This window comes from Hippea jasoniae, from assembly GCF_000744435.1.
Taxonomy (GTDB): domain Bacteria; phylum Campylobacterota_A; class Desulfurellia; order Desulfurellales; family Hippeaceae; genus Hippea; species Hippea jasoniae.
This window is the reverse complement of record NZ_JQLX01000015.1, coordinates 1-57,671: the sequence shown is the minus strand read 5'-3', so window position 1 is coordinate 57,671 and position 57,671 is coordinate 1. Positions and strand designations below refer to the sequence as shown.

Sequence of the window (57,671 nt, the reverse complement as noted above, 5' to 3'; positions counted from 1 at the left end):
AGCCAAATGCAATTATACATGTCTGGGCATCATCCATCTTGTAGTATTCAAACTTTTCAATCTCGTCGATATGATTCATGATTTTGTTCATCATTCTTGTCTCAAGCCACTGAACATATTTTGGCACAACAGTCGGAAAACCTGTTTTATCATGAACAAGGCTCGATAAATGGTATCTATAGCTCTTTCCATCCTCTGTCCACCATTTTGCAAGCGGCGGAATTTCGTAGTTGTAATCGTATGGGTAATACTCATCTGGCTCCACAGTAGGCTGAGCTCTATCAATAATCTCAACCTCTTCTGGATCGGGGATGTAGATCTTTGTATGAAGGTGAGAAAGGGATCCATCTGTTAAAATATAAACGGGCTGTCTGAATTTCTCTGCAAGGTTGAATGCCCTGATTGTTTCAAATACAGCTTCTTGAGCATTGCAGGGTGCCACGGCTATTACAGGATGGTCTCCGTGAGTTCCCCACTTTGCCTGCATAATATCACCCTGAGCTGGTCTTGTTGGAAGACCTGTTGATGGACCGCCCCTCATAACATCAACTACCACTAAAGGCACCTCAAACATACACGCCATACCGAAGGCTTCCTGTTTTAAGGACAAACCCGGTCCACTTGTACAAGTCATAGCTTTAACGCCGCTTGCTGCAGCACCTACACAGGCGTTGATACTTGCTATCTCATCTTCCATCATCATAAACGGAACGCCACGCTCGGGCATTATCTTTGCCAGTCTCTCTGGCACTTCGCTGGATGGAGTTATCGGATAACCCGCATAAAAACCCAATCCAGCAACAACTGCTGCTTCAGCTATAGCAGCGTTTGCATCCATAAATCCAATTCTTCCCATTGATTCCTCCTATTTGCTCTTTGTGATAAGATTTCCCTTACTATCCTCAAATGTCAGCTCAACACCAACATCTGCTACCTTGATAGAAAAGTCGGGGCAGATATCCTCACACATTTTACATCTGATACAATCCTCAGGTCTAACAACCTTTGCAATTGTACCCATCCATACATGCAAATCCTCAACCATCTCAAGCACATTCTTTGGACAAACATGCACGCAAAGCCCGCAACCCTTGCATAGCTTTTCGTTAATCTCAACAGGCAAGCGTTTTTCAGCCATAAAACCTCTCCTTCCATTAAAATTTTAAGGGCGCCTAAGCGCCCCACCTATTTTATATCTTTTCTATGATGCTATTCAATGTTTCTGAAGGCCTCATCACCTTTTCAATCTTTTCCTCATCAGGATAGTAATATCCATCGATATCCTGAGGTGCACCCTGACAATCTGTCAAATCCTTTATAATCTTTTCTTCATTTTCTGCAAGCTCTTTTGCTATAGGCTCAAAAATCCTCTTAAGTTCTTCATCCTCATTTTGCTGTGCCAACGCCTCAGCCCAGTATTTTGCAAAGTAGTAATGCTCGCCCCTTGTATCAAGCTGACCGACCTTTCTGCCAGGCCATTGTTGATTTTCAAGGATCTTTGTCATCGCTTTATCAACGGCATCAGACATAATTTTTGCTCTCTTATTACCATACTTTTCACCTATATACTCAAGCGATGCAAACAATGCGCCAAACTCACCCAACGAATCCCATCTCAAATGGCCTTCTTCTATAAGCTGCTGGGCGTGCTTTGGTGCTGAACCGCCTGCACCTGTTTCAAACAGACCACCACCTGCAAGCAATGGCACGATAGAAAGCATCTTGGCGCTTGTGCCAACCTCAAGAATCGGGAACAGGTCTGTTAGATAATCCCTCAAGACATTACCAGTAACAGAGATTGTATTTTCTCCTCTTCTGATGCGCTCAAGTGAGAATCTCATAGCATCCTGAGGTTTCATTATCCTTATATCAAGACCCTCTGTATCGTAATCTTTTAGGTATTCATTAACCTTTTTAATAAGCTGGGCATCATGAGCCCTATCCTCATCAAGCCAGAAAATTGCAGGATAACCGGTTGCCCTTGCCCTTCTTACTGCAAGACCAACCCAATCCTTGATAGCCTCATCCTTTGCCTGACAACCCCTCCAGATATCGCCCTTTTCAACATTATGCTCAATCAAAACATTGCCATTTTCATCAACAACCCTAACAACACCATCGGCTGGTGCTTCAAAGGTCTTGTCGTGGGAGCCATACTCCTCAGCCTTCATAGCCATCAAACCCACATTGGAGACATCTCCCATTGTTGTTCTGTCAAACTGACCGTTGCGTCTGCAATCCTCAACAATCTCTTTATACATCGTTGCATAACTTCTATCGGGAATAATGGCTTTTGTATCGTGAAGCTGGTCGTCTTTACCCCACATTCTACCGCCATCCCTGATCATAGGAGGCATTGAAGCATCAATAATGATGAGATTGGGTGCATGAAGGTTTGTTATACCCTTTCTTGAGTCAACCATAGCAAGCTCTGGATTCTTTTCATAAACCGCTTCTATATCTGCCTCAATCTCTTTTCTTTTTGCCTCATCAAGTTTTGAAATCCTGTCGTATAAATCGCCAAGACCGTTTCTTGGATTGACACCTAACTCTTCAAAGGTCTCTTTATGTTTCTCAAACACATCCTTGAAGTAGATTTCCACAGCATGACCGAACATAATCGGGTCTGATACCTTCATCATGGTGGCTTTTAAGTGCAGTGACAGCAGTACATCCTTTTCTTTTGCATCTTTAATCTCTTTATCATAAAACTCTCTCAATGCTTTAACGCTCAAATATGTTCCGTCAAATACTTCACCCTTTAAAAGGTGCAACTCTTTCATTACCTTTTTGTTGCCATCTTTATCGACAAACTCGATCTTGATGTCCATTTCTCTGTCAGCGGTAAATGACTTTTCATGCTCATAAAAATCGCCACTATCCATATGGGCAACATGTGTTTTTGAGTCTTTTGGCCAATCCTGAAGCGGCAATCCCATAGAATCGGGGAATTTTTTGGCAAACTCTTTAACCGATGTGGGCAATCTCCTGTCTGAGTTACCCTGTCTTAACACAGGGTTGACAGCACTACCCAAAACCTTTGCGTATCTTTCCTTGATTTCTTTTTCTTTCTCATCCTTTGGCTCTTCTGGATAATCAGGCACATTAAAGCCTTTTTCCTGAAGCTCCTTAATAGCTGCTTTTAGCTGGACAACGCTTGCCGAAATATTCGGCAGTTTCATAACATTGGCCTCAGGTTTTTTAACAAGCTCACCTAAATAGGCCAAATCATCCTCAATCCTCTGATCCTCTTTTAAATACTCTGGAAATGTTGCAAGGATTCTACCTGCAAGTGAGATGTCTCTAAGCTCCATATCAACATCAGCATGCTTCAAAAATGCCTTAACTATAGGCAATAAAGAGAATGTGGCAAGATAGGGTGCCTCATCTGTTTTAGTCCACACAATCGTTGGTTTCTCAGCCATCTTCTGCTCTCCTTTCTATAAAAATTTTTATTTTCTTCATCCCTAATTGCTTTTTTAATTTTCTGGTCTTGGTATATAAAAAAACCGCATATGTGTCAAGCATTTTAAAAAATTGCAACAATAAGTTGACATTCACAATCTCGCAGGTATAATTGGCTTTGCGATTAACAGGCGGAGGAGTTCGCCTATTAACCGCCTTACCCTCAGGTAGGCCAATAACTCCTGCTAAATCATATTGTAGGGAGGTTCCCTATGCTATTTGCGTTGAGCATATTACAGTTGCTCTATGTAGTTATTTTTGCCCCTCTGATTGCAGGCATATTTGCCAAACTCACAGAGATATTTGAGTCAAAGGAAGGTCCTTCGATTTTTCAGCCGTATTACGATTTATTTAAACTTTTTGGTAAACAGAGCGTGGTGCCTGAGGTTGCAAGCGGTTTGTTTAGGGTTGTACCCTATCTTACATTTGCCATGTATATGTTTCTTACGCTTGTTTTACCCATAATTACGGCATTCCCTCTAACATTTGGCCCCGTTGTAGATTTTATAGGCGGCGGTCTTGTTTTCGGAGCTATTGCTTCCTTAAAAAAGATTGCATCATTGGATAGCCGCAACAACTACTCACATTTAGGTGTTTCACGTGCTTCATCGATTGGAGCATTATCAGAGCCAATCGTAGTGCTAATTTTTATAACTTTTGGTGTCATATCCCATACCAACAATCCATATGTGGTTAACAATATACTTCAGACATCATCTCACTGGTATATGTCTTTGATCCACTGGTTTGTTGTTGTTGCCTTCTTTATGGCGCTTCTTGTTGAAACAGGAAAACTACCCATAGAATCTCACACATCCAACGAATTCGGTATGATCGATCAGGCAATAGAGCTTGAATATTCTGGTAGCGAATTAGCTTTTATGAAATGGGGGAGTTATATAAAGCAATTTTTGCTTGCAAGTGTATTTTTAAATGACTTTCTTTTTCCTTTCTTTGTACCCATGAAACCATCAATAGCGTCTGTTTTTATTTATAGCATTATACATCTTGCCAAGCTAACAGTTTTGTTTTTCATTATTGCAGTTATTCAATCAACTGTATCAAAGTACAAGCTATTTAAGAATTTTGAGTATGTAGCTGTTGCATTCTCTATAGCATTTCTTGCGATTATCATCTACTTTGCAAGCGGAGGTAATATATGAAAGAGTTTTACATGATTATAGGCTTTGCCCAGATATTACTTGTTATATTCATGCAGTGGCAGATATACCTAAAAAAATTTGTCCTCACTTTTGCCTTCTCATCCCTGCTTATAGCATTATTTTTATTTGCCAACGGGATATACAAAAACAGCATAGAACTGCTAATACTGGCAGCTTTAACGCTCCTTGTAAGGGCTTTTTTTATCCCTGCATATATATTGAAAAAGATCGGAACCCCTTTCAAGGCAAGGCAACCAAAAGCGGTTATCCCAACAGCCCTATCGATTGTTATTTCATTGATGTTGGTAGTGCTGGCATATATTATTTATCGTTTTACACTTTACAATATCGTGGAACTAAAGGCTGGATCGATAGCAATTGCGATAATTCTTCAGGGCATTTTTTTGGTTATTTCAAGAAACAATGCTTTTATCCAACTAATAGGTTATATGGTTATGGAAAACAGTATCTTTTTATTTGCTGGTTATATGTTTTATCAGCTACCGTTTATTGTTGAAGGAGGTATTTTACTTGATCTTATAGGCATTGTTATGATCTCGGCAATTATAATGAAACTAAGGGAGAAAAGTTTACCAGAAACAGTTAATGAATTTGAAGAGTTCAGGGGGTAGCTATGGAAATTGTTGTAATAGGGATTGTCCTACCTCTAATTGCCTCTATTCTGTGCCTTATAAACAACAACATTCTCGCATATGTTGCAACTACTTTTGCGGCTTTATTAGACACCCTGATAGCCTTAAAACTTTTTTATGTACCAGTCACTACAGAAGGCATGTTATACATAGATGGATTCTCAAAACTTCTTTTTTTCACCATCTCATTTATCTATCTTACAACTGCCATCTACTCTGAAAGCTATTTAAACCATGTGGAAAAACCTCTCCTTAGGCGCAATATCTATTTTTTATTTTTAAACCTGTTTGTGCTCTCAATGCTTGTTAGCAGCGTTGTTGATAACATAGGCCTTTTGTGGGTATCTATAGAGGCCACAACAATAACAAGTGCCCTGCTTGTGGCAATAGATAACGACGAAGCGGCCATAGAATCCTCATGGCGATATATAATAATCGTATCTGTTGGCTTGATTATATCGCTTGTAGGTATTTCATTCATTTACGGTGCAACACACACACTATCAATTAAACAACTCCTAAACATTAAACATGTAAACACAAAACTTCTAACCATAGGTGTTGCTTTATCGGTTGTTGGGTTTTCCACAAAGGCTGGTATATTTCCACTACATACATGGCTACCAGATGTTCATGGACGTTCAATAGCACCTGTAAGCGCCATATTTTCTGCAATACTTCTGCCCACAGCACTTTATGCGGTTTATAGAGTTGAGCAATTCTCCCCCGATAAAGTCAGAACATTCAGCATTATTTTAGGATTTTTGTCGGTTGGGTTTGCTGCTATATTTCTTGTCTCTCAGAAATTTTACAAACGTATGTTTGCCTACTCATCAATAGAGAATATGGGCATGATTCTGATAGGTTTATCTCTAAACAATAGATATGCATTATTAGGGGCTATAATTCTGTTGATCTCTCATGCATTTGCAAAATCCTCGGTGTTTTATTCAACGGGTAATATATTAAACTTATACAAAACCCGTATGATCAATCGCATAAGGGGTTTGTCAGGCAATATCCCTAAAACAGCTTATGCATTAGTATTTTCATCACTTGCAATAGGTGGGGCACCGCCTTTTGGAAATTTCATTGGTGAGCTTTTAATAATATACGCCTTTTATTCAAAATTTGGCCTCTTTTATACACTCATACTTGTAGGCTTTCTGGGAATTGCCTTCTTCAGTATAAATTATAAAGTTGCATCGATGTCTTTCTCAAACTCTAAAACTTCACCAGACCTTTCAAAAAACATCTCAAGCTTAATACCTATTATCAATGTCGCAATGTCCTTTTTGGTGATATTTTTCATAGGCTTTATTGAAAAGATTCTTTTTATGGGGATGATAAAATGAGACTGTTAGGTGTAATAAATGAAAAACTGCTTTTGCAGGATGAAAACAGGTTTTTTGTAGAAAGCAATGAAAATATCCAGAAAACCTTTAAAAATTACAATTTTCTAAAAAACAGGGATACTGTTATTGGAGGCAACCCTATAACAGGGGAAGGCGTTTTTAATTTTAGATACGGACCTATCACAAGCGGTGTTAGGGAGGCTGGTGTATTCAATATATATACATTTGGTGAGCGCATACTATCAGTTAATATTGACTTAAGCTACAAAAAAAGAAACATAGAGAAACTCATGATAAATAAAACACCGCAAGAAGGACTAACATTTGCAAAGGCTGTTGTCACAAACTTTTGCGTCTCACACGCTTTAGCATATACAAGGGCAGTAGAAAAAGCCTTTGATATCAATGTAGGCAAAAACACAGAAAAAATAAGAGTCATAGCATTGGAGCTTGAAAGAATTTATAACCATATTCACCTTTTCGGCAAGTTGGCAAGGGGAGCAGCCCAGCAGGTGCTTGCAAGCCATTTAGAGGCTTTATATGAGGACAGTTTGCGTATTAACGAAGAACTCTGTGGTGATAGATTCCTGTCAAATGTTATAGAAATAGGCTCCTGCAAAATTAAGCAACAGGATTTTTCTAAAATTAAACAAAAACTTTTATCAATAAAAGAAAAGCTAGAGGAGCTACTTGAGCATGCTCTAAACAGCTATAATTTTGTTGATAGAATTTACCAAACAGCCGTTTTAGAAGATAAACAGGCTATAGAAATTGGCATAACCGGACCAAGCTTGAGGGCAAGCGGTATAAAAGAAGATTTAAGGTGCTTTGAGCCTATATATAAAGACTTTCACATTCAAACTCAGGAGGATGGTGATGCACTATCACGGCTTATTGTGCGCATAAAAGAAGCTGTATACTCGATAAATCTGATAATAGATTTAATTAACGAAATAGAACCACCCGATAATATTGAAATCAAAAACCAAAAAACAAAAGAAGCTATAGGTTATGCAGAATCACCAAGCGGCCTTGTGGTTTATTATCTACAATTTGAAAATAATAAGATTGAGCAGGTTTATATATCAACACCATCTGTTTTTGGCTTTAAGGCATTCTGCGATACATTTGCAGGCCATATATTTACCGACTTTAGTTTTGCATTCGATTCATTTGGGATTAATTTTGCCGATGCTGCAAGATAGGAGGTAAAAATGAAACCGTGGGCAATATTTGGACTAACACATAAACTCACAGAAACTCCACCAAAATGGAAATTCCAGGCAAAATCCATCTCTACTTTATTCAAAAAATCACTGCACTTTTTTGTTTTAGATAGCGGTTGCTCAAATAGATTACTTTTTGAGATGGATGCTGTATTATCGCCACAATACAATATTCACAGATTTGGCATATTCTCAACACAAACACCCAGACACGCTGATTTACTGATTGTGCTTGGCAAATGCAACCCGTCCATGGAAAAACCTTTATTTGAAGCGGTTAATCAGCTTCCTGAACCTTATGGCATCCTGTTGCTTGAAGAAAAGAATAGCATAGGAAAAAGCCTAAAAGATTTAGGTCTCCCTAATGTTATAGGTTTTTTTGATGAAGACCTCTCTGCAGATAAAATAGTATCACTGCTATTGAATATTAAGGAGGGCACATTATGATTATCCTTTATTTAATAGGAGCCATTGCGGGTTTTTTCAATAGAAAGATAAGCTACATAATAGCATTTATAGCATCAACTATAGCTTTGTTTATATCAATTAAAGCAGCATTTTTTGGGTATAGTAATGCCGTTGTATTCAAGGCTTTTGATTCAGTGTATATGGGTTTTTTAGTTGATAAAACAACAGGATTATTTCTGTTTATCAGCTCTCTTTCATTTATGGCTGTATCGTTATTTTCTATAGATTTTGGAATGCGTTACTCAAAAAGAATGGCCGTGCTGTTAAACTTAGATATGCTTGGTATGGTTATTATCCTATATGCCCATGACATGTTAACCTTTCTAATAGGCTGGGAGGTAATGACAATAAGTTCCTATTTGTTGATAGTGGAACATAAAGGTTCCTTTAAAGAAGCTTTTCAGTTTTTATCTTTTAGCGAACTGTCAACATTATCATTGATTATAGCTGCAATTGCACTGTTTAGACAAACATCAGGTTTTGTTTTCCCCAAACACATGGAAAATACAACCTTTTTATTTTTTGCATCCTTTGCCTTTATTGTAAAGATGGGCATTTTGCCGTTTCATACATGGCTTAAACAGGCACATGCAAAGGCTCCATCCAATGTGTCGGCTCTCTTGAGTGCACCCGTTACATTAATGGGTGTATACGGGCTTGTTAGAGTATTAGGTATCAGTGGTTATATACACAGCTGGGGAATAGTTGCAATTATTTTAGGATCTGTAAGTGCATTTTTTGGTGCTATAGGAGCTGCTTCAGCAAAAGGATTAAAGGTGTTGCCGGCTTATTCAACGGTCGAAAACAACGGCATGATTTTATCAATGCTTGGCTTTGTGGCGATTGCCAGACATCTAAACCATGCTTCAACTTTAGCAGACTTTGCCTTCATAGTTGTGATAATGCTTTCCTTAGCCCATACGGTTGCAAAAACCCTGCTATTTCTATCTGTAGGTCAGGCAAAAGAACAACTAAATGAAGAAAATATAGATAATGTAAGGGGAATTCACAGAAGTGTTGGCAAAATACCTGCATTGGGCATAGTGATTTCGGGCTTATCCTTCTCAGCTTTTCCAGGATTAATAGGATATGTTGCAGAATGGATGATGCTTGAGGCAATATTTCAATCCTATCAATTCTCAACCCTGTCCGATAGAATAGTAAGTTCAACTGCCGGTGTTTTGTTATCTCTTGCGGCAGGTTTTGCATCTTTTGCCATGATTAAGCTTATAGGATATTCTGCCGTTGGCTACCATCACAACAAAAAAGCTATACCCATGCCAAAAAGTTTTATGCAAACATCCCAGATTCTTCTTATGTTGATTATTATAGGATTTAGCTTCTTTGCCAGTAGATTAATATACACCCTTGGATACAAAAATTTTATTATAGGAGCCTTGGGCGTTCCGCAGGGATGGCTTATTGCATCTGCTAAACCTGTTTTTGGTGTAATTTCACCTGCATTTTTTGCCATTGTTCTATCAGGTCTATTCATAGTGCCACTAATCGTTTATCTAAAAACCTCCAGAACAACAAAAAGAGTGGTATCCTTCAACGGTGGATTGAGTTTGCAAGAGAGTGAGTATTTTACAGCAAATGCCTTTTCTTTCACAATAGAGTATATCTTGAGAATTTTATACAGAACAAAAGAAATAATCCAAAATAAACGCGCATATGTCCAAATTATAGATATATTTGAAACTTTTTATACAGTCCTGATAAGAATAACAAGAGTTATTTCCTATAGAATTAGCATTATTGTGATGAACTCAAAGATTCACATATACATAGCATACATGCTTTTTTTGTTTATTGCCGTATTTATTATTTTTGGATAGAAAATGACTCTATCCATCAATTATCTTGACTTTTTGGCTTCAATAAGGCATCCTTTCTTAAGGGGTGGATATGATTAATCCGCAGATTTTTTTAATGATTGTGCCGTTTCTTGTGGCCGTTGTGTTTCATGAGGTTTCACACGGCTATGTAGCATACAAATTGGGTGATAACACGGCAAAGTTTGCTGGCAGGCTAACGCTAAACCCGATAGCCCACATCGATATATTTGGCACACTTATCTTGCCTGCCCTATTGCTTCTTGCCCATTCACCTGTTATGTTTGGATGGGCAAAACCTGTACCTGTTAATTTCTTTAACTTAAGAAACCCAAAAAGGGATTCTGCTTTTGTTGCAGCAGCAGGTCCTATAACCAATTTAATTTTAGCAGTCATTTTTGCAGTTCTTTATCATATAAGTTTTTTGATTCCTGTTGAGGCTATTGCCCAGCCGTTAGTGTTGAGCTGTGCATACGGCGTGGAGATCAATCTCATTTTTGCCTTTTTTAACCTGATACCGATTTTGCCACTTGATGGCGGCAGAATTCTTGCAGCTTTCCTGCCACCCCAAATGGCTTATAAGTTTTCAAGAATAGAACCCTACGGCATATACATCGTAATAGGCTTGCTGTTTTTTGGGATTTTTAATGTCATTTATGCATGGTTTGTTATACCACTTGCAAGCATGCTGCTATAGGAGCGTAAAATGAAAGAGGCGTATCTGTATGAAAAATTAGATAACAATAAGGTTCAATGCAATTTATGCTCATTTAGATGCAAACTGGGGGAGGATAAATACGGTATCTGCAGCGTCAGAAAAAACATCAAAGGCACATTATACACACTCGTTTATCCCAAAACTGTGGCAAAGGCAACTGATCCAATAGAAAAAAAACCTCTGTTTCACTTTCTACCGGGCAGTAAATCCTACTCCATCGCCACTGTTGGATGCAATTTTCAATGCCTCTATTGCCAGAACTGGCAGATAAGTCAGTATCCCAAAGAAAACAAGATGCAGATCGTTGGTGAGGATTATCCTCCTGAAAGTGTTGTGGAGGATGCGATCGTCTCAGGCTGCAAATCGATTGCCTACACCTACACAGAGCCCACAATCTTTTTTGAATATGCCATAGACACAGCAAAGATAGCAAAACAGAAAGGACTTAAAAATATTTTTGTCTCAAACGGATACATGACAAAAGAAGCGATAGATATGATGGACGGATTGATCGATGCTGCAAACATCGACTTAAAGTCATTTTCCGATGCCTATTACCTTCAGATCTGCGGTGGGGCACGCCTAAAGCCTGTTTTAGAGGCTATTGAATATATGAAGAAAAAAGGTATATGGGTTGAGATTACAACACTGGTTATTCCCGAGGTGAACGACGATCCTGCAGAGCTGATGCAGATTGCTGAATTCATCGCATCGATCGATAAATCTATTCCCTGGCATATTAGCCGTTTCTATCCTGCTTATAAATTCGATAATGTTATGCCCACATCGGTTGAGTTGATAAAAAACATCAGACAGATCGGTTTATCAATGGGTCTAAAATATGTTTATACGGGCAACATTCCAGGTGATGAAGGCGAGCATACCTACTGTCCAAAATGCAACGAAATCGTAATAGGTAGATATGGCTATGAGATTATAGAATACAAAATCAAAGACGGCAGATGCGCCTATTGCGGCGAAAAAATAGATCTGGTGGAGAGTTAAGGTGAAGCTGTTATTTGATGAACACTTGATAGACAAAAAAACAGAGGAGCTTGCAAAAAAAATAGATGAAAAAATAAAAAAGATGGATGCGGATGCTGTTATGATGTATATTGAGAAGGGTGGCAAACCTTTCTTTGAAAAGCTGCTGTCCAAAATGCAAACAAAACCTATCACCGACAGCATAAGGGTAAAAAGCTACATAGGCACGCAAAGCTCTGGCAAAATCGAATGGCTAAAAAAACCATCTATAGATATTAAAGATAAAACATGCATACTGGTTGATGATATTTTAGATACTGGCCAGACGATAAAAAGGGTTAAAGAGTATCTTTTAAAAAACGGCGCAAAGGAGTGCTTGATCTGCGTTGCCGTTAACAAACATGAAAGAAGGCTTGAGGATATAGAGCCGGATTATTACCTGTTTGATTTAGATGGCGGATTTATTATAGGCTTTGGCATGGATTACAACGAGCAATACAGAGATCTGCCTGCAATCTATCTGATGGGCGAATCCTAAACACATCAAAAAACGATATGGAAACATTCAACAAAAGATGCGTAGCGTTATACTCTGGAGGGCTGGATAGTCTGCTTGCTGTTTTGATAATGAAAAACTTAGGCTTTGAGGTTTTTCCTGTTTTTGTCAAAACGCCGTTTTACAAAAAGGATATATCTAAACTACAAACGCAATTAAAAAAATACGATCTAAATTTGATTGTTGTAGATGATTTTGATGGTTATATCTCGATGCTTTTAAACCCAAAATACGGCTATGGCAAACACTTCAATCCCTGCATAGACTGCAAAATCTTTTTTCTAAAGAAGGCAAAAGCAGTCGCTAAAAATATTGATGCTTCATTTTTTGTTACAGGTGATGTTGTTGGCCAGAGGCCGATGAGCCAGCGAAGTTATAGCATCTTAAGATCTATTGAAAAAAACGCCGGCGTAGAAGATATTGTCCTAAGGCCTCTCTCTGCAGCCTGCCTGCCAGAAACAAAAATTGAAAAGGCTGGCTTAATCAAAAGAGAGCAGTTGTATTGCATAAAAGGACGCTTGAGAAAACCACAGTTTGAACTTGCAAAACAGTTTAGTTTAGATGATTTTGAAACACCTGCTGGAGGATGCCTTTTAACAGATCTTTACTACTCAAAGAAACTTAAAGACTTAAAAGAAAGCGGCGAAATAGACAAACTAAACATTCAGCTTTTAGACTACGGCAGGCATTTTAGAATAAACGGCTCAAAGTTTGTTATCTCACGAAACGAAAACGAAACAAAAACAATGAAAGAGCTGTTTGGAGACCTGCCGCATATAACTTCATCAAAAGGACCAGCAGGCATCGGTATTTTTACAAAAGAGGTTGATTTAGAGACGATAAAAACAGCAGCCTCCATATTCAAAAGATACGCCCCAAAAGCAGAAAAACTAAAATACTCAGGCAGTGCAACACTTGAGCTTGAAATAGATGCAATGGATGATAAACTGATTGAACACTACCGCATTGGAGGTTGAAATGTTGCTTGAAAAGCTTCAAAAGATAGAGGAAAAATATACACAGATAGAAACACAGCTTGGTGATCCGGAGATTATCAAAGATAGAGAAAAATACAAAAATTTATCACTTGAGCTAAAAAAGCTACAACCTGTTGTGGAAAAAGCCAGAGAATATAAGGAAACCCTAAACCAGATAAAAGAAAATGAAGAACTTTTAGAGGATGAAGAGCTAAAGGAGCTTGCAAAAGAGGAGATAAAGAAACTAAAAGAAAAGGAAGAAAAACTCAAGCAGGAAATAAAGATCATGCTGCTTCCCAAAGATGAGGCTGATGAGAAAAATGTTATACTTGAAATCAGGGCTGGCACAGGTGGGGAGGAGGCTGCCCTATTTGCTGCAGATCTATTCAGGATGTATTCAAGATTTGCCGAAAAGAAAGGCTTTAATATAGAGATTTTGAGCAAAAGCATGTCAGATACAGGAGGATTTAAGGAGATTATTGCAGAGATTAAGGGAAAGGGTGCATATTCATTGTTTAAATACGAAAGCGGCACGCACAGGGTTCAGCGTATACCGATAACCGAATCTCAGGGCAGAATCCATACATCCGCTGCAACCGTAGCTGTATTACCCGAAGCAGAAGATGTCGATGTTCAGATCGATCCAGATGATTTAAGAATAGATGTTTTCAGGGCAAGTGGCCACGGCGGTCAGCATGTAAACACTACCGATTCAGCCGTAAGAATCACGCACCTGCCCACAGGCATCGTTGTTAGCTGTCAGGACGAAAAATCTCAATACAAAAACAAAGAAAAGGCGATGAGGATTTTAAAAACGAGACTTTATGATTTCTTCAGAAAACAGAAAGAAGCAGAAAGAGCCAAAGAAAGAAAAAGCCAGATAGGATCAGGTGATAGATCCGAAAGAATCAGAACATACAACTTTCCACAGGGCAGAGTAACCGACCACAGAATCAACCTGACGCTGTATAAATTAGATGCAATTATGGAAGGTGAACTGGATGAGCTAATCGAGGCATTGATTGTGGATGATCAGGCAAAAAAACTCAAAGAAAGTGCAATAGAGGGAGAATAAAATGGGATTCAAATGCGGTATTGTGGGCCTGCCCAATGTGGGTAAATCCACAACCTTTAACGCTCTAAGCAGGGGCAATGCAGAAAGCTCAAACTTTCCATTCTGCACCATAGACCCCAATGTTGGCATAGCAAAGGTAAACGATGAAAGATTGTATAAGTTAGCTGAGCTTGTAAAACCCAAAAAAATCACACCCGCTGTGGTTGAATTTGTTGATATTGCAGGTCTTGTAAAAGGGGCAAGCCAAGGAGCCGGCCTTGGCAATAAATTTCTATCCCACATACGCGATGTAGAGGTGATCGTGCATGTTGTAAGATGCTTTGAGGATGAGGATATAGTCCATACACTGGGGGAGATTGACCCAAAAAGGGATATAGAAATCATCGATACAGAGCTTATACTTGCAGATCTTCAGACAATAGAAAACCGCACGCAAAAGACCGGCAAACTCTTAAAAACTGGCTCAAAAGAGGCAAAAGAGGAGCTTGCAATTCTACAAAAGTTTAAAGAGCATTTGGAAAGAGGCATACCAATAAGAGCCTTAAACCTAAACGAAGCAGAAAAAAACCTAAATAAAGAGTTAAGGCTATTAAGTGCAAAGAAGGTAATTTATGTTGCAAATGTCTCAGAAAACGATCTAAACGGCAATGAGTATTCAAAAATTGTTGAAGAGATAGCAAAAAAAGAAAATGCTCCTGTGATTGTGCTTTCAGGCAAACTTGAAGAGCAGCTTTCAAAACTTGGTGATGAAGAAAAAAAAGAATTTATGGAGATGTACGATATAGAAGAATCGGGCCTTGATAAACTGATAAAAATTGGATACAGAATGCTTGGTTTGATAACATTCTTTACAGCCGGAGAAAAAGAGGTGCGTGGATGGACTATTAAAAATGGCACAACGGCAAAAAAAGCCGCAGGTGCGATACATTCAGACATTGAGCGTGGCTTTATCAGGGCTGAGATTATACCGTATGAGGATTACATCAAAGCAGGCGGTGAAAAACAGGCAAAAGAGTTAGGTCTAATGAGGCTTGAAGGCAAGGATTACATAATGAAAGACGGTGATGTCGTCTATTTCAGGTTCAATGTATGAAGATCATAAGGGATGTTTTTAAAAAATGTGATATACAGCCCACAGCTGTTGCTTTGGGCAACTTTGACGGCATCCATATAGGACACAGGCAACTCATCGAGCAAACCGTCAGGCTTGCAAAAAGGCTTTCTTTGACTCCGGCTCTTTTTACCTTCTATCCTCACCCAAACCGCATAATCAAAAACATCGATGAGCCGTTTCTTATTCAAACCTTCAAGGAAAAGGCAAAGATTATCGAAAATTTGGGTGTTGATGTGATAATCTGTGCAAGGTTTAAAAAGGAGTTTGCAGATTTAAAACCTGAAGAATTTGTTAGAGATATTTTGCTTGAAAATTTTAACGCTCACGCTATTTGTGTGGGGCATAACTATACATTTGGCAAAAACGGCGCAGGCAATCCAAAAACACTCAAGCAATTGTCTTTTAAATATAATTTTGAGCTACTTGTTATACCACCCGTTAAAATAGATGGGGTTGTGGTGAGCTCAACAAAAATCAGGGAATTTTTAAGAAACGGCAATATAAAAGAGGCAAATCTCTTTTTAGGCAGAAACTACACCATCTCGGGCGTTGTAAAAAAAGGCGATCAGCGCGGCAGCATTCTTGGTTTTCCTACGGCAAATATCTATCCAAAAAACGAAATTCTTTTAAGAAGCGGCGTATATGCAGCCTATGTTTGGATAGACTCAAAACGATTCAACGCAGCGGTAAATGTCGGCACAAATCCAACATTTAAGGGCAATATAAAACATATTGAGGCTTTCATTCTAAATTTCAACGGCAACCTATACGGCAAAAAAATAACGATTGAATTTATCGACTTTATCAGGGATGAGAAAAAATTCAAAAAAATCGACGACCTTGTTGGGCAGATTGAAAAGGATATTAAAACAGTTAAAGCTATTTTAGAGGTTTAAAATGGTATTTGAAAATCTTCATGAATACATCGACGCATTAAAAAAACGCAACGAGTTGATAGAAATCAAAGAAACAATAGATCCTGTTTATGAGGCTGGATATATTGCTGATAGGCTAATTAAAGGTAAAGGACCTGCGGTATTATTCAGGCATCCAAAAAACAGCGATATACCGCTTGCAATGAACCTTTTTGGCACAAAACAGAGAACAGAATTTGCTTTAGGCGTTAAAAGTCTGGATGAGTTATCAGAGAGGGTTGAGGAACTTGTAAATGCCGAAATTCCCTACAACTTCTGGGATAAACTAAAAAACATCGTAAAATTAAAACAGTTCAGTAAATTTATACCAAAAATTGTAGATAAAGCCCCATCGCAGGAGATTATAACAGACGATGTTGATCTATTCAAATTCCCCATTTTAAAAACATGGCCATTGGATGGTGGACGGTTTATTACACTGCCGCTTGTATTTACAAAAAATCCTTTAACAGGCAAACAAAACTGCGGTATGTACAGGATGCAGGTGTTTGACAAAAACACAACAGGCATGCACTGGCACATCCACAAAGACGGCGCATCCCACTATCGCTGGTATAAGCAAAACAACAAAAGAATGCCCGTATGCGTGGCTATCGGTGCAGACCCGATAACAATATATTCGGCAACTGCGCCGCTGCCAGAGGATATAGATGAGATGCTGTTTGCCTCGTTTTTAAGAAGAAAACCTGTAAAACTTGTTAAAGCGACGCTTTATCCAGAGATTTTAGTGCCAGCTGAGGCAGAAATTATACTTGAAGGTTATGTTGACCCCAATGAGCCACTGCGGCTTGAAGGCCCATTTGGAGACCATACAGGCTACTACTCACTTGCCGATTATTATCCTGTTTTTCACATTCAGCGCATTACAATGAGAAAAGATCCCATCTATCCTGCCACAATCGTGGGCAAACCCCCGATGGAGGATTGTTTTTTAGGCAAGGCAACAGAAAGGCTGTTTTTACCCATCATAAAGAAGATTTTACCAGAGATTATTGATATAAACCTGCCTGTTGAGGGCATATTTCACAATTTTGCTTTTGTATCTATCGACAAACAATTTCCAGGCCACGCCTTTAAGGTCATAAACGCTCTATGGGGATTGGGTATGATGAGTTTAACGAAAATCATTGTAATATTTGATAAACATGTAAATGTGCAGGATTTAAGTGAGGTAATCTGGCGACTTGGCAATAATATTGATCCGCAAAGGGATATAATCTTTACAAAAGGCCCACTTGATGTATTGGAGCATGCCTCAAGCCTGCCCAACTTCGGATCAAAAATGGGTATCGATGCAACAAAGAAACTAAAGGGTGAAGGATTTGAAAGAGAGTGGCCTGATGACATAGAAATGACTGAGGATGTTAAACATAAAATGGATAAATTGATCAAAAAATACCTGGGGAGGTGAAACATGAATGTAGTTGATGCAATCAAGGCAAGATTCTCTGTTAGAGCTTATCTGGATAAACCGGTTGAAAAAGAGCTTGTGTACAAAATTTTAGACATAGCACGATTTTCACCCAGTGGACACAATATGCAACCGTGGGAGGTTGCCGTTGTAATGGGTAAAAAGAAAGAGGAACTCTCTCAAAAGCTTGTTGAGGCTGTAAAAAACAAAGCAGAAAGGAAATATGATTATTTTTATGGACCAAAAGAGTTGCCTGATATTATCAACCGCAGAAGGAAACAGTGCAACACACTTGTTTTTGAGCACAAAAACATAGATCCAAAAAAGGATAGAGAAAAATTGATGGAGCATATATTGGAAAACTTCCGCTTCTTTGGTGCGCCGGTTGTGTTGATTATCATGAGAGAAAAAGAGCTTGGTGAACCTTCATTTATCGATTTAGGGTTGTTTGGTCAGAGCATTATGCTAACGGCTGTTGAATTTGGCCTTGCCACATGCCCGCAAACATCTATAGCAGCCTATCCCTACATAATTAGAGAGGTTTTAGGTATACCTGAAAACAAAATGATCGTTTATTCGATTGTTCTTGGATACCCTGATAAGGATGCACATATCAATAAACTCAGAATGCCAAGGGATGAGGTAGAAGTTTTTACAACCTTCTATGAATAATGCAATCTACACAGAAACATTAAAAAGGTTAGAAAGCTCCCTGTTTGGGGAGCTTTTTAAAAAAAATTTCAATGCAGCAAAACTCCTTGCAAAAAAACAGCAAAGCATCTTAAAACCCCACAAGGTGGTAAAATGGCTGTTTACCCCTATCGATAGCCTCAACATCTCAAAAAATATAAAAACAAAACTCAAATCAAAAGGCTTAGAAACCATTGAAGATTTACTCTATCTTTTGCCTTTAAGGGTTGAGGACTATACCCTAAAAAATCCAGTTGATGTAAAGGATAGTGAATATGGAGCATTTAAAGGTGTTGTTGTTTCAAAAAATTCCAGACCAAAAATCACATCAATTATTATCAACTCAAATGGAGTCCACATCCGATGCAACTACTTTAACCTATCCAACTATCTAAAAAAAATCATCTCATCAATAAAAATTGCCGAAGAAATCGTATGCATGGGTAAAGTCTCAAAAGAGGGCTTATTTTTAGTGCTTAACCATCCACAAATCCTCAAAAAAAACCAGTTTAAAGAACAGATCGATGTAATATATCCTGCAGTATCAAACCTGAAAAATAGCAGTATCAAAAAAGCAATAGCTGAGGCTTTAAAATTAAAACCCAAAGAGCCGTTTGATTATCTACCATACAATATCATTTTAAAAAATAAACTCCCGCTTCTAAGCGATTTGTTTGAGATGCTTCACAGCAGAGGCATAAATGAAAAAATATTAAAAAGACTTAAATATGAAGAGATCTTTCTTGCCGTTTTAGCTTTAAGACTGCACCAGAAACAAATAAATCAATCAAAAAGCATTAAAATTGATACAAAACCAGACTTTTTAGAAACAGTTGAGGGTTTTTTGCCATTCAGCCTTACAAACGATCAAAAAAAGGCCATCTTTTCCATTCTCAAAGGGCTAAACAGTTCAACGCCGATGATGAAACTACTGCAAGGTGATGTGGGATGCGGAAAAACAATCGTGGCATTAATTGCAGCTTTAGCTGTTGGATTAAAAGGCTTTCAAACGGCCATAATGGCTCCAACACAACCACTTGCCAAACAGTTTTTTCTACAGGCAAAACAGCTTTTTGACAATTTTTCTTTAAAAACAGAGCTTCTAATAAGTTCAACAAAAAACAAAGAAAAAATCTACAGTCAATTAAAAAACGGTTCAATTTCATGTATAATCGGCACTCATGCGTTACTTGAGGAATCGATAGTATTTAAAAATCTTGCATTTATCGTAATCGACGAACAACACCGCTTTGGTGTAGAACAAAGAAAAACACTAACATCAAAGGGTCTGCACCCCCATATTTTGATTATGAGCGCAACACCAATTCCACGAAGCTTATCGATGGTTTTATATTCAAAGGATAGCCTCATAACAATCAAACAAAAACCCAAAGGCAGAGGCAAAATTAAAACCATGCACCTGAAACAGAGCAAAGAGGCTTTAGCATACAACATTTTAAAAGAGCAGCTTCATGCAGGCCATCAGGCGTATATCGTGGCACCACTAATAGAAGAATCAAACAAAATGGATGAAGTTGCATCAGCAGAAAAACTGTTTAATGAGATAGCAGATAAACTTAAGGGCTTTAATGTGGCTCTTTTGCATGGCAGAATGAAGGATGAACAGAAACAGGCTGCAATAGATGGATTCAGGTCTGGCAAGATAAACTGCCTTGTTTCAACAACCGTTATAGAGGTGGGCATAGATTCACCAAATGCCACGGTGATTATAGTAAAAAACGCCGAGCGATTTGGTCTTGCTCAACTACATCAGCTAAGAGGCAGGGTTGGCAGAGGAAAATTTGATTCATACGCCATCTTCATAACACCCGATAACATATCAGAAAAAACAAAAAAACGCATAGAGGTTCTTCTTAAAACAAACGATGGATTTAAGATTGCCCAGCTTGATTTTATGCTTAGAGGCAGCGGCGATATCTTTGGCACAAGGCAGCACGGCAAGGCGTTTAACTATATAAACATCATAAAAGACAAAAAACTCATAGAAGCTGCAAAAAACGATGTTGAACAGTTAGTAGAAAAAGGATATCCTTTTAGTGATGCGTTAAAGGATCTGATATCAAACAAATGGAGCAGAAAACTATCCTATATCAAGGTGGTGTAAAATGAAGGTAGCTGTAGCTCAATTTGAGATTACACCGGGAAATATTGAAAAAAACTTTAATAAAGGTTTGGCATTTATTGGTGAGGCTATAAAAAAACAGTGTAGGCTAATATTACTGCCAGAGGTCTGGACAACAGGATTTTTATTTAAAAAGCTAAAGGATCTATCCATACAAACGCCAGAAATTTTAGAGGAACTTAAAAAAATCTCAAAGGATATTTGCATTTGTGGTAGCTATGTTGTTGATGATAAATCATCCAACAAGGTGTTTAACATATTTTATGCTATAGATAATGGGCAAATCATCTTTGAATATAAAAAAACGATGCTGTTTGCCACAACGGGAGAGGATAAATTTTTTATTCCAGGAGATATAAACCAGAAAAACACATTTACGCTTGAGGATATAACAATTGGTGTAAGTATCTGCTATGAGTTAAGGTTTCCGGAGTTTTTTAGAAAATCAGCCTTCAGAGGAGCTTTAATCCATCTACACCCAGCAATCTGGCCTGTAAACAGACTAAATCATTGGCTCACACTTACAGCAGCAAGAGCTATAGAAAATCAATACTTTTTATTAACAGCAAACGGAACAAAAAAAAGCGGCAAATGGGAGCTTGCCGGTCATTCTTCAATTATCAATCCATGGGGTGAGATCATAAAATCCGCCTACACCAACGAAGACTTAACTGTTTCTGAAATAAACTTAGATGAAATAGACACAGTAAGGAATACTATTACATCCCTAAAAGATTCCTTCAAAGTCTTTAGGTAAATACCTTTAGCGGAGCATCCTCTCTCTTTTTAATCTCACCCCTTTTGATTGCCTCTTCTATATCTTTAGCTGCTTTCTCTTGCATTTTCCTTAAATGCTCTTTTTCATCTCTGATTCTGCCGCGTTTTTTTGCCTCTTTAAGCAGTTTTTCTCCTGTTTTTCTGCCTATGTGTTTAATCGTATCCTCAGGTACATACATAGCCCCACATTCAGGACACCTATATACCTCTATATCCTTTACAACAATCATTTCACCTTTAACGGGCCTTCTAAAAGGGGTAACAACTCTTTTCATTTCTCTTCCACAAAATTTACACCTCACAACCTACCTCCAGAAATAAAAAGATTAGGGGGCTTAAGCCCCCTTTATTTTTAGCTTTTAACCTTCACCCTCCAGGGTTTACCATGCTCTTTCTCATACTCAACTTCACGCAATGTCTTTCTGCTTAGGTAAATCCTTGTTGGGTCTACTATCATTCTCAAAACCTTCAGCTGCTCAATCGTTGGAGATGGTGTCTCAGGAATGTCATCGGTTGGCTTCAATACCTTGCCACTTCTATCTTTAAGTTCCCAGCCAACATTCTCGATAACATCTTTCAAGCTTACACCCGGGTGTACACTCCTCAACCTCATGTCGTAGGTACCATCCTCAGGATAGTTCTCAAGAACACAAATATCTGATGCCATAAGTCCTTTTCCACCCCTTGGTGCACCGTAATCCCATCTTGTTTCACCCTCAGGACCCCTTGCAGCTGCCATTGTAGTTAGGTAACATACATGGGGTGGGAATCTCCTCTTCTCCTGCACCATAATTGCCAGTGTAAAGTCAGACTGCTGACCGATTGGGTTTGCACCACCAGAACCAGTGAATCTTACAGGTGGTCCGACTTTTACATCATTCTCTCTCTCTTTCTGGCTTCTTTCGCCTTTCTTAATAATAGATGGCCAGTAATCCCTGCCATCTTTCCCGCTTTTATCCCAGATAGCCGTTGAGTTGATATTACCATACTCATCATACTCAGCACCACCCAAAACACCACCTGTAACATAACCGCGCTGCTCATATGTTCCAAATGCATCAGCCATGGAAAGTGCCGTTGAAGACATATACGTACCACGAATATCGGCAACCGAAATCGGTATATGCTCAAATTTAGGATCCAACATTCCTGCTTCCATAACTGTGATAGCAGCAGGGTTGATTGTATGCTGTGCTTCAGCCATTGTCAAAACTGGCAAACCTGTTCCAACAAACATCGATGCTCCATAAGGAATCATTGTTGAACCAGAGATAGCTAAAAGCTCGATTGTGGTAAACTCATCCGGTGGTAGATCAAACTCTTTGCAATATGCCTCATACTCCGCATCACTAATACCACTGCTGAAATTTTTGGTTAATTCTATAATTTCATCAACCGTCGATATTTTTACTGGAACCTTTACAGCCATTTTTTCCTCCTTCCAAACAAATTAGATAGGTCTGTAGAGATCTGGTTTATAACCGTATTTTGCATCTGCCCTTAACTCATACAACCTCTTGAAGCCTGTTGCGCCGCTTGGGCAGGTGTATTTAGCCTCGATGTTTCCAAATTTAAAGTAGTCTGTGCCGACTTTATTCTCCAGGAAATCCCATTCATCTTTGCCAACTATGTTGTGCCAGTATTCTGCCAAAGCCTTCTTACCATCGTTTGTTCCTGCTGCCCTGTTGGCTTTGATGTAGAACATCCACCACATCCAGTCGTAATCGTAGTAGTATGTGCTTCCTGTTGGGTAGCATCCCCAAGGAGCTTCAAGAATTGCATCCACATGAACAAATGGAATCTGGTTTTCAGATGCTCTTAGTCTTAGCTCTTCTTCTGGGACGATCTTTTCAGCTGAAATTACAAGGTATTTTGCAGATATTGACTGCTCAACATCAGGAACAAGCAATCCCTCGATTCTTGCTGTACCCTTCTCACCAACCCTCTGAACATGCGTTGTTGTTACATAAGGAATTGCAGGAGGATACAGAATGGCTATCGGCCCCTTCTTACCTGTATATTTGTTTACCCTCTTTCTTAAAGCTTCATAGTAAATGCCATCCTCTTCTGCTGCTGTTTTGTTCATTGTTGGCTCTTCAACATCACCTTTTGAATACTTGTTATCTGGATCATACTGATGCGGTCTCAAACCCCATGCATCAAATGGATCTTCAATAATTGCATGTCTCTTTGGAGGAATATCTGGATGTATCCACATACCCTTATCATCTTTGCCTCTTAAACCTGCCTTTTCAAAAGTATCATACTCAAGCAGATCTGAGCCAAGCTCTGTCATACCCGAAACAAACTGCATGCCGTATTTTCCGGCTATTGTTCTTAATGCCCAGGAGTAGTTGGTGTGATCCATAACAGCTTCAATCTGACCATCCTCAAGACCCTTTCTAACCTCATAGGAAACAGGCTGAATCGTCTCAAGACCAAGGTATGTCATCTCAACCCATGCAAGCTGACCTGCACCACCCATCATCATAATAGGTGTTGCACCAGCGTTTGTCTGAACATACAAATCGGGAATATTCTGTCTGATAACCTCACGAGGAATCGAAACATTTGTTCTTGTGTAACCAAAGCCACCAACACACCAGGCTCTTTTTGGTTTGATAAACCTCTTAACGATCTCCTGAACCGACATTATCTTGCTTTTCTCCTCTGCCATGGTACCCTCCAAATTCTTCAAAGAATTTTTCTAATTTTTTTACCTCCTCCTCTGGATCGGGCTCCTCGTTGCCTACATCGGCATACTCAATAGGAACACCCAATACATCGGATAATTTTTCTATAAACTCCACAACCCTTTCATACTTAAGGCCGGTAATGTAAAAATCCACAGAATAATCTACATTAAAGTAAACTGTGGGATACATATCATCAAAATCTAAAACATCTTCGCCGCTGATATTAAAAGGCACAAGTCTATAGCTTGAGCCACCGGTCTTTGTGATTTTACCCAGCTGTTTCGCCTTTTCTATAATTTCTTCAAAACTGATATATTCGCCACCGCCTATGATCTTACCCGGCAAAACCGAGAAATCTCCACTCATTTACTCAAGCTCCCTCTTTTTTGCCCAGAGCATTCTCAATGTATCCTCAATCTTGCCCTCGGCAAATTCAAGCATCTCCTTGGCATTTTTGATGTAATCAAGCTTTGTTCTAAGCTCTGTCTCCATAATCTCGGCGGTGTCCTTCTCCTGCAATTTTCCTACAAGCTGAGACATCCTTGTAATAGCTGCAGGAACCTTTTTAAACTGCCACATCCATGTCTCAAAATAGTAGTTGGACATGGCAAGTTCCCATACCTCAGAGGTTAATGCCTTCCATACTTCAATAGACTCTTTACTCTTGGGCTTTTGAATCTCTTCTTGCTGCTTGCTCAACCGCTCTCTAAACGACTTTGGATAAGCTATCACCCCTCTCACCTCCTTCACTATAGTTTTTTACTGTCAGTTGCATTTTAGTATATGCTTTATTAAATGTCAAGAAATTTTTTAATTAATTAAATCAATTTTTCATCCATATTTTTTATAATTTTAGTTTTATTACCAGTAATTTTCCATTATCAAGGTATTTTTTTGTTATATTAAAAATATAATATTATTTAAATTTGCTTATTTGACGAGTTTTTTATATGCTTTAACCAAATTATATTAATATTGATATACAAAAAAATTATGGTAAAATGCGTTTAATTATAGAACTACAAAAATTTATCTTTCTAAGAAGAAAATAAGCGTGGCGATGAGTGTAACAAAGGTAATTTTAAGTTGTTATAATTTTACTATTTTCTCAATATTTACTAAATTATGAACCAAAGACAATTTAATTATTGACATTTTAGAAATTATTTTTTATATTTTAGTTAGTTTTGAAAAAATACTTTTTCTTTAGGAGGGTGTATATGCTATCTAACAAAGTAGTTGGAGTAAGGGATGCTCTAAGCGTCATCAAGGATGGAGATGTTGTTGCAATCTCAGGTTTTAACCTTACAACAGCACCAGAGTATCTGATTTTAGAACTTTTTGAGATGTACAAAGAAACAGGCCATCCAAACAATCTCTTTATTATTTCAGACACACTTCCAGCAGTTCCTGGCAGGGGTCTTGATAAAGTATTTGAGGAGCTCTATGAGGACAAAAACCAAAACTTCATTAGAGGCGTTTTAATGCCATTTATTGGTTGGTCTCCGGCCTTGATGAAAATGACCCTTGAAAACAGAATTGAGGTTTACTCCTATGCTATAGGCACTACATCATACTGGTTTAGAGAAGTTGCAAGCGGAAGACCTGGTCTGTTAACCAAGGTTGGTCTTGGCACTTTCTTAGATCCAAGAATAGATGGCGGTGCATCCAATGAAATAGCAAAAGAGAAAAAAACATGCAAAGTTGAGTTGATGGATATAAACGGCGAAGAGTGGCTAATGTACACAGCTCCAACTCCAGATGTAGCCCTAATCAGAGGCACAACAATCGATACAGATGGCAATCTCACAATGACAGAGGAAGGCTTCTACGGCACAGTTTTAAATATTGCTCAAGCAGCAAAGGCTCAGCCAAATCCAGGAAAGGTTATAGCACAGGTTAAATATGTTGCAAGAAAAGACACAATTCCGACAAGGGATGTTGTTGTTCCAGCGCCTTTAATCGATTATGCTGTTGTATCACCCGATGCAGATAAATATCACAGGGTTAGCGGCAGCTATGTAACAGATCCAAGGCTTTCAGGTCAGGTTAAAGCTCAGAAAACAAAAGAACTTGAATCACTTCTTCCAACACCCGATAAAATCAGAGACAGAATCGCAGCTGGTAGAGTCTTGATTGAAACAATGAGACTCGCAGCTCAGCTTAAAAAACCGCTCTTTGGAAACCTGGGAATTGGAATCCCGGTCTATGTCAGCTGGCTTGCAGGAGAGCTTGGATACAGCGATCTGTTGGCGTTAACTGTTGAGCCTGGTCCTGTCGGTGGTATTGCCTTAGTTGGACAGGACTTCGGTGTTGCAATTTCTCCACAGGCCATCATTCCTATGCCCGATATGTTCTCAAACTATGAGGGTGGAATTATAGATTTTGCATCACTTGGATTTATGCAGATTGACGACAAAGGTAATGTTAACCCATCCTACAGCCCCGTTAGGGTTTCAGGTCCAGGTGGATTCCCCGTAATCAGCGCAGGAAGCCCAAGAACATTCTTTGCAGGTGGATTCACAGCTGGAAAATTCGACATCGAAGCTGACAACGGCAAATTGATCATCAAACAGGATGGAAATATTACAAAATTCAATAAGGAACTTGTTAAGATAGTATTCAGCGGTCCTCAGGCAGTTAAATCTGGAAAACACATTCTATACATAACAGAAAGAGCCGTATTCCAGCTAACTGAGAAAGGATTGAAACTCATCGAAATAGCACCCGGTATTGATGTAGAAAAGGATGTTATAGCAAAGATGGATTTCAAACCAGAAGTGGCAGACGACCTTAAAACAATGCCTGAGTGCTTGTTCTACAAAGACCTTGATCCACTAAAAGATTACATCGACGGCATCTTAAAAGATGCAGGACTTCTTTAACAATAAGGGGGGGGCTTTAAGCCCTCCTTTTTTTAATATCCAGATATTTTTGTATCAAGCCGCGCCTCATAAACTACAGCACCTTTATCGGTTGCATACATTAAAAAGACATCAACCTCAGGTGAGCTTGCCCCAAGCCTTTTAGATTCAGACACCACAAGCACATCATCCTTGGATAATTTTGGCAGAAGCTCCTTACCCAGTTTTCTATTTTTCCAGCTTATGTATGGCTTGACTTCCTCCTCAAGGTATTCTATATCATCAGGCGTTAGATTGAATTTTTCCTTCACAAACTTATCTATTGCAGCCTTTTGGATTATTCTATCACTGTTGGATTCATACTGAATATAGCCATAAATCTTTCCCATCTTTCAACCTCCCTATACCAGTTTAATAATATCGATCTCTTCATTAATTATAACTTCGCTTGCATCAGGTAGCCTTAAATATTTTCGCTCTATCTGTTTTTTTGCATCCTTTTTATCCTTTGCCCTTACAATATTTGTAGTAACCAGTTTTCTCTCATCCCTGTAAATCACAAGCGCCAGCACCTTATATGTGTGCATCTCTGCCATATCACCACCCCTTATTATTTTTTAATTCCAAAACTATGATATAAAAAAACGGTAAAATTTCAACCACATTTAAATATATCCCGTTTTTGCTTGATTTTAAAGGAGTGTTGTAATATCCTTTTCTAACAATTTTGTGGGGGTTTTGGATGGAAACCTTAAAAAACGAAATAATCAGGCTAAAAAAAGAAAAAAATGCCGTAATATTGGCTCACTACTACCAGATGGATGAGATACAGGAGATTGCCGATATTAGAGGCGATTCTTTGGCACTTGCAATAGAGGCAAGCAAACTTGATGCAGAAATAATAGTCTTTTGCGGCGTTAAATTTATGGCAGAGACTGCAAAGGTGGTTTCACCCAACAAAAAGGTGCTTATACCCGTTATTGATGCAACCTGTCCTTTAGCAGATACAGCTGATAAAGAATCCGTTTTAAACAAGAAAAAAGAACTTGGGGATGTGGCCGTTGTTTCTTATGTAAATACCAATGTGGATGTTAAAACCGTTTCAGATATATGCTGCACCTCAGCAAACGCCGTTAATGTTGTAAAAAGCTTGAAAGAGAAAAGAATACTTTTTGTGCCGGATAGAAACCTTGGTGATTATGTTGCAGGTGAGGTTAAAGATAAAGAGATTATTTTATGGAATGGTGCATGCCCTGTCCATGAAGCCTACGATATAGAGCAGCTTTATGATCTAAAAAATAAGTATCCTGATGCCGCAGTTGCCGTGCATCCAGAATCACCCAGGGCTATAAGGGAGGCTGCCGATTTTATCGGCTCAACCTCTGGCATTATAAACTTTGTTGGAAATTCATCCTCAAAGCGCTTTATTATAGGCACAGAGGAAGGCATACTGTTTGAACTTAAAAGAAACAATCCAGACAAAGAATTCTACATCATTGGCAGTAGATCTGTTTGCACAAATATGAAAAAGATCACACTCAACGATCTATATCTATCGCTTAAAGAGGAGCGTTTTGAAATTAAACTTGACAAAAAAACCATCGAAGAGGCAAAAAAACCGATTGAAAGAATGATATCAATCAAAAGAAACCAATGAACCCCGTATATTTAAAAAAGGTTTTTGAATATCTTTTACTGGAAGATGCATTTTACAGCGATATAACCACAGATTCTATAGCAACAGACAAAACAGCCAGAGCTATAGTCAAAGCCAAAGAGGATTTTGTAGTGGCTGGCTTGATATTTATAAAACCCCTATTTGAAACGGTTTGTGATAATTTTGAGATTGAGTTATTAAAAAAAGACGGCGATATAGTCAAAAAATCACATCAGCTTGCTATTATAAAGGCAAGCGATCGATGCCTGCTATATGTTGAGCGAGCACTTCTAAACCTGCTTCAGCGATTAAGCGGCATAGCAACAAAAACAAAAAAAATAGCCACGCTTATTGAGCCCTACAAGACAAAAATAACAGACACAAGAAAAACAACGCCGGGTTTGAGGTTCTTTGAGAAATACGCAGTTAAAGTAGGCTGCGGCACAAACCACAGGATGGGTCTATTTGATGCAGTATTAATAAAAGACAATCACATAAAAGCAGCTGGCAGCATAAGAAAGGCTGTTGAGCTTGTGAGAAAAAACATATCGTTTACCACAAAAATAGAGGTGGAATGCGCAAATATAGATATGGTTAAAGAGGCTCTGGATTCAAAAGTTGACATAGTTATGCTTGACAACATGAAACCAGAAGAGATCAAAACAGTCATAGAAACATTCAAAAATCAAGCACTTTTTGAGGCAAGTGGTAATATTGATGAAAACAACATCACAGATTATGCTCAAACGGGTGTAGATTTTATCTCACTTGGCGCAATAACACACCACGCCTGCTGGGTTGATATAAATATGAAATTTGTGGAGTAGATTATGATTAAAATAGCTATAGCTCAAATCGATACGATTTTAGGAGATGTTAAAAGAAACATAAAAAAGATCGAACATTACACCGATAGAGCCATAGAAAAGAACTGCAATATGGTTATCTTTCCAGAGCTTGCAACAAGTGGGTACAGCTTACGCGACCTTGTATCTGATGCAGCTGTTGATTTTGACAGCCCCTATTTTGATTATCTAAAGGCAAAATCATCTCAAATTGAGATTCTATTTGGTTTTGCCGAAAAATACAAAAGCCATTTCTTTAACAGCGCCTGTTTTATCAAGGATTCCAATATTGAGGTTTACAGAAAGATATTTTTACCCGATTACGGGATGTTTGAGGAGGGTAGATACTTTACAAGCGGCAGCCAGCTATCATCAACCTCCATTTACGATACTTCTTTTGGTAAAGCTCGTATCATGATCTGTGAGGATGCATTCCACATAAACAGCCATTGCGAGGCATTTAACGAACAGGTCGATTTGATTGTTATCCATTCGGCAAGCCCGTTCTGGTGCAATCACAACATGGTAAAGCCCGATCTATGGAAGCATATCTGCACAACATCAGCCATTATGAACAGCTGCTATGTTGCCTTTGCAAACCGCGTTGGCTTCGAAGATGGCATAGGATTTTTTGGCAATTCATTTGTTGTCAATCCAGCTGGAGAAATAATAGCCGAGGCTGAGCTGTTTAAAGAGGAGATGATTATTGCAGAAATAGATAAAAAAGAGGTTCAAAGAATCAGGATGATTACACCCATTTCAAAAAACGAGGAAGGCGTATGGATAGATTGATAGAAAAATTAAAGATAGATTGCTCGCTAATATCAAACTATCTTGTTGAGTTTGTCAGACAGGAGATTACAAAAACAGGTCTTACAAAGGCTGTGATAGGCTTATCAGGCGGTATAGACTCAAGCCTTGTTGCATATATTGCAAAAGAGGCACTGGGCAAAAACAATGTTTATGGAATCCTGATGCCGTATAAACTCTCAAGCAAAGAAAGTATAGATGATGCCCTAAAGGTGGTTGAGGATACCGGTATAAACCACAAAATAGTAGAGATCACAAAAGCAGCCGATGCATATTTAGAAAACTTTGAAGAAATAAACAATGTAAGAAGGGGCAATGTGCTTGCCAGGATGCGTATGATAGTGCTGTTTGACCACTCATCAGCCTATGGTGGACTTGTTGTTGGCACAAGCAATAAAACAGAGCTACTGCTTGGCTACGGCACATGGTATGGCGATATGGCATCAAGCCTAAACCCCATAGGAGACCTGTATAAAAATCAAATCTACCAGCTTGCACGATACTTCAATCTTCCAGAAAACATCATTAAAAAGAAGCCATCTGCCGATTTATGGGTGGGTCAAAGCGATGAGGATGAACTGGGATTTTCATACGATGAGGCAGATATTATTCTTTATCATCTGTTTGATTTAAGATGGAGTATTGATGAGGTGGTTAAGTTAGGATTTTCAAAAGACTTGGTTGAAGGTATAGCTCAAAGGGTTAGGAAAAATCAGTTCAAGCGTCTCCCGCCGATTATTGCAAAAATCAGCACAAGAACCATCAATATAGACTTCAGGTATTTAAGGGATTGGGGCATGTAGTCCCATATTGGAAAATATTTCTTAAGTAATAAAATTAAAATTTCTTCTTGACAAGCAGAAGGATAATATTAAAATTTAAAAAAGAATTAAATTGGTGGAGGTGAGTATGGATGCAGTAGCATTGGCGAGGTTGCAGTTTGCTCTAACAGCATTGTTTCACTTCATTTTTGTGCCTCTGACACTTGGCCTGTCGTTTTTAGTTGCCATTATGGAAACGGCTTATGTTAAAACGGGCAATGAAGATTATTTAAGGATGACAAAATTCTTTGGAAAACTCTTCCTGATCAACTTTGCACTTGGTCTTGTCACAGGTATCACGCTTGAATTCGAATTTGGTATGAACTGGGCAAGGTATTCAAAATTCGTTGGTGATATCTTTGGTGCACCACTGGCAATTGAGGCAACATTGGCATTCTTTCTTGAGTCAACATTCCTTGGCGTCTGGATCTTTGGATGGAAAAAGGTTTCAAAAAAGATGCATGCCATCTCGATGTGGCTTGTTGCATTCGGCACAAACATATCGGCTCTGTGGATATTAATAGCAAATGCATGGATGCAGCATCCGGTGGGATATGTTTTAAGAAACGGTAGAGCTGAGTTTGTAAATTTCTGGGCAGCAGCACTTCAACCCTATGCAATACTCAAATTTCTACACACCATTACAGCAGGCTATGTTGTGGGATCCTTCTTTGTAATGGGCATATCAGCTTACCATCTATTGAAAAATCAAGAGGTTGAGCTGTTTAAAAAATCCTTCAAAATCGGTGCTTATTTTGGATTGTTTGCCGCATTAGCAGTATTTTTTATAGGCGATATGCATGCAGCAGAGGTTGCAAAAACCCAGCCAACAAAGCTTGCAGCGATGGAATCTATCTGGGAAACCAAAAAAGGTGCACCGATGTATCTGTTTTTAATCCCCGATGAAAAGCATGAAAAGAATATTGTAGAGCTATTCGGTATTCCAAAGATGCTAAGCGTTCTTGCCTATCACGATCCAAACGCTACAGTAAAAGGTCTAAAAGCATTCCCCAAAGATGACAGACCACCTGTAACAATCACATTTGTTTCATTCAGAACAATGGTTGGTCTGGGCACTCTGTTTGTTTTACTAACACTGTTTGCGTTTTATCTCATCAAAAAAGATAAACTGATCGATAAAAAGTGGTTCTTGAGATTAATGGTGCTTGCCATACCCCTACCTTACTTAGCAAATGAGTTTGGATGGATCGTTGCAGAGGTCGGACGTCAACCCTGGATTGTTTATGGATTAATGAAAACGGCAGATGCAACCTCAACGGCAGTATCACCTGCCCAGATTATCATGACCATAGGCGGTTTTGTTTTACTTTATTCGGTTCTTGGTTTTATAGATATCTATCTGCTCATAAAATATGCCAGACAACTACCGGAAAAAATTGGCAAATAAGGAGGTATGGCGATGTTGAATACAATATGGTTCGCCCTGTGGGGACTTTTGTGGGCAGTGTATTTTGCCCTTGATGGATTTGACTTTGGAGCTGGAATCCTACATCCGTTTGTAGCAAAAGATGATCTACAAAGAAGGATGGTTATAAACACGATTGGTCCAGTATGGGATGGCAACGAGGTATGGCTTATTACAGCAGGCGGTGCAACATTTGCCGCATTTCCAACAACCTATGCCTATATGTTCAGCTACCTTTACACGCCTCTATTTCTCATTCTGGCATCATTGATATTAAGAGGTGTTTCATTTGAATTCAGAGGCAAAATTGAATCGGAAGGCTGGAAGAAGTTCTGGGATGCTGTAATATTCCTTTTCTCATTCTTACCAGCTCTACTGTTTGGTGTGGCATTTGGCAATATTTTTGAAGGCTTGCCGATGGATGCAAACGGTTATCATGGAACCCTATTTAGCCTTCTAAACCCATACGGACTTTTAACGGGCATATTCTTTGTATTGATGTTCCTTGAGCATGGTGCATTGTGGCTTTCTTTTAAGGCAAGCAATTCTGTTGCTGAAAATTCACGCTCTGTTGCAAAAAAAATCTGGCCTTTACTTTTAATTGTTGCTGTTTTGTTTTTAATCTATACAAAATTTGCAACACATCTATACGACAACTATTTTGCACATCCTGTATGGTTTATTGTTCCTGCAATAGCTGTTTTGAGTCTGCTTTTAATTAGAGTTTTTATCTCAAAAGAAAGCTATGCCAAAGCGTTCTTTGCAAGCCTGGTTGAGATTATAACGGTTGTTTTTACTGGCATTGTTGGACTATACCCCAACCTTATACCATCAAGCATAGATCCACAATATAATCTTACAATTTTCAACTCATCATCCAGCCAGTATACGCTGAAGGTTATGCTGATTGTGGCCGTAATCTTTGTGCCGATTGTTATAGCATATCAGATCTGGGCTCATTTGCTATTTAAAAACGCTATCACAAAAGAAGACCTAACAGACGAAGAGGTTGAAACATATTGATTATTGCCCCCTTCTTTGGGGGCTTTTGCTTTTAAAAGGGGCGGGTATATGCTTAGCAGTCGCTACCTACACAGAGGTTGTCTTTGTTCTTTTCTAAAATCTTTGGGCCAATGCCTTTGACATTGAGAAGGTCTTCAACCTTTTTAAAGGGATGGTCTTTTCTATAATCAACAATCGCTTGAGCTTTTGTTTTGCCAATGCCATTTAGCTTTACAAGTTCGTTAACATTAGCGGTATTTAAGTTAACTTTTGCAAATGCTAAGGCAGTCATAAATATCACAGCCAAAAACGAAAGCAAGAGCTTTTTCATTTCATCTCCACCTCAAAAAATAGATTTTGCACACCCGCCCCTTCCAAAAGCAAAAGCCTTACTTCGCTAAATATCAACTATTACAAACAACTCTATATTTTTAAATAACTTAGTTATCAAATATACAAACACACAGGATATATGTCAATCAAAATCTTAAAAAAAGCAGATAAACAGGTAATTACTGTCCTTTTAAAAATCGCAAAAACCTGCCCGTCTTAAATGTGGCAATCGAAAAGTAAAGATATAGGTAAATAGCAATAAAAATCAAACAAAACAGAAAAAGCATATTTGTATTGTTCCAGAACAAAATAGCAGGAATCACACTAAGACCTGTCAAAAACCACAAAAAAGGTGAGGTAGATGAATTTCTAAAAACCTTGTACTGCTGCGAGCTTTCATTAAAAAGAAACTTAACAACCCTTTTATATATCAACATATGTAGATGCAATCCATCTGGCTGATCTGGAGATATTCCCCTTAAAAATTTCTTCCTATAAATAGAAAACAGTGTCTCAAAAACAGGATAAATCACAAGCAAAAAAGGAAACCACACAGACACTGATCTGTGCCTATCCACCAACAACACAGATATTGTTGCAATCGAAAACCCCACAAAATAGGCTCCGCCATCGCCCATAAAAATACTGCCAAAAGGAAAATTCCATATAAAAAATCCAGCAATTGAAAAAATCAAAATAAGGCTTAGCTGCATAAGCAGTTTATCATTTAATTTATAAGACACATAAAACAGGCCAAGCAAGATCATTATAGAAACCATTGAGGCAAGGCCGTTATAACCATCAATAATATTGATGGAGTTTGTAACGCCTGCAATGGCAAAGATCGTAAAAATCCAGCTAAACCACAGCGGGAAATCCAATCTGCCCAATACTGGAAAAGCGATATAGCCAACAGAGGCTTTCAAAAGCCACACAACAAAAAAACCCGCAAACAAAGCCAAAAAGAGCCTTACCTTTGGAGAAACCTTATGTGTTAAATCCTCAACCAATCCACCCAAAAAAGTCGGTACTCCGGCCAAAAGAAACAAAAGCAGTTCTTTGTTATTAGCTACCCAATAAAGCTCCACAACAGCCACAGCAAAACCCATAAAAATACCAACCCCGCCTACTCTTGGTGTGGGTTTATCGTGAAACTTCTGCGGACCACTCTTTATCTCATCAACACCAAAACCACCCCACTTGCTAAATTTTATCAATAATAAGCATATTACAAGTGATATAACAAAACCAAAAATCGCTGATTTAACCATTTGATAAAGTTTATCCTTTTTTAGTTGGGCAGGCAAGGAAATTATAAAACAAGCTTCTTAAATTCTATTGTTTTAGACCGAGTTTTTTGAAAGTTGACTTTAAAAATAATCGGAGTAAAATAAAAATATGAACAATAAACATGACAACATAATAAAAAGAAAACTCATAAGGGAGATAAGGGATCACTTAAACAAAAAAGAGATTACATTGATCGTTGGTGCAAGACAGGTAGGAAAAACCACACTCATGCTTTTTTTAGAAAAAGAGCTAAAACAAAGGGGCAAAAAAACACTATATCTTAATTTAGACAGAGAGGTTGACAAAAAATACTTTACATCACAGGAAAACCTAATAAATAAAATTCGTTTGGAGATCGGCAACCAGAAAGGATTTGTTTTCATAGATGAAATTCAAAGAAAAGAAAATGCCGGTTTATTCTTAAAAGGTGTTTTTGACTACAATTTACCCTACAAATTTATTATATCTGGTTCAGGAAGCCTCGAGCTAAAGGAAAAGATTCACGAATCTCTAATTGGAAGAAAAAGAACTTTTGAATTAAATCCAGTATCTTTTGAAGAGTTTATAAATTTTAAAACGCATTATCGCTATGAAAATAACCTAAAAGATTTTTTTAGCATAGAAACCTAAAAAAGAGAAATCCTACTAAAGGAATATCTAAATTATGGTGGTTACCCAAGAGTTATAACGGCAGAATCAGAAAAAGAAAAGAGAGCTATTATTGATGAAATTTTTCACAGCTATCTGGAAAAAGATATCTCTTATCTATTAAATATTAAGAAAATCGAAGCATTCTCAGATATAGTAAGAATCATTGCGAGTCAGCTTGGCAGATTGGTAAACTATTCAAAAATATCATCTGAAGTAAATATCTCTGTTGTATCTCTAAAAAATTACCTGTGGTATGCCGAAAAAACATTTGTGCTCCAGAAATTGACACCCTATTTCGCTAATCCAAGAAAAGAAATAGTAAAAACACCAATTTATTACTTTAACGATATTGGTTTAAGAAACTATAGCATAGGCATGTTTGGAAACCTAATTGATTATGGTGCAATCTTTGAAAACCTTGTTCTGAATACAATAAAAGAAAAAATAAAATTAAGTGGTATCTCTATCCACTTTTACAGAACAAAGGATAAAGCTGAGGTTGACTTTATACTAAACGCCGGGGAAAAAATTATACCAATAGAGGTTAAATATAGAATAAAGAAACCGGTTCTCGAAAGATCTATGAAAAGTTTCATAGAAAAATATTCTCCCCTTAGAGCTATAATAATTAATCTTTCATTTAAAGAAAAAATAAAAGTGGGCAACACTGAAGTATTATTTATACCTTTTTGGGATATTGTTGATAGCGATAATATAGATTTTATATACTAAAATACTCACTTGAATATTTAAATTACTTTATACCTAAAATTCATCTTTTTAAAATTATTATTAATTATATATCTATCTTTTATATTTATCTTCAAATCTTACTATATCATCCTCCCCCACATATTCACCTACCTGCACTTCTATTATTTCTAACGGCACTTTTCCGGGGTTAATAAGCCTATGTTTTTTTGTTTTTGGCACATAAATACTTTCGTTTTCATGAATAAAAAACTCTTTAAGCTCGCGACCCTCATCTTCCAATATAACCTTGGCAGTGCCCTTGACAACAACCCAGTGCTCACTCCTGTGATAATGAAGCTGCAAACTCAAAGCCTCCCCCGGTTTTACAGTAATCCTTTTTATTCTATATCTTTCATCCTTTTCAAACTCAGTATAGCTACCCCATGGCCTATAAACCGTTGTATGGAATTCTGTCAAATAAACAAATTTACTATCCTTTTTCAATAAGTTAACAATTTCTTTGACCTTTTGACTATCCCCTCTTTTTGCGACCAGCAAAGCATCATCTGTTTCAATAATTATTAGATTCTCCAAGCCAATAGTCGACACAACCCTCTTATCGCTTAAAATTAAAGAATCTTTTGTACCAATACCGATAACGCTACCGGCCTTCACATTTCCATTTTCATCTTTATCCATTACTTCATAAAAAGCATCCCATGAACCTACATCCGACCAAGTTATGTCAAGGGGTAAAACAACAGCTTTATTTGTTTTTTCCATTACAGCGTAATCTATGGAAATATCTGGCATTATCTCAAAGTTCTCCAAAACCTCATCAAATGTCCTATTTTCTACTTTTTTGTAAATTTCAGGTGCATGTTTTTTTAATTCTTCAAAAATTGTCTTTATACTAAAGGCAAACATTCCACTGTTCCAGTAGTAATTTCCTTTTTCTAAGTACCTTTTAGCCGTTTCTGAATCAGGTTTTTCGTGGAATTTTCTCACCTTGTAAATGGTGTGGTTAGTTTTATTTAGTGATAAAGCACCATCATCCTCAATATATCCATACCCTGTTTCTGGTTTTGTAGGTTTAATACCAAAAGTTACAATATATCCTTCTTTTGCTATTTTTTCTGCTTCTTTTATATATTCAGCAAACTTTTCCATAGGCGAAATAATATGGTCAGAGGGAGATACAAATAAAACCTCATCTTTATGGACTTTTAGTTTTTCAAGTGCAAACTTTGCAGCCAGAGCTATTGCTGGAGCAGTGTTTCTTCCTATGGGTTCGAGTATTAGGTTAAATAGTGAATGGTCAATGGTGAATTGTGAATTGTAAGCAGGAAAGAGCGAAGGGAAAAGTTCTGAGAATTGGTTTTTGATATGGAATTGGTAGTCTTTATTGGTTATTATGATTAAATCTTTTAGGTTAACGGCAAGCAAACTTCTTTCGATGGTTTTTTGAAATAAAGATTTATCATTGTTGATTTTTAAAAACTGCTTTGGATAATTCTTCCTTGACATAGGAAAAAGCCTTGTACCACTCCCGCCAGCTAAAATAACTGCTTTCATGCTATTAACTCCTTAACCCTTTTTTATCATCTATCACCCCTGCCCAACATACCATTCATAAAGTTTTTTTATTCCATCCTCAAGAGATACCTTATGCCTCCATCCCAAAGAATGAATCCGGGATACATCTGTAACCTTTCTTGGTGTTCCATCTGGCTTCGATGTATTAAAATAAATCTCACCTTTAAAACCTACTATATCCTTAATCAAATAAGTAAGTTCTTTAATTGTCAAATCTTCACCTGTACCTATATTCAAATGCGTATTTTTTATTTCAAAACCCCTTTTAACAAAAGTAATTGGATCAACAGAGTTATTATCCATATCTGGCAAATTAGGGTTAATCAGTTTTGCTATATCCCAAAAATTTATATTATCCATTAAAAACACACACGCATCAGCCATATCATCCGACCAGAGAAATTCCCGCATCGGATTGCCAGAACCCCAAATCTCTATTGATACAGCGGATGGTGAATAGTGTGTGGTGTATAGTAATTTTATTCCATATTTTTCTAAAATTTTTAAAATCTCTTCTTTGCTTGCTTGCCCATCTATTCCTTCAATCGGATTTTTATTCAAATCCCTCCTTATTTCATCAAAATCTCCATTCTCCAAGCACCTGCCAAGATGCATTTTCCTTAATAAAGCCGGCAAGACATGGGATTGTTCTAAATCAAAGTTATCATTATAACCATACAAATTTGTAGGCATAACAGATATAAAATTTGTCCCATATTGTAAATTAAAACTCTCACACATCTTCATTCCTGCTATTTTAGCAATTGCATAAGGCTCGTTGGTGTATTCTAACTCCCCTGTAAGCAAATATTCCTCTTTCATTGGTTGCAGGCAATCTCTTGGATAAATGCATGTGCTACCTAAAAACAGAAGTTTTTTAACCCCGCTTAGATAACTTTGATGAATCACATTACTTTGAATTTGAATATTTTGATAAATAAATTCTGCCCTGTAAACATTATTTGCCCATATCCCGCCAGCTTTAGCTGCTGCCAAAAAAACATAGTCTGGACGATGTTCTTTGAAAAAATTAGTTACTGCTTGTTGATTTGTAAGATCGATAGGTATAAGGGTTAGGGGATATGGGTTAAGGTTAGAAGATATATAGGAAGAAAAGTCAGGTTTTTTAGTGTTATATGTAGCAATTATATTTGAATAACCTTTTTCAATAAGCTTTCTAACAATAGCACTACCAACGAGCCCAGAAGCCCCAAATACCACTATTTTGGAGTTATGGTTGATGGTTAATAGTTTATGGCTATCGGCTAATGATTCATGATTCATGTTTTTACTCCTTTAAAGATTTAATTAAAGCATTTATCATTTTTCTTATTTTTGAAATTGTTTTTAATTCTATATCAATATCTGATACATAACCCAACCTTTTAGTTATTAAAAGTTGAGTCTCCAATTCTGCAGAAGAGCCTAAAGCGATATACAAAAATTGTACAAATTCCTTTTTTGTGTTTCTATTGGTCCCTTCTGCAATATTCGATGGGATAGATATAACCGATCTTCTTATTTGATCTGACAAAACATAATTTTCTTCTTTTGGAAAGTTTTTTTATTATTTTATAAATCTCCACAACCAAATCCATAGATTCATTCCATACCCTCAATTCCTTGTAATCCTTCACCCCTCCTCCTACTATCAACCTACTATCAACAATTCACTATACACTATCCACATACTATTTGCTCATCGCTTCACAACTCGCAACTTTTAGGCACCTCAAATCCAAACTCCTTAAGCACAAGCTCCTTATAATTTTCCTTCAAATCACCCAAAACCATATCCTTTACCAAATCTTCAAGAGTGTGCCTGGGCTTCCAACCAAGCTTTTCTCTTGCTTTTGAAGCATCTCCAATCAGTATATCAACTTCTGATGGCCTAAAATATCTTGGATCAATCTCTACTACAATTTTACCAGCTAAACTTCGGATTCTGGATTTTAAGTTTTGAATTATATTTTTATCAGCACTAATTTCTTTTAACCTGGCATCCAAAATCTCTAAGTCAATATCAGTAATTATTCCTTTCTCATTGATACCTTTACCCTCGAACTCCACATTTAAACCCAGTTCACCAAAAGCCATTCTAACAAATTCTCTAACCTCTGTCGTTCTTCCTGTTGCCAAAACATAATCATCAGGCTTATCCTGTTGCAAAATAAGCCACATGCCCTCAACATAATCTTTTGCATGCCCCCAATCCCTTTTGGCGTTGAGATTTCCAAGGTAAAGTTTTTTATCCAATCCTAATAAAATCCTTGTAGCTCCTCTTGTTATCTTCCTTGTAACAAAAGTTTCACCACGAATAGGGGATTCATGGTTAAACAGAATCCCATTACACGCAAAAAGTCCGTAAGCCTCTCTATAGTTTGCAGTAATCCAATATGCATAAAGCTTTGCTACAGCATATGGACTTCTTGGGTAAAAAGGTGTTTTTTCATTTTGAGGAATTTCCTGAACCTTACCATAAAGCTCAGATGTTGAAGCCTGATAAATCTTTGTTTTATCCACTAACCCCAATAACCTAACAGCTTCCAATATCCTCAATGTTCCAATACCATCGCAATTGGCTGTATACTCAGGTTGTTCAAAAGACACCGCCACATGCGATTGAGCCCCAAGATTGTATATTTCATCTGGCTGAATTTTCTGTATAAGTCTTGTTAAATTAAGACTATCTGTCAAATCTCCGTAATGAAGAAAAAAATTAACATCTTCCTCGTGAGGATCTTTATAAAGGTGATCTATCCTTTCGGTATTAAAAAGAGAGCTTCTCCTTTTTATTCCGTGAACTTCATATCCTTTTTTAAGTAAAAATTCTGCCAGATAAGCTCCATCCTGACCTGTTATTCCTGTAATAAGGGCTATTTTTTTAGGCATGTTTCCTCCTTTTACTTTCATCACCGATAAAAAACTGACTTAACTTTCTTGTAATCTTAAAAACAGGTAGAAAAAAGGGTGGTGACAAACCATTGATGCACCAAGCTTTATAACACTCAATATTTGCTTTTATTATATTTTTGATACTAATATTACTTTTTCCTCCAATTCTCATTTTTACTAAAACTTCAGGCAAATAAGATGTTGTGATTTTATATTTTTCTAAAAATCTAAGCATTAGTTCATAATCAGCCGCTATCTTAAAATCCAAATTAAACACTCCATATTTATTGTAAATCTCTTTTTTTACAAAGAAAGTTGGATGAGCAGGGTGCCATCCTTTTTTAAAAAGTCCTTCTTTATATTCTTTTGATTTCCAATATCTTATAATCTTATCAGTATCATCTTTATCTACATAAACTAAATCTCCATATACACTATCAACATTTTTATCTTTAAAAACCTCAACAACTTTTTCAATAACTTTACTATCCACATAAAAATCATCACTATTTAAAATTCCTATAATATCACCACTTGCTAAATTTATGCCTTTATTCATAGCATCATAAATACCATTATCTTTTTTAGATATAAATTTATCTATTCTATTTCCATAGCTTTTAACAATATCAACTGTCCCATCTGTAGAAGCGCCATCAATTACAATATACTCTATATTTTCATATGTTTGGTTTAAAACTGACTCAATTGCATCTTTAATTGTATCTTTATTGTTATAAACAACAGTAATTATTGAAACTAACAATTGAATTTCTCCTTATAAATCTCTTTATAAAAATCATATGTTTCTTCAAAACATTTATCCCAACTAAATTTCTGTGATTGATTTAAGCCATACTGAATTAATTTATTTCTAAACTCTTTCTTTTTTAATTTTTCAATTTCTGTAAGAAAGTTCTCTACTTTTATCTTATTTACTAAAAGTCCGGCATCTCCCGCAACCTCTGGAATTGATGATAAATTAGTACTAATTACAGGACAACCTGCTTTCATAGCTTCTACTACTGGTATACCAAACCCCTCATAACTTGATGGATACAATAGACAATATGCATTGTTATATAAAATATTTAATCCATCTCCGCTAATTCCTCTTAAATGAAAGTATTTATTCTTAATCATCTCAATTTCAAATTGTTGAAGCTCTTTACCTCCAACTATAACTAAATAAAAATCTTCTAATTTTTTAACTACTTCCACTACTATATGAAAGTTTTTATATTCACTTCTGTCTCCAATATATAAAATATATTTTTTATTTTGTAAATAAGGAAAATGTTTTTGTAAGTATTCTCTTTTACTTTCTAAAACTTTAAATTCATCTCCTACTCCATTATAAATAACTTTAATTTTTGATTCATCTATTTCTGGATAAAATTTTAATAAGTCTTTTTTAGTATTCTTTGAAACACAAATAATTCCATCTGCTTTTTTTATTGTAAAGCCTTTTTGTAAGGAGTGAACAGTTTTTGCTATTCCCTTTCTAAAAAACTCGTATGTAAAATCATGAACTGTAACTATATTTAAAACATCTTTTTGTAAAGAAACTCGATAATAGCTACTATGAAAGATTGATTTTTCTGGCAATTTTTTCAAAAAAGGTAAATATCTCAATATCTTAACAGGCAATTTAATTTCATTTTGAGTTTTTATATTTAACTTTTTTCTAAAAATATTTTCATTATCTTTTTCAAAAAAAATAATATTATCTTTTCTTTGTAATCTTTTAATTAATTCATACCAATAAATAGAAATTCCACCTGCTTTTTGAAGAGAAAAAATTATATTATCGTAGATTATTTGCATAAATATTTAGTTCTAATATATTTAGATCTTTTTAAAACATTTATTATATAAATAACAATCAATACAAAGAAGAAGTTATAAAATAATGCTTTTAAAGTCCATATCTGCATTCTTGGTAAAATTAGTAAAAAGACTGGAAATATAACAGCAAGATATAAATTTCTTTTTTTTCTTAAAACTGTATCCATTAAACTAAAAAATTTAGATATTAATAATAATGGTATAAAAAATAAGTATCCAAAATAAAAGTACAATTGCCCTATAATAAAATATCCTCCATATCCTGCAACTTGACCTTTTGATAGCAAAAATGATACATATTTTTCCAATACAGGTTTAAATTCATTATTTAATTTAAATGGTAGTATTTGAAAAAATAAATCTTGTAAACTATATGGCCAAAAACTATATGAATATGGATTTATAATAATATAAAAAGAAGAAGAATGCGGAAACACAAACTCACCCGCAATTGTTTCAATAATTTTCAGAGTATTTGTAAAATCAAATGTTTGAAACCTAAAAATAGCAAAACTTAAAATCCCTAATCCAAACACAACATAATACAAATACAATGCAACACCCTGATACCTAAATCCTCGAAGTTGAGCATTAAACAACATAGCAAAAATTAATAAAGCAGCGTACATTCTTATTCCTAATAATAGTAAAATGAAAACTAATACCAAAATAAACAAATAAATAAATCTGCTTTTACTATAATGATCATTTATTCTATATAATGGAAATAAAGCAGACAGATATAATCCTCCACTAGATATTAATCTCCAAATTAAATTTAACTCAAAAGAACCTTTATTTTCCTGAATAAACCATATATATCTTCCGTCCAAATATTTGTAAGAGAAAATTAAAGCAAACAAATATATTACAATATAAAAACTCACAAATTTGCTGTATAAAATATGTGTTTTTTCAAAGTAAGTTTTACTAATTAAAATATCAAATGAAAGTTTTGTGGGTCTAAAAAACCAATTTAATAACAATAAAGATATAAGATAAATATAGTTTACTTTAGATAAATTACTAAATGTAAACAACGACTCATCAATATTATGTAAAAAAAACACTCTATAATAGTAAATATTAAATACCAATAAACCAAGAATAAAGTATATACTTATAAACACATGTGCCAGATAAACAATATTAAAACTCTTAAATCTAATAAATTCTACAATATAATATACAAAATAAACAATTGATAAATAAAACAACAACTTTGCTTCATTAAATAAAAACAAAATCGTAGCAAAAACTCCAAATAATAAAATGATAATTTGCTTTTTAGTTATCATCTGAATAATCTCCTTAAATATTTTAATAATGGATGTATTCCATATTTAATATTTTTTTTATAAAATATCCTGTAACCGATCTTCGCCTTTTTAGACAAACCTATACTCTCTCTTCCATGCTTATGGTAAATCGTAACAATATCTTTTACAACTTTTATACTATAATCTTTCATAATAATTCTTGTCCACATATCCCAATCTTGACAACTTGGCATTCTTTCATCAAATAAACCTGCTTCTATTATGGCTTTTTTCCTTACCATTACCGATGGAGAAGGAATAAAACATTCTTTTAATATTTCTTTTCTTGGATTTCCTTCTATTTCACTCCTATATTTGTAAACTATTCTCCCTTTTTCATCAATAGCATCTGCCCAAGTATATACTAATCCCAAATTTTCATTACTATTTTTAAATACTTCAAATTGCATCTCTAACTTTTTAGGCAACCATTCATCATCATCATCAACAAGAGCTATTAAATCATATTTTGCTTCTTTTATACCTCTATTTCTACTATAAGGTGCTCCTTTATTTTCAGTGTTTCTTAAAAACTTAAATTCTTTAAAAATTTTTTTATATTTTTTTATTACTGGCAAGTATTCTTCATAATTTGGTGAATTATCATCAACGACTATTACTTCAAAGTTTTTAAATGTCTGTTTTTCTATACTTTTTAACAATCTATCTAAAAAATCTGGTCTTTTGTAAGTAGGTATTACAATACTAATCATTACTTACCCTTATAACAATTTTATCTCGCTTATTAAAATTTATATATTTTTTTAACCTACCACTTGCAGAATATTCATATCCTTCAAATTTTAAATCACCATTTAATACTTCTTTATTTTCTAGTTCCAAATAAATATTTTTAAATTTAAAAGGTGAATATATATAAGTATATATTTCTATTCTATCATCTAAAAACTTATACTCTCTTATAATTATACCAAAAAGAGAAATTATCCATAAATGATTTTTTATAAAAAATAAAATAGCCTTCCATCTTATAGATTTTTTAAATGTTTCACAAAAGGGCAATGCTATACCTTGTAAACTATACAAACTTGACTGAAATTGTTCACCACCATAACATGGTGTTAAATTTTTACTTTTACTTACAACATAAGGAATAGGTAAATCATTTGTCCAATATCCCCCTGGTCTACTTAATACTGCTTCATAATTAGGTTTAACTATTTTTATAAAATCATTATCCCTATACTCTTTTTGTTGTTTATATTGGATATTCCTACAGTATAAATTTTTTAAAATATAATATGCTCTTGCTAAAAAGAATCCCATGAATGGCAAATAATCAAAATAATTATTATATGGATACCACCCTGCAAATTCTGGATTTTGCATATCTATTACTTTTGGAATGTTTTTTTCTATCCCATTCATCACTAAAGGAAAACTTCCATCTTCTCTTTGAAATTTTAACAAAAAGTTTAATACTAAATCTATATCTCCAAGTAAAGTCTTATCATTTGTATACTTGTATGCTACAGCTAATATATATATCAAAGTACCATAACCAAATGATTGATTTTGACCTCTTCCTATATAAAGAGTTTCTCCATTTGATAATATAAAATGTCTTATAAATTCTACCCCTTTTAAAAAGGAAGTTTTAAAAAATTCATCTTTTATTTGCTCATATATTTCTATTATCATAGCCATAGAAAAGCAATGATACTGAAAAGATTTAACTCCTGGATCATCTAATATTAAACCTGATTTTAGCTGATATTTTTTTATTTTTTCTTTTGCTTCTTTTATGGCTAAATCTTCATCTTTTTTTGCCATTAACCTTGCATTACTTCTTAAAAGAGTCCAATTAGTGCAAGGAGTATTTTTAAAAATTAAAGGTTCTATAAACTTATCTATACTATTATCACCAGAAACGGTTTTATAATAAAGTAATGCATAATTATTAAATTCCCAGTGAAACTCGGGATGACTTTTATCTAATTTTTCATAATTACTTATTAATATTTTTTTGCTCTTTTCATCTAAATTATTCGTCAAATATAAAAGATTTAAAGCAAATGTTTCTCCATAAAATGATCGAACATTGAATCCATTAAATTTATGGATATGATTTTTTATAAAATTAGAAATATCAACAGATAATTTTTGAATAGATTCATATAATACCATTCTTAACCTTTTTTCATCCTTCTAATATTTAAATTTATTTTCAATCTTCCTGACTAAATTCATAGCACTTTCCATACACACATCCATATTATAATATTCCCACTCTCCAAATCTACCAATCGAATATAACCCTATCTCAATTAAATAATCTTTTATAATTTTAGTAGCATTTTTATAGTTTTGATCATATACAACATAGGCATGATCTGAAACATGATAATCAATAGGTTCTAATAAACAATTAAATCTTTTACCATGTTCAATCATTTCCTCAAAAGAATGTTCCCCCATACTCTCAGTAATCGTATAATTTTGTTTTGGTTTAAAAAAATTACCAATGTGAATATGTCTATGAAAAATAGTATTAGGTGAAGGATAATAACTCCAAGTATATTTAACAGGTTTAGTTTTCCATAAAACATTTGTCACTTTATTGTATTTTAATTTTCTTGCTTCATTTTTTATTTTTTCTGGAGAATTTTTAATTAAAAAAGGTAATTTATCCAATGGTGAAGTATTAATTACTAAATCAAATTCGAACTTATTATTTATTATCCACTTATTTTTATTTTTTTCTATAGCAAAAACTTCAAAATTAGTTATTATTTGCAAATTATTTGCTAAAGCTTCAATAAAAGTATTTTGATTATTGCTATTTGGATAATAAAATTCATTGTGAGGCATAGTATCTTCATTTTGTTTAATTAATGCTTTAAAAAAATCTTTTTTATTAGGTAATGGCAATTTACCTTCTACCCACAAAAAACTCATATCTTTAGGATCTTTTTGCCAAATTTTTCTATTATAAGGAATAAAATATTCATTTGCTAAAGTTTTTCCAAATTTCATCTCAAACCAATCTGCTAAATTAGTTGCATGCTCTTTATCTTTAGCTATAAAATAGTCTCTCGTAATCCTAAAAGCCAAATCTTCATCAAACTCGGCAATCTCTTTAATTGAAAATTCAATTGGGTATGATATATAGTGATTTTTAAAAAATATTTTTGCTATCCTTTTAACTTTATGCCAATTATCTTGTGGTAAAACTTCATTAAAAATAAATTCCATAATTTGCTTATTTTTAGAATTTAGACAATGTCCACCTACTGTATGATAAGTTACACCATTTACAGTTTTAGTTTTTGCGATTCCTCCAATTTTTGAGTCTTTTTCATATATAATTACGTCATGATTTTTTGACAACAGTTTACCTGCTGTTAATCCTGTAATTCCAGCTCCAATTATGCATATCTTCATTTTTTTCTCCATCATTTTTTAATAACCTTTTAATTTTTTTCTTATTTTTTCCCATAAAGTTTTTTTAGGTTTATAATTTACATTTTTTTCAATTAATTTAATTACCTCTTTTGAACCTTCATATTTCATAAAAGATTTAAAATCATATCTTAAAAATACTTCCGGGTGACCTTCTTTAAAAGGTACTTTTTTACATTTTAGCATATAATCTTTATGCCTAGTTGTTCTTTTAAATCCAGCATAATGGTGTATAGCTATATCTTTAATTCTTTGAGTAGGGTTATCTTTTGGATGCCATATAGAAACCTCTTTCCCATCTTTATCAAACCACCCTTCGTCATAAAATGTTTCATTTCCACCTCTATCATGATGTGCCGCATGAATACCTTCTACATTTTTTATCATTATGGTAGCAAATGTATGAGGTTCACCTACTGGAACAATAGTATTAATATCATTTACAAAAAAATAATATGGCCACCCAACAGATAACACACTATCCTTTATGATTCCTTTTTCAATATATTCTCTTACCTTCTTTGCATTTTCATCACTATACACTTCATCACCTTCTAATCTTAATATCCACTTTCCTTTACAAGCTTTTATCATATCGTTTCTTGTATGAATTAGTTCATTTTTTGGTCTTAAATCTTGCCAATATGTAATTTTATTGTCTTTATCAAGTTCTTTCATTATATACTGAATAATATCGACAGTTCCATCTTCACTTCCCCCATCAACTACAATAATTTCATCCACATAATCATACATCGACATAATTACATACCCTACAAACTCTTCTTCATTTTTTACCATAGTTATTGCTGATAATAACATTTCTTTCTCCTTCTTATGATTTTAAATTTTTTATCTGTTTTGCTGGACTACCAACTATTACTGAATAACTTTCAAAAGATTTAGTAACAACACTATTTGCTCCTACTACGCAATTCTTTCCAAGTTTCACTCCACCTAGAATACAAGCATTTCTGCCAATCCAAGAACCTTCTCCTATAACAATTTTTCCAGTCCCAAAACTTCCTTGATACATAATTGGTTTATCCTTAAATTTATATTCATGATTTCCGTTAATAATCTGAGTAAAAGCAGCAATTAATACATTTTTTTCTATTACAATATCATCATATGCTCCAATATGGATAAATCCATTAGCTAATCTTACATTCTCTTTCAATATTAACCTACCATGATTAGAACACATAAGATGACAATATTCATCTATTTGACAATTATCATAAATATAAATATTTTTAGGATTAGATATCCTAATATTAAATGGTATACATTTCCATAGATAATACCTACCCCATTTTATATTATTTCCATAATATCCAAATATTTTTCTGTAGTAAAATTTAAAAAAAACATGAAAAGCTATCCTATCTAAAATTATCAATGGTAAAAAAATAATTCTATATAGCTTATACATTTCTCACCTCTATTATAAAGTTTTTTAAAGTTAACATAAAAAACATTATACCAATAATTATATTGCCTATAGCAACACCATTAGTTCCTTCTAACATAGCTCCTATGAGGTAGATTATTGTAGAAAATATAGATATTTTTAAAATCACATTTACAAAATATTCCTTAATATCAAATATTATTGTCAAATAAGCAGAAAAAGGCGAAGCGAATGTTTTCACAATTACTAATCCTGTTACTATACACATCATATAAAAATAAATATCTTCATTATACTCACCTGTAATTAAATATATATAATAATTTCCAAACAAATAAAATCCCAATAAAGTAACTATCCCTATTAAAAAAGATAATTTTAAAAATTGAATAGTAATTCTTTTAGCCTTTTTTATATCATTTTTAACATGTGAAAGTGCAACCCCATTTTGATACCCTAAAATCCCAGGAATAATATTAGCTATATTTGCACTATTTAATGCGATATTATAATTTCCTATAGTGGTTAAGCCTACAAACATTGATAAAAAAAATGTATCAGACTTATATATAAAATTTGTAACACTACCTATTAAATGACTCCATAAAGAAAAACCAAAAAAAGACTTTTTTATAAATTGAAAATCAAACTCTTTTAAACTCAAATAATACAAAGAAAAATCCAAATATTTATAAACTAAATAAAACCACACAGATACATAAAAAAAAGAAACAAAAATATCTTTAATTAAAATATATTCTAAAGTTGGATACATAAATAAACCTATTGTTAATAATAAATTTAACGTTGCTTTTGCAATAGAAATTTTAGTAACAAGTTGTTGGTTAAATTTAGCAGTAAAGTATATAACAAAAGGTGCTACTAAGGATTCTGCTATTAATAAAGTTGTAATTGAAAAAATACTATAAATAAACTCTATTTTTTCAAACATATTTATTAATAATACAGATAACACAATTGCAAAAAATAAAAAAATCATACTTTTAATAATATTAAAAATTAAAAAATTAGAAAGAATTTCTTTTTCTTTTCCTTCATAATTTTTATGATCTCTTAAAATAATTGATTCCATAGAAATATTTAAAAGATTCAAAAAAACAAAATATCCAGCTACTACTCCTATTATTCCATAATCTTCTCTTGGTAAATTCCTTATAATTATTATTGAAGTAATAAACTGAAATCCAATTAATACAAATTTTTCAATTAAAGAATAAAATATATTTGAAACAATCAACCTTTTCATAAAATCTCACACTTTACATTCCACATAAGTTTTTCATTTTTAGCTAATTTTACTATAGCAAATGCACATGGATTTAAAAATTTTCTAATAATTCTATTTTTATATGGATCTCTTTCACCTCTATACCAAAGTTGTTCTCTTAACCACTTCCATTCTAAAAATATATTTGATAAAAATTGTGGCAAAGGTCTTGTTTTTGCCCAAGAGGTACATAATTTTATAACTTCTTTATCCCATGTTTCTGGAATCATTCTCACATGAACTATCCATTCATCATTATTATCTCTTACATACATAACAGGTTTCATACCATTAGGAATTATTTTATCAACAATACTAATTTTGATGTTCAATTCTTTTCCTTTTAAAAATACTTCTTCTACCGGATATTGATAATAAATGTTTGTATTTTTATGATAAATAACTTTATCAGCTATTTTTACATATTCTATAAATTCTTTTTTAAATCTAAACCTCACCACAAAATCCATAAAAAAACTATCTTCTAATGTAATAGCTTCAACTTTTCTTTCTATTGTTTTATCATCAATTATCTTATCATCAATATTTAATTCCCATTGACCCTCTTTCATTTTTGTAACTATTTTAGCTTTATAGTATTTATCACTAAATTTTATATTTTCACTTATAATTTTATATCTATAACCATACCCATCTTCTAAAGAATAAAAAGCACTGCTATCAGCAGTCTCAAATCCCCAAGGATATATAATATTTTGTTCATTATAGTAAAGTTCAGATATTACATTTTTATCTATTTTCCATTTAAGCATTTGCGACTCTTTGAATTAAATTTAACCATTTTTTCTTGTAAATATCAAAAGAGTGATATTTCAACACATATTCTCTGGCTTTTTTTGAATAATATTCGTAATTATTCTCTATTAATTTTATCTTTTGAATAAAACTCTTTTCATCCCATTCATCAACTACAAACTCAGGCATTTTCTTTTTTAATTCAGGGCCTAATCCAACATTACTCATTACAATTGGCAATCCACAAGCCATTGCTTCAAGCGGTACCATTGGCATACCTTCAAATCTACTTGGAAAAATCAATATTTTATACTGATTATAAATTTTTGGCATATCTTCATTATTTATATTACCTAAATATTTTAGTCTTTGACCTGGTTTTTTATTTGTTACACAAGCAATTTTAAAACCTTTATCAGCCAATTTTTCTAATATATCAAATCCTTTTGCATAATAATTATAAGAGCCGACAAAAATAAATTTATCATTTTTACCTGTATTCATAGGTCTAAATTTATCAGTGTCTATACAATTTGGAATAACTTCATTAACTTTTATACCATCTCTTTCTAAAATATTTTTAACAAATTCAGAAACTGCTACTACATATTTATCTTTAGCACTAAGCTTTTGAATATAAGCATTTTTAGTAAGCCCTAAATATTGTTTGAAATTATATTGTTTTTTTAAAAAATCTCTTAAACCTTTGTAGCTACCATGAAAAAGATTAATTGTTTTAGGATAATTAATCCCAAAACCAAATTCGCCATTAGCAATTATCACATCAAAACTATCTTGAATTTTTTCAAACTTTTTCATAGTTATATAAGGTAAACCTATAAATTTGATAAAAATCTTATCTAAAAAACTAATTTTATAATTATCAGTTGTTACTAAATATACTTGATGATTTGCTTCTTTAAAAATTTCAATTAATATTTTATTTACACTTTCAACTCCACCGGGAAAATTTTTGTATGGTGTTATCAATGCAATTTTCATTTAAACAATTTCCTTTTTAAATATTTTGGTAATTTATGTAAAGGAAATAATATTTTTATCATTTCAATAGAAAACAATATTAAAGCAATATTTTTACTATAGTGTAATCCCAATAATTGTTTTGCTTTATCATAATATTTACCATAAAAATATTTTGTATAATATATATCGTAATACAACTGCTTAAACCTATTAACTCTTTGTCCACCAATTTTAACTTCTTCCCTACTTAAATGAAAGCAATGCGTATCATTTGTGCAAATTATTTTATACCCATTTACAAATAAGTTTATCTGATAATCACTTTCTTCCCTGTATCCATTTCCTTTTGAATAAAATTTATCATAACTAAATTTTTCAAGTAAATTTTTTTTAGTCAAAATCAATGCATGAGTTAGAGGAAGTTCAATATCCCCTCTAAAATATGCATTTATATTTATACCAAAATGTTTTACATCAAATGGTTCTTTTTTTTCAAATCCATATCCAAATCTTTTTAAAGCTTCTTTATTACTTTCATTAGGTAATTTATATATAATCCTACCAGAGACAATTCCTATTTTTTCATCTTGTTGAATTTTTTTTAGTAAGACCTCTGTATAATTATCTTCTAAGTATGCATCATCTTCCCCAAATAAAATATACTCATTTTTAGCATTTTTATATCCGGTGATTCTTGCAGCAGCAGCTCCTCTTCTTTTTTTATGTTCCAAATATTTTGTAGTAATTTGAGGAAATTTTTTTGCAAAAGTTTCTACAATTTCTTCTGTATTATCATTACTTCCATCATCTACAATAATTACCTCATCAACATGCTTTTGAATATAATAACTCTCTAAAACTTTTTCTAAAGTATATGCTCTATTTCTTGTAGGTATTATTATTGATATCATTTTATAAAACTTCCTATGGCTGGATTGTCCAGCTTGATTGTTTTAGCTTTGCTTGGCGCGCTCATTATTTATCCTTTTTTTAATTTTTTATCTCTTCAGGCATTTTCATATTATAACCTCTAAGCCCTGCTTCTACATGAGCTAATTTTATATGAAGTTTACTTGCTACAATTGCTCCTGCCAAAGTTGAATTTGTATCACCATATACCAATACAATATCTGGCTTTTCCTTTAGTATAATCTCTTCAAGTTTTATAATTATTTCTCCTGTCATAGCACCGTGCGATTTACCACCCGAACCTAAAAAATAATTTGGCTTTGGTAAATGTAATTCCTCAAAAAATATACTACTCATATTCTTATCATAATGTTGTCCAGTATGAACAATGATTTCCTCTATTATTTCACCTTTTTCTCGTTGCTTTCTAATTTCTCTACTTACTGCTCCTGCTTTTATAAACTGTGGTCTCGCTCCAAGAATAGTTAAAATTCTCATTTTTTAAACAACAATTAATCCTTTAATTATTTTTTCTATTATTTTAGCATCATAACAAGAACCTATTGGTAAGTTTAATACGCCTTTAGATGCTTTTTCACTTTCTTTTAATTCCCCAAATACTTCCATCCCATTTTTTTTTGAAAACTTTCATTTTATGTAGGGGAACAGGATAATAAACCATAGAATCGACCCTCTTTTCTTTTAGTTCTTGTTGTACCACGTTTCTATTTCTCTCTAAAACTCTAATTGTATACTGGTGAAACACATGATAAGCCTTAGGATGTGTATATGGAGTTTTTAGCCAATTTATATCTTTTAAATTTTCATTATAAATTTCTGCTATCTTTCTCCTTCTTTCTGTAAACTCATTTATATATTTCATCTTTGCAAGTAGTACTGCTGCCTGTAAAGTATCTAACCTTGCATTATAACCTATATGATCAACATTATATTTATTTTTACCACCATGTTTTCTAAGCATAAGTAGAATTTCATAAAGATTTTCATCATTTGTTGTTATCATTCCACCATCACCAAATCCACCTAAGTTTTTAGAAGGAAAGAAACTAAAACAACCTGCATCTCCAAAACTTCCTGTCTGTTTATTATCCCACTTTGCTCCAAAACTCTGGGCACAATCCTCAACAACAAAAAGGTCATATTCTTTTGCTATTCTAACTATTTCATCCATATTACAAGGTTGACCGTAAAGGTGAACCGGAACTATTCCTTTAACTTTTTTCCCGTATTTTTTAACTGCTTTTTCTACAAGCTCAGGATTTATATTGTATGTATCTAAATCAATATCAACAAATAAAGGAGTTGCTCCACTTCTTAAAATAGCATCTCCAGTAGCAGTAAAAGTAAACGGAGTTGTTATTATTAAATCTTCTTTATCCCAGTATTCCTGTTTTTTTCTTTGAATTGCTAAAGCTCTTAAAGATAAAACTAATGCATCTGTTCCTGATGATACTCCAACTGCATATTTTGTTCCTATATAGCTTGCTATTTTTTCTTCTAACTGTTTAACTTCATCACTAAGGATAAAGTTTGATTTCTTTATTACTTCATCTATATTTTTTTCTATATCTGAGTACATATAAAATGTTTCTCTAGTTAAGTCTAACATTTCTACTTTTTGTGTTTCAAAGTTGTTAGAAGTATAGGTTTTCAAAAATTCTTCAGGGGAAATTGTTTTATCAGGATATTTTCTTAGTAGCTTTTCATCTCTTGTTAATACCAATCCATCAATTGCTTTTGCGCTTGCTACTATTAAGCTATCCTCTATATTTTCATAATCTATTTCAACATAAGATGGAGTTTTTGATATTTTGAAAAAAGATAAAATTTCTTCTATACACTTATGAATAATCTGCAATTTATTTTTCCTTGTTAATTGTGGGTATTTTAATGAAAGACTATCATAGAGCAAAAACTCAATATTGTTGATAGCAGAAGATGCAATAAATGCAAACTCCTTATTTTTTAAATAATCAAACGCCTTTATGGACTCAGGATATCTTTCTCTTCTGTTTTTTTCATAATAGTCAAGTATGATATTTATATCAATCAAAATGTTTTTCACGATAAAACCTCGCTGCAGCATCGTATAGTCTCTCATCATCATCTAAGTCAACGCTGTTTGTCTTAAGCAGTATTTCTTCCCAGTGCTTTTCTATGTACTCATTACTCCATTTTTCTTCTTTTTCGTGAATTTCTTTAATATCTACCCCGCTATCTTCAAAAATCTTTAGAATTTGTATGATTTTATCAGCAAGGTTTTTGTCTTTTATATCTACTATCAATCTCACTTAACACCCCTTTTAGCCTTTAAGCCTCTTTTCTGCAAGCGGATGAGCCCTGTCATTGAATCCTATAACTTTGGCATTTCTTATCTGATGCACAAGCTCAATAGATAGTCTTGCATCTTTAATGCCAAAACCTCCGCCGTTTAATATATCTTTATAAACAAGTGTATGCAAGTCTGTAAAGCCACCAGAAAATTCAATCTCTTTTGAATCTACTGTTATAGATCTGTATGTTCTCTGACCTTTTTGTTTTATATCATCGGGTAAATCGTTATAATCCACTGACAAAAACCACCTAACATAAGCTTTTTTTAACTCTATAAAGCCTGCCATCTTTTTTAAAGGCTCACAGTAGTGAACCTCGCTGTTCTTTACCTCACCAAAAAGCCACATCAGCATATCAAAGAAATGTATTCCGATATTTGTTGCAACACCGCCGGACTTTGATAAATCTCCCTTCCACGAAACAAAGTACCATCTGCCTCTTGAGGTTATATAGGTCAAGTCTATGTTGTATTTTTTATTCTCTTTAGAAGTCTCTTTTTCTATCTTATCCTTTAGTGAAATGATTGAAGGATGAAGTCTTAATTGAAGAACATTGTAAACTTTTCTCCCTGTTTCTTGCTCTATCTCCTCTAAAGCATCCAAATTCCAGGGATTTAAAACAAGAGGTTTTTCGCATATTGCGTTTATTCCACTTCTCAATGCCCATCTTATATGAGCATCATGAAGGTAATTTGGGGAACAGATAGATGCAAAATCTACCTTATTTCCTCTTCTTCTTAGCTTATCAACATGCCTATCAAACCTTTCAAATTCTGTAAAAAAATGGGCTTCTGGAAAGTATGAATCTATAATGCCTACACTGTCGTTTGGATCAACTGCTGCAAGCAGATTATTACCGGTATCTTTAATTGCCTTCATATGTCTTGGTGCGATATAACCTGCTGCACCTATTAGGACAAAGTTTTTCATAAAACCTCCTGAGTTAGCGTTAAGCGTTAAGTATTAAGTGTTAAGCGCTAAGCGTTAAAAGTTGAGATTAAATTTTTGGCGTTTAACTTAACTCTTAGAGCTTAGAACTTTTATATAATTGTTTTTTAGACCTGTCAGCATTTTTAAAATTTCATTTAATTCTTTAATCTATTTTAAACCCAACTGCTTTTCTATATAATTAATTTCTATTCCAATATATATCTGCGTTATTAATTCTGCGCAAGAACCTTTAGCGATTTCGATAAATCTAATCTTTTCTTTGTCGGACTCTTTTTCCATTCCTTCTGCAATATTAGAAGCTATTGACAAACTGCTTCTTGTTATCTGATCCTTAAAGCCAAAATCTTTCAGGTCTTTGAAATATTTGTATATTTCAATAGAAAGCCTACAGCCTTTTTTCCAAACATCCAAATTTTCACATTTCATGATTACGTTTTCCCCTTTTAAAACTTAGTCCTTGATACTTAGCGCTTAATGCTGAATTGATTCTCCAACAGCTCATCTTCTGGCACATCTCTAAAGTATTTTGCAGGTAAGCCTGCATAGATCTTTTTGGGTTGAGTGTCTTTTGTAAGAAGGCTTCCAGCGGCAACCACGCTGTCTTCAGCTATAGTCTTGTTTGGCAATATAACCGCACCAACACCTATTCTTCCACCTTTTTGAATTTTAACCCCACCAAATTCTTTAAACCTTTTTTGACTTCTGCCTAAATAATTGTCGTTAGATGTTAAAACACCTGGAGCTATAAAGCAGTAATCCTCAACTTCAGAGTAGGCTGTGATATATACATTTGTTTCAAGTTTGCATCGTTTGCCAATGGTGCAGAAGTTTTCTATTGCAACGCCTCTTCCAACAATCGTGTATTCGCCTATCTCAACATTTTCCCTAATGGTAGATAGATCTGCTACAAGCACATTCTTATTTATCTTGCAACCAGCATAAATCACAACTGATGTGCCTATCAAGCAATTATCCGCAATCATTGCTGGTGGTAGTTGCTGTTTTTTTGTTGTTGCACTAATGGGTGATTTCATTGGTTGCTTGCCAATAACGGTATTATCATCAATTCTGACATTATCACCAATAATTGTACCCTCATGAATAACAACATTATTGTCTATCTGGCAATTCTTGCCTATCTTTACATCCCTACCTATAACGGTAAAATAACCAATCTGTGTATTTTCACCTATCACACTTGATGGGTCAATAACGCATCTTTCAAATTTCTCCATAAAAAGATCCTTTCTTGTTAGGTTTATTAAAAACTTTTCTAAATTCAAAACCTGAACGCAAGTATA

At 34.7% G+C, this 57,671-nt stretch carries 60 protein-coding genes, 2 pseudogenes and 1 riboswitch (1 of these 63 running past the window's edge); of the genes and pseudogenes, 26 read left to right on the top strand and 36 right to left on the bottom strand.

All coding sequences use genetic code 11. The features are described from left to right. The 3 genes in view from EK17_RS07285 to EK17_RS07275 are tightly spaced (at most 52 nt apart) and all read right to left on the bottom strand, a layout consistent with a single transcriptional unit that may run on beyond the window. A protein-coding gene (locus EK17_RS07285; RefSeq protein ID WP_035589173.1) for a 2-oxoacid:acceptor oxidoreductase subunit alpha crosses the window boundary here: on the bottom strand, window positions 1-856 show its 5' portion. Its footprint begins 341 nt before the window's first position; the window shows 856 of its 1,197 coding nt (coding positions 1-856); the start codon lies at window positions 854-856; the stop codon falls past the left edge of the window. Between the two features lie 9 nt (window positions 857-865). Then, window positions 866-1,138, bottom strand: coding sequence for a 4Fe-4S binding protein (locus tag EK17_RS07280; protein WP_035589170.1), 273 nt, complete (start codon window positions 1,136-1,138; stop codon window positions 866-868). A 52-nt stretch (window positions 1,139-1,190) separates the two neighbouring features. Continuing rightward, window positions 1,191-3,425, bottom strand: coding sequence for an NADP-dependent isocitrate dehydrogenase (locus EK17_RS07275; protein WP_035589169.1), 2,235 nt, complete (start codon window positions 3,423-3,425; stop codon window positions 1,191-1,193). Window positions 3,426-3,586: 161 nt separating this feature from the next. Then, window positions 3,587-3,657: riboswitch (Fluoride riboswitch) on the top strand. A 20-nt stretch (window positions 3,658-3,677) separates the two neighbouring features. Here EK17_RS07275 and EK17_RS07270 point away from each other — a divergent pair. From EK17_RS07270 to EK17_RS07190, 17 genes are all read left to right on the top strand, one after another. After that, window positions 3,678-4,628 (top strand): respiratory chain complex I subunit 1 family protein, encoded by a 951-nt coding sequence (locus EK17_RS07270; protein WP_035589165.1) that lies wholly within the window; start codon window positions 3,678-3,680, stop codon window positions 4,626-4,628. Continuing rightward, a complete protein-coding gene (locus EK17_RS07265) occupies window positions 4,625-5,260 on the top strand; it encodes a hypothetical protein (RefSeq protein ID WP_035589163.1) in 636 nt (211 codons plus the stop codon). Before EK17_RS07270 ends, EK17_RS07265 begins: the two co-directional genes overlap by 4 nt. A gap of 2 nt (window positions 5,261-5,262) precedes the next feature. Beyond that, complete coding sequence (locus EK17_RS07260; protein ID WP_035589162.1) at window positions 5,263-6,636, top strand: proton-conducting transporter transmembrane domain-containing protein; 1,374 nt, start codon at window positions 5,263-5,265, stop codon at window positions 6,634-6,636. Continuing rightward, window positions 6,633-7,841, top strand: coding sequence for a hydrogenase large subunit (locus tag EK17_RS07255; RefSeq protein ID WP_035589161.1), 1,209 nt, complete (start codon window positions 6,633-6,635; stop codon window positions 7,839-7,841). The genes EK17_RS07260 and EK17_RS07255 overlap by 4 nt, the downstream gene beginning before the upstream one ends. Window positions 7,842-7,850: 9 nt before the next feature. Next, the gene (locus EK17_RS07250) at window positions 7,851-8,309 is read left to right on the top strand and encodes a hypothetical protein (protein ID WP_035589160.1); all 459 of its coding nucleotides are present in this window, start codon (window positions 7,851-7,853) and stop codon (window positions 8,307-8,309) included. Continuing rightward, complete coding sequence (locus tag EK17_RS07245; protein WP_035589159.1) at window positions 8,306-10,168, top strand: proton-conducting transporter transmembrane domain-containing protein; 1,863 nt, start codon at window positions 8,306-8,308, stop codon at window positions 10,166-10,168. The genes EK17_RS07250 and EK17_RS07245 overlap by 4 nt, the downstream gene beginning before the upstream one ends. 70 nt (window positions 10,169-10,238) lie before the next feature. Then, window positions 10,239-10,862, top strand: coding sequence for a site-2 protease family protein (locus EK17_RS07240; protein ID WP_035589158.1), 624 nt, complete (start codon window positions 10,239-10,241; stop codon window positions 10,860-10,862). A gap of 9 nt (window positions 10,863-10,871) precedes the next feature. After that, window positions 10,872-11,888, top strand: coding sequence for an AmmeMemoRadiSam system radical SAM enzyme (amrS, locus tag EK17_RS07235; RefSeq protein ID WP_035589157.1), 1,017 nt, complete (start codon window positions 10,872-10,874; stop codon window positions 11,886-11,888). 1 nt (window position 11,889) lies between these two features. Continuing rightward, on the top strand, window positions 11,890-12,405 hold the full coding sequence (locus tag EK17_RS07230; RefSeq protein WP_051904508.1) for a phosphoribosyltransferase: 516 nt from the start codon (window positions 11,890-11,892) through the stop codon (window positions 12,403-12,405). Between the two features lie 17 nt (window positions 12,406-12,422). Further along, entirely contained in the window at window positions 12,423-13,400 is a 978-nt protein-coding gene (locus EK17_RS07225; RefSeq protein WP_035589156.1) for a hypothetical protein, read from the top strand. A gap of 4 nt (window positions 13,401-13,404) precedes the next feature. Next, window positions 13,405-14,475, top strand: a complete 1,071-nt coding sequence (gene prfA, locus EK17_RS07220) for a peptide chain release factor 1 (protein WP_035589347.1) — start codon at window positions 13,405-13,407, stop codon at window positions 14,473-14,475. Between the two features lies 1 nt (window position 14,476). Beyond that, window positions 14,477-15,568 carry a redox-regulated ATPase YchF gene (ychF, locus tag EK17_RS07215; protein ID WP_035589153.1) on the top strand — a complete coding sequence of 364 codons (1,092 nt, stop codon included), beginning with the start codon at window positions 14,477-14,479 and terminating at the stop codon, window positions 15,566-15,568. Then, a complete protein-coding gene (locus tag EK17_RS07210; RefSeq protein WP_035589151.1) occupies window positions 15,565-16,485 on the top strand; it encodes a bifunctional riboflavin kinase/FAD synthetase in 921 nt (306 codons plus the stop codon). The genes ychF and EK17_RS07210 overlap by 4 nt, the downstream gene beginning before the upstream one ends. Before the next feature lies 1 nt (window position 16,486). After that, entirely contained in the window at window positions 16,487-17,935 is a 1,449-nt protein-coding gene (locus EK17_RS07205) for a menaquinone biosynthesis decarboxylase (protein WP_035589149.1), read from the top strand. Between the two features lie 3 nt (window positions 17,936-17,938). Next, complete coding sequence (locus tag EK17_RS07200; protein WP_035589147.1) at window positions 17,939-18,607, top strand: nitroreductase; 669 nt, start codon at window positions 17,939-17,941, stop codon at window positions 18,605-18,607. Further along, window positions 18,600-20,750, top strand: coding sequence for an ATP-dependent DNA helicase RecG (locus tag EK17_RS07195; protein ID WP_035589146.1), 2,151 nt, complete (start codon window positions 18,600-18,602; stop codon window positions 20,748-20,750). The genes EK17_RS07200 and EK17_RS07195 overlap by 8 nt, the downstream gene beginning before the upstream one ends. A 1-nt stretch (window position 20,751) precedes the next feature. Further along, window positions 20,752-21,525 (top strand): nitrilase-related carbon-nitrogen hydrolase, encoded by a 774-nt coding sequence (locus tag EK17_RS07190; protein ID WP_035589145.1) that lies wholly within the window; start codon window positions 20,752-20,754, stop codon window positions 21,523-21,525. On the opposite strand, the gene EK17_RS07185 is transcribed toward EK17_RS07190, so the two are convergent. From EK17_RS07185 to EK17_RS07165, 5 genes are read right to left on the bottom strand one after another with little or no spacing between them, the layout of a single operon-like run. Continuing rightward, a complete protein-coding gene (locus EK17_RS07185) occupies window positions 21,518-21,847 on the bottom strand; it encodes a YgiT-type zinc finger protein (RefSeq protein ID WP_269557965.1) in 330 nt (109 codons plus the stop codon). The genes EK17_RS07190 and EK17_RS07185 overlap by 8 nt on opposite strands. Window positions 21,848-21,897: 50 nt before the next feature. After that, window positions 21,898-22,974: a CoA-transferase subunit beta gene (locus EK17_RS07180; RefSeq protein WP_035589143.1), complete on the bottom strand. Its 1,077-nt coding sequence runs from the start codon at window positions 22,972-22,974 to the stop codon at window positions 21,898-21,900. Between the two features lie 21 nt (window positions 22,975-22,995). Further along, on the bottom strand, window positions 22,996-24,222 hold the full coding sequence (locus EK17_RS09110) for a CoA-transferase (RefSeq protein WP_051904506.1): 1,227 nt from the start codon (window positions 24,220-24,222) through the stop codon (window positions 22,996-22,998). Beyond that, window positions 24,176-24,607: a hypothetical protein gene (locus EK17_RS07170; protein ID WP_035589142.1), complete on the bottom strand. Its 432-nt coding sequence runs from the start codon at window positions 24,605-24,607 to the stop codon at window positions 24,176-24,178. Before EK17_RS07170 ends, EK17_RS09110 begins: the two co-directional genes overlap by 47 nt. Then, the gene (locus tag EK17_RS07165; RefSeq protein ID WP_035589141.1) at window positions 24,608-24,973 is read right to left on the bottom strand and encodes a hypothetical protein; all 366 of its coding nucleotides are present in this window, start codon (window positions 24,971-24,973) and stop codon (window positions 24,608-24,610) included. A 488-nt stretch (window positions 24,974-25,461) separates the two neighbouring features. Here EK17_RS07165 and EK17_RS07160 point away from each other — a divergent pair, with 488 nt between their 5' ends. After that, window positions 25,462-27,126, top strand: a complete 1,665-nt coding sequence (locus EK17_RS07160; RefSeq protein WP_035589139.1) for an acyl CoA:acetate/3-ketoacid CoA transferase — start codon at window positions 25,462-25,464, stop codon at window positions 27,124-27,126. A gap of 32 nt (window positions 27,127-27,158) precedes the next feature. Here EK17_RS07160 and EK17_RS07155 read toward each other — a convergent pair whose 3' ends face one another. Together EK17_RS07155 and EK17_RS07150 are read right to left on the bottom strand one after the other, a co-directional pair. Next, window positions 27,159-27,494 carry a hypothetical protein gene (locus EK17_RS07155; protein ID WP_051904505.1) on the bottom strand — a complete coding sequence of 112 codons (336 nt, stop codon included), beginning with the start codon at window positions 27,492-27,494 and terminating at the stop codon, window positions 27,159-27,161. A 12-nt stretch (window positions 27,495-27,506) separates the two neighbouring features. After that, the gene (locus EK17_RS07150) at window positions 27,507-27,701 is read right to left on the bottom strand and encodes a hypothetical protein (protein WP_035589136.1); all 195 of its coding nucleotides are present in this window, start codon (window positions 27,699-27,701) and stop codon (window positions 27,507-27,509) included. A 146-nt stretch (window positions 27,702-27,847) separates the two neighbouring features. On the opposite strand from EK17_RS07150, the gene nadA reads away from it, so the two are divergent. The 6 genes from nadA to cydB all read left to right on the top strand — a co-directional run bounded on the left by nadA (window position 27,848) and on the right by cydB (window position 33,687). Further along, window positions 27,848-28,762 carry a quinolinate synthase NadA gene (nadA, locus tag EK17_RS07145; protein ID WP_035589134.1) on the top strand — a complete coding sequence of 305 codons (915 nt, stop codon included), beginning with the start codon at window positions 27,848-27,850 and terminating at the stop codon, window positions 28,760-28,762. Further along, complete coding sequence (nadC, locus tag EK17_RS07140) at window positions 28,759-29,589, top strand: carboxylating nicotinate-nucleotide diphosphorylase (protein ID WP_035589131.1); 831 nt, start codon at window positions 28,759-28,761, stop codon at window positions 29,587-29,589. Before nadA ends, nadC begins: the two co-directional genes overlap by 4 nt. Window positions 29,590-29,592: 3 nt before the next feature. Next, complete coding sequence (locus tag EK17_RS07135) at window positions 29,593-30,399, top strand: nitrilase-related carbon-nitrogen hydrolase (protein ID WP_035589129.1); 807 nt, start codon at window positions 29,593-29,595, stop codon at window positions 30,397-30,399. Then, on the top strand, window positions 30,387-31,220 hold the full coding sequence (locus EK17_RS07130; protein WP_035589128.1) for an NAD+ synthase: 834 nt from the start codon (window positions 30,387-30,389) through the stop codon (window positions 31,218-31,220). Before EK17_RS07135 ends, EK17_RS07130 begins: the two co-directional genes overlap by 13 nt. A 106-nt stretch (window positions 31,221-31,326) precedes the next feature. Continuing rightward, window positions 31,327-32,646 (top strand): cytochrome ubiquinol oxidase subunit I, encoded by a 1,320-nt coding sequence (locus EK17_RS07125; RefSeq protein WP_035589126.1) that lies wholly within the window; start codon window positions 31,327-31,329, stop codon window positions 32,644-32,646. A gap of 12 nt (window positions 32,647-32,658) precedes the next feature. Next, on the top strand, window positions 32,659-33,687 hold the full coding sequence (gene cydB, locus EK17_RS07120; protein WP_035589123.1) for a cytochrome d ubiquinol oxidase subunit II: 1,029 nt from the start codon (window positions 32,659-32,661) through the stop codon (window positions 33,685-33,687). A gap of 52 nt (window positions 33,688-33,739) precedes the next feature. Here cydB and EK17_RS07115 read toward each other — a convergent pair whose 3' ends face one another. Next, the gene (locus EK17_RS07115) at window positions 33,740-33,997 is read right to left on the bottom strand and encodes a ComEA family DNA-binding protein (protein ID WP_035589120.1); all 258 of its coding nucleotides are present in this window, start codon (window positions 33,995-33,997) and stop codon (window positions 33,740-33,742) included. Between the two features lie 181 nt (window positions 33,998-34,178). Then, complete coding sequence (locus EK17_RS07110; RefSeq protein WP_035589342.1) at window positions 34,179-35,270, bottom strand: glycosyltransferase family 4 protein; 1,092 nt, start codon at window positions 35,268-35,270, stop codon at window positions 34,179-34,181. A gap of 127 nt (window positions 35,271-35,397) precedes the next feature. Between EK17_RS07110 and EK17_RS09440 the strand changes: the two genes are divergently transcribed. Then, window positions 35,398-35,919 (top strand): AAA family ATPase, encoded by a 522-nt coding sequence (locus EK17_RS09440; RefSeq protein ID WP_198018170.1) that lies wholly within the window; start codon window positions 35,398-35,400, stop codon window positions 35,917-35,919. Window positions 35,920-35,928: 9 nt separating this feature from the next. Then, entirely contained in the window at window positions 35,929-36,672 is a 744-nt protein-coding gene (locus tag EK17_RS09435) for an ATP-binding protein (protein ID WP_198018177.1), read from the top strand. Between the two features lie 72 nt (window positions 36,673-36,744). Here EK17_RS09435 and EK17_RS07100 read toward each other — a convergent pair whose 3' ends face one another. The 24 genes and pseudogenes from EK17_RS07100 to EK17_RS06995 form a co-directional block, all read right to left on the bottom strand. Then, window positions 36,745-38,208: a mannose-1-phosphate guanylyltransferase/mannose-6-phosphate isomerase gene (locus EK17_RS07100; RefSeq protein WP_035589118.1), complete on the bottom strand. Its 1,464-nt coding sequence runs from the start codon at window positions 38,206-38,208 to the stop codon at window positions 36,745-36,747. Between the two features lie 33 nt (window positions 38,209-38,241). Further along, the gene (locus EK17_RS07095; RefSeq protein WP_051904504.1) at window positions 38,242-39,513 is read right to left on the bottom strand and encodes a GDP-L-fucose synthase family protein; all 1,272 of its coding nucleotides are present in this window, start codon (window positions 39,511-39,513) and stop codon (window positions 38,242-38,244) included. Window positions 39,514-39,517: 4 nt separating this feature from the next. Then, window positions 39,518-39,763, bottom strand: a complete 246-nt coding sequence (locus EK17_RS09590) for a four helix bundle protein (protein ID WP_198018169.1) — start codon at window positions 39,761-39,763, stop codon at window positions 39,518-39,520. Further along, window positions 39,699-39,866, bottom strand: coding sequence for a four helix bundle protein (locus tag EK17_RS09430; RefSeq protein ID WP_198018168.1), 168 nt, complete (start codon window positions 39,864-39,866; stop codon window positions 39,699-39,701). Before EK17_RS09430 ends, EK17_RS09590 begins: the two co-directional genes overlap by 65 nt. 70 nt (window positions 39,867-39,936) lie before the next feature. Then, window positions 39,937-41,121 carry a GDP-mannose 4,6-dehydratase gene (gmd, locus tag EK17_RS07085; RefSeq protein WP_035589117.1) on the bottom strand — a complete coding sequence of 395 codons (1,185 nt, stop codon included), beginning with the start codon at window positions 41,119-41,121 and terminating at the stop codon, window positions 39,937-39,939. Continuing rightward, complete coding sequence (locus EK17_RS07080) at window positions 41,114-41,890, bottom strand: glycosyltransferase family 2 protein (protein WP_198018167.1); 777 nt, start codon at window positions 41,888-41,890, stop codon at window positions 41,114-41,116. Before EK17_RS07080 ends, gmd begins: the two co-directional genes overlap by 8 nt. Further along, window positions 41,884-42,951: a glycosyltransferase family 4 protein gene (locus tag EK17_RS07075; RefSeq protein ID WP_035589114.1), complete on the bottom strand. Its 1,068-nt coding sequence runs from the start codon at window positions 42,949-42,951 to the stop codon at window positions 41,884-41,886. The genes EK17_RS07080 and EK17_RS07075 overlap by 7 nt, the downstream gene beginning before the upstream one ends. Then, window positions 42,942-44,270: an O-antigen polymerase gene (locus EK17_RS07070; protein ID WP_035589111.1), complete on the bottom strand. Its 1,329-nt coding sequence runs from the start codon at window positions 44,268-44,270 to the stop codon at window positions 42,942-42,944. The genes EK17_RS07075 and EK17_RS07070 overlap by 10 nt, the downstream gene beginning before the upstream one ends. Further along, on the bottom strand, window positions 44,267-45,004 hold the full coding sequence (locus tag EK17_RS07065) for a glycosyltransferase family 2 protein (RefSeq protein ID WP_051904503.1): 738 nt from the start codon (window positions 45,002-45,004) through the stop codon (window positions 44,267-44,269). The genes EK17_RS07070 and EK17_RS07065 overlap by 4 nt, the downstream gene beginning before the upstream one ends. Further along, the gene (locus EK17_RS07060; RefSeq protein ID WP_035589110.1) at window positions 44,997-46,439 is read right to left on the bottom strand and encodes a hypothetical protein; all 1,443 of its coding nucleotides are present in this window, start codon (window positions 46,437-46,439) and stop codon (window positions 44,997-44,999) included. The genes EK17_RS07065 and EK17_RS07060 overlap by 8 nt, the downstream gene beginning before the upstream one ends. Window positions 46,440-46,460: 21 nt before the next feature. Continuing rightward, window positions 46,461-47,696, bottom strand: coding sequence for a protoporphyrinogen/coproporphyrinogen oxidase (locus tag EK17_RS07055; RefSeq protein ID WP_035589337.1), 1,236 nt, complete (start codon window positions 47,694-47,696; stop codon window positions 46,461-46,463). A gap of 18 nt (window positions 47,697-47,714) precedes the next feature. Further along, complete coding sequence (locus EK17_RS07050; RefSeq protein ID WP_035589107.1) at window positions 47,715-48,536, bottom strand: glycosyltransferase family 2 protein; 822 nt, start codon at window positions 48,534-48,536, stop codon at window positions 47,715-47,717. 13 nt (window positions 48,537-48,549) lie between these two features. After that, window positions 48,550-48,894 (bottom strand): acyltransferase, encoded by a 345-nt coding sequence (locus tag EK17_RS09425; RefSeq protein ID WP_198018166.1) that lies wholly within the window; start codon window positions 48,892-48,894, stop codon window positions 48,550-48,552. Window positions 48,895-49,141: 247 nt separating this feature from the next. Further along, on the bottom strand, window positions 49,142-50,395 hold the full coding sequence (locus EK17_RS07040; RefSeq protein ID WP_035589106.1) for a lipopolysaccharide biosynthesis protein: 1,254 nt from the start codon (window positions 50,393-50,395) through the stop codon (window positions 49,142-49,144). Continuing rightward, entirely contained in the window at window positions 50,392-51,189 is a 798-nt protein-coding gene (locus tag EK17_RS07035; protein WP_035589104.1) for a hypothetical protein, read from the bottom strand. The genes EK17_RS07040 and EK17_RS07035 overlap by 4 nt, the downstream gene beginning before the upstream one ends. Further along, window positions 51,182-52,174: a glycosyltransferase family 4 protein gene (locus tag EK17_RS07030; RefSeq protein WP_035589101.1), complete on the bottom strand. Its 993-nt coding sequence runs from the start codon at window positions 52,172-52,174 to the stop codon at window positions 51,182-51,184. The genes EK17_RS07035 and EK17_RS07030 overlap by 8 nt, the downstream gene beginning before the upstream one ends. Next, window positions 52,171-53,067: a glycosyltransferase family 2 protein gene (locus EK17_RS09105; RefSeq protein ID WP_051904500.1), complete on the bottom strand. Its 897-nt coding sequence runs from the start codon at window positions 53,065-53,067 to the stop codon at window positions 52,171-52,173. Before EK17_RS09105 ends, EK17_RS07030 begins: the two co-directional genes overlap by 4 nt. Before the next feature lie 88 nt (window positions 53,068-53,155). Further along, window positions 53,156-53,563, bottom strand: a pseudogene (locus EK17_RS07020) (UDP-N-acetylglucosamine 2-epimerase); the annotation flags it as partial. 3 nt (window positions 53,564-53,566) lie between these two features. After that, window positions 53,567-53,692 (bottom strand): hypothetical protein, encoded by a 126-nt coding sequence (locus EK17_RS09550; protein ID WP_269557964.1) that lies wholly within the window; start codon window positions 53,690-53,692, stop codon window positions 53,567-53,569. Next, window positions 53,661-55,151 (bottom strand): DegT/DnrJ/EryC1/StrS family aminotransferase, encoded by a 1,491-nt coding sequence (locus EK17_RS07015; protein WP_051904499.1) that lies wholly within the window; start codon window positions 55,149-55,151, stop codon window positions 53,661-53,663. Before EK17_RS07015 ends, EK17_RS09550 begins: the two co-directional genes overlap by 32 nt. Beyond that, window positions 55,132-55,377: a hypothetical protein gene (locus tag EK17_RS07010; RefSeq protein ID WP_035589100.1), complete on the bottom strand. Its 246-nt coding sequence runs from the start codon at window positions 55,375-55,377 to the stop codon at window positions 55,132-55,134. The genes EK17_RS07015 and EK17_RS07010 overlap by 20 nt, the downstream gene beginning before the upstream one ends. A gap of 12 nt (window positions 55,378-55,389) precedes the next feature. Then, on the bottom strand, window positions 55,390-56,349 hold the full coding sequence (locus EK17_RS07005) for a Gfo/Idh/MocA family oxidoreductase (protein WP_035589098.1): 960 nt from the start codon (window positions 56,347-56,349) through the stop codon (window positions 55,390-55,392). Between the two features lie 171 nt (window positions 56,350-56,520). Beyond that, window positions 56,521-56,796, bottom strand: a pseudogene (locus EK17_RS07000) (four helix bundle protein); the annotation flags it as partial. A gap of 38 nt (window positions 56,797-56,834) precedes the next feature. Beyond that, entirely contained in the window at window positions 56,835-57,605 is a 771-nt protein-coding gene (locus tag EK17_RS06995) for an N-acetyltransferase (RefSeq protein WP_035586604.1), read from the bottom strand. Window positions 57,606-57,671: the final 66 nt, after the last annotated feature.

What these genes read in the sequence shown, in the direction of transcription:
- EK17_RS07280 (WP_035589170.1), bottom strand. Translation starts at nt 1,138, where the DNA reads ATGGCTGAAAAACGCTTGCCTGTTGAGATTAACGAAAAGCTATGCAAG.
- EK17_RS07275 (WP_035589169.1), bottom strand. Translation starts at nt 3,425, where the DNA reads ATGGCTGAGAAACCAACGATTGTGTGGACTAAAACAGATGAGGCACCC.
- EK17_RS07270 (WP_035589165.1), top strand. Translation starts at nt 3,678, where the DNA reads ATGCTATTTGCGTTGAGCATATTACAGTTGCTCTATGTAGTTATTTTT.
- EK17_RS07265 (WP_035589163.1), top strand. Translation starts at nt 4,625, where the DNA reads ATGAAAGAGTTTTACATGATTATAGGCTTTGCCCAGATATTACTTGTT.
- EK17_RS07260 (WP_035589162.1), top strand. Translation starts at nt 5,263, where the DNA reads ATGGAAATTGTTGTAATAGGGATTGTCCTACCTCTAATTGCCTCTATT.
- EK17_RS07255 (WP_035589161.1), top strand. Translation starts at nt 6,633, where the DNA reads ATGAGACTGTTAGGTGTAATAAATGAAAAACTGCTTTTGCAGGATGAA.
- EK17_RS07250 (WP_035589160.1), top strand. Translation starts at nt 7,851, where the DNA reads ATGAAACCGTGGGCAATATTTGGACTAACACATAAACTCACAGAAACT.
- EK17_RS07245 (WP_035589159.1), top strand. Translation starts at nt 8,306, where the DNA reads ATGATTATCCTTTATTTAATAGGAGCCATTGCGGGTTTTTTCAATAGA.
- EK17_RS07240 (WP_035589158.1), top strand. Translation starts at nt 10,239, where the DNA reads ATGATTAATCCGCAGATTTTTTTAATGATTGTGCCGTTTCTTGTGGCC.
- amrS (WP_035589157.1), top strand. Translation starts at nt 10,872, where the DNA reads ATGAAAGAGGCGTATCTGTATGAAAAATTAGATAACAATAAGGTTCAA.
- EK17_RS07225 (WP_035589156.1), top strand. Translation starts at nt 12,423, where the DNA reads ATGGAAACATTCAACAAAAGATGCGTAGCGTTATACTCTGGAGGGCTG.
- ychF (WP_035589153.1), top strand. Translation starts at nt 14,477, where the DNA reads ATGGGATTCAAATGCGGTATTGTGGGCCTGCCCAATGTGGGTAAATCC.
- EK17_RS07210 (WP_035589151.1), top strand. Translation starts at nt 15,565, where the DNA reads ATGAAGATCATAAGGGATGTTTTTAAAAAATGTGATATACAGCCCACA.
- EK17_RS07205 (WP_035589149.1), top strand. Translation starts at nt 16,487, where the DNA reads ATGGTATTTGAAAATCTTCATGAATACATCGACGCATTAAAAAAACGC.
- EK17_RS07200 (WP_035589147.1), top strand. Translation starts at nt 17,939, where the DNA reads ATGAATGTAGTTGATGCAATCAAGGCAAGATTCTCTGTTAGAGCTTAT.
- EK17_RS07195 (WP_035589146.1), top strand. Translation starts at nt 18,600, where the DNA reads ATGAATAATGCAATCTACACAGAAACATTAAAAAGGTTAGAAAGCTCC.
- EK17_RS07190 (WP_035589145.1), top strand. Translation starts at nt 20,752, where the DNA reads ATGAAGGTAGCTGTAGCTCAATTTGAGATTACACCGGGAAATATTGAA.
- EK17_RS07180 (WP_035589143.1), bottom strand. Translation starts at nt 22,974, where the DNA reads ATGGCTGTAAAGGTTCCAGTAAAAATATCGACGGTTGATGAAATTATA.
- EK17_RS09110 (WP_051904506.1), bottom strand. Translation starts at nt 24,222, where the DNA reads ATGGCAGAGGAGAAAAGCAAGATAATGTCGGTTCAGGAGATCGTTAAG.
- EK17_RS07170 (WP_035589142.1), bottom strand. Translation starts at nt 24,607, where the DNA reads ATGAGTGGAGATTTCTCGGTTTTGCCGGGTAAGATCATAGGCGGTGGC.
- EK17_RS07160 (WP_035589139.1), top strand. Translation starts at nt 25,462, where the DNA reads ATGCTATCTAACAAAGTAGTTGGAGTAAGGGATGCTCTAAGCGTCATC.
- EK17_RS07155 (WP_051904505.1), bottom strand. Translation starts at nt 27,494, where the DNA reads ATGGGAAAGATTTATGGCTATATTCAGTATGAATCCAACAGTGATAGA.
- EK17_RS07150 (WP_035589136.1), bottom strand. Translation starts at nt 27,701, where the DNA reads ATGGCAGAGATGCACACATATAAGGTGCTGGCGCTTGTGATTTACAGG.
- nadA (WP_035589134.1), top strand. Translation starts at nt 27,848, where the DNA reads ATGGAAACCTTAAAAAACGAAATAATCAGGCTAAAAAAAGAAAAAAAT.
- nadC (WP_035589131.1), top strand. Translation starts at nt 28,759, where the DNA reads ATGAACCCCGTATATTTAAAAAAGGTTTTTGAATATCTTTTACTGGAA.
- EK17_RS07135 (WP_035589129.1), top strand. Translation starts at nt 29,593, where the DNA reads ATGATTAAAATAGCTATAGCTCAAATCGATACGATTTTAGGAGATGTT.
- EK17_RS07130 (WP_035589128.1), top strand. Translation starts at nt 30,387, where the DNA reads ATGGATAGATTGATAGAAAAATTAAAGATAGATTGCTCGCTAATATCA.
- EK17_RS07125 (WP_035589126.1), top strand. Translation starts at nt 31,327, where the DNA reads ATGGATGCAGTAGCATTGGCGAGGTTGCAGTTTGCTCTAACAGCATTG.
- cydB (WP_035589123.1), top strand. Translation starts at nt 32,659, where the DNA reads ATGTTGAATACAATATGGTTCGCCCTGTGGGGACTTTTGTGGGCAGTG.
- EK17_RS07115 (WP_035589120.1), bottom strand. Translation starts at nt 33,997, where the DNA reads ATGAAAAAGCTCTTGCTTTCGTTTTTGGCTGTGATATTTATGACTGCC.
- EK17_RS07110 (WP_035589342.1), bottom strand. Translation starts at nt 35,270, where the DNA reads ATGGTTAAATCAGCGATTTTTGGTTTTGTTATATCACTTGTAATATGC.
- EK17_RS09440 (WP_198018170.1), top strand. Translation starts at nt 35,398, where the DNA reads ATGAACAATAAACATGACAACATAATAAAAAGAAAACTCATAAGGGAG.
- EK17_RS07100 (WP_035589118.1), bottom strand. Translation starts at nt 38,208, where the DNA reads ATGAAAGCAGTTATTTTAGCTGGCGGGAGTGGTACAAGGCTTTTTCCT.
- EK17_RS07095 (WP_051904504.1), bottom strand. Translation starts at nt 39,513, where the DNA reads ATGAATCATGAATCATTAGCCGATAGCCATAAACTATTAACCATCAAC.
- gmd (WP_035589117.1), bottom strand. Translation starts at nt 41,121, where the DNA reads ATGCCTAAAAAAATAGCCCTTATTACAGGAATAACAGGTCAGGATGGA.
- EK17_RS07075 (WP_035589114.1), bottom strand. Translation starts at nt 42,951, where the DNA reads ATGCAAATAATCTACGATAATATAATTTTTTCTCTTCAAAAAGCAGGT.
- EK17_RS07070 (WP_035589111.1), bottom strand. Translation starts at nt 44,270, where the DNA reads ATGATAACTAAAAAGCAAATTATCATTTTATTATTTGGAGTTTTTGCT.
- EK17_RS07065 (WP_051904503.1), bottom strand. Translation starts at nt 45,004, where the DNA reads ATGATTAGTATTGTAATACCTACTTACAAAAGACCAGATTTTTTAGAT.
- EK17_RS07060 (WP_035589110.1), bottom strand. Translation starts at nt 46,439, where the DNA reads ATGGTATTATATGAATCTATTCAAAAATTATCTGTTGATATTTCTAAT.
- EK17_RS07055 (WP_035589337.1), bottom strand. Translation starts at nt 47,696, where the DNA reads ATGAAGATATGCATAATTGGAGCTGGAATTACAGGATTAACAGCAGGT.
- EK17_RS07050 (WP_035589107.1), bottom strand. Translation starts at nt 48,536, where the DNA reads ATGTTATTATCAGCAATAACTATGGTAAAAAATGAAGAAGAGTTTGTA.
- EK17_RS07040 (WP_035589106.1), bottom strand. Translation starts at nt 50,395, where the DNA reads ATGAAAAGGTTGATTGTTTCAAATATATTTTATTCTTTAATTGAAAAA.
- EK17_RS07035 (WP_035589104.1), bottom strand. Translation starts at nt 51,189, where the DNA reads ATGCTTAAATGGAAAATAGATAAAAATGTAATATCTGAACTTTACTAT.
- EK17_RS07030 (WP_035589101.1), bottom strand. Translation starts at nt 52,174, where the DNA reads ATGAAAATTGCATTGATAACACCATACAAAAATTTTCCCGGTGGAGTT.
- EK17_RS09105 (WP_051904500.1), bottom strand. Translation starts at nt 53,067, where the DNA reads ATGATATCAATAATAATACCTACAAGAAATAGAGCATATACTTTAGAA.
- EK17_RS09550 (WP_269557964.1), bottom strand. Translation starts at nt 53,692, where the DNA reads ATGGAAGTATTTGGGGAATTAAAAGAAAGTGAAAAAGCATCTAAAGGC.
- EK17_RS07005 (WP_035589098.1), bottom strand. Translation starts at nt 56,349, where the DNA reads ATGAAAAACTTTGTCCTAATAGGTGCAGCAGGTTATATCGCACCAAGA.
- EK17_RS06995 (WP_035586604.1), bottom strand. Translation starts at nt 57,605, where the DNA reads ATGGAGAAATTTGAAAGATGCGTTATTGACCCATCAAGTGTGATAGGT.